This window comes from Aristaeella lactis, from assembly GCF_018118585.1.
In the GTDB taxonomy this organism is placed as follows: domain Bacteria; phylum Bacillota; class Clostridia; order Christensenellales; family Aristaeellaceae; genus Aristaeella; species Aristaeella lactis.
This window is the reverse complement of the sequence record NZ_CP069421.1, coordinates 173,014-230,684: the sequence shown is the minus strand read 5'-3', so window position 1 is coordinate 230,684 and position 57,671 is coordinate 173,014. Positions and strand designations below refer to the sequence as shown.

The following is a 57,671-nucleotide window of genomic DNA, read 5'->3' as shown; positions in this document are numbered from 1 at the left end:
TTGAGAGTATCACGATCTGTGCGGCCAGCGGGCTGGCGTTTACGGCTTATCTGATGAAAGCGTACAGGGATTCCTGCAATAGGCTGATCGATGATCCTTCTGTCAGTGAAGAGATCACCCTGCGTGTTTTTGAAAACGTGATCGAATCCATCCGAAACGAAGGCAGCACGTTTGAAAAGCTCATTGAACAGATATGCACTAAAGGCGGAACCACAGAAGCCGGAATGAACATCCTTCAGAACAGCAGCCTGAATGGGATCATCAATCAGTGCCTGGATTCCGCTTACGCCCGTGTGAGCGGACTGAAAGGCGAATAATTTCAGCGGGATATGTGATAGCGTTTGGGAATATTTGGATACCTTTCAGGCGTTACATTATCAGAAGCAAACATCCTGTGATCTGATTTTTGATGGGAGATGATGTCCTTATGTCGAAAAAGACATTTCAACTGATCGCCCTGATGATCATGATGATCTGTATACTGTCGGTATCCCCCGCCGGCTGTTCTGAATCAGATCATTCCGTTACTCTCCCGAAGGATGCAAAAGAACGAGATGATTATCTGCCGTTAATGGAAGACACCTCCATAGAGAATATCTATGTGGAAGACGGGAATGATTTTTTCCGGTCCATTGACGGCGTGCTTTTTACGAAAGACGGAAAAGAACTGCTGCTTTATCCGGCAGGCCGGCATGAAGAAAGCTATTCTGTCCCGGAAGGGACAGAAAGAATAGACGATGATTGCTCCTTTGGATATGGCTGTGCACTGAAGACGCTGGAGCTGCCCGCTTCTTTGCAGTCATTCTGCAGCGAAAACCTGCACCGGACAGAGATTGAGCGCTATGTCGCTGACCTCGCCAGTCCCGTATTCTGCGATGTGGACGGTGTCCTGTTTTCGAAGGATCTGAAGACACTGGTCGCTTATCCGCCCGGCAGGCAGGAGAATGAATATGCTGTGCCGGATGGAACAGAGGTCATCGGTATTGGCGCGTTCTATGAAAACAAATATGTCATAAATATACTCCTGCCCGAAAGCATTCATACAATTGGCATTGATGCTTTTTACATGTCGTACATAGAAAGCATCAACCTGCCAAAGAAAATGAGATCCATTGGCTGGAGCGCCTTCAAGGATTGCTATAGCCTTGTTTTTTCTGATCTGCATCTCCCTGAAGGTCTGACAGAAATTGAGGCAATGTCTTTCGAAACCTGTCAGTTACTGGGAACTCTCCATATTCCGGAAGGAGTAACACTGATTGATCAGGAAGCGCTTTGTTTCCAAGCCAAATTGACAGATATCTACTGGCCTGACAGCCTCAATTGTTTCGTTGATGAAGCCTTTATGAAAGAATGGGTATGGGATAAGCTCGAAATGGTCTTTGGATGGAATGATACAGGCATTGCTGATTATACCTGTGTTATGCACGCTCATGAAGGCACGCCGGTTTCGGAATGGATCAAAAACTATCCTCATATCGTTGCGCCTCAGGGAGTGGATACCATGGATGTGAATGGTTATACAGCTGCCTGTGATCGGGCCATGCAGAAAGCAGGATATAAGGATGCGGCTGTCTGTTATAATCCGGAGGAGAAATGGATGGCTGTGAAGCCTTTGGTCGCCTACAATCTGCACCATGCTGCCGCGGTATACCAGTATCAGGGAAAAACGATCCTCTGCGGTTTTGATGACCTGGACGGCTGCTGGAAACTCAAGTGGGTAAACGAGACATTCCTGGATGACGGCAATCTGCCGGTATTGTTTGCCTTCTATGGGGAAGATTCACTGCGAATCATCCTGCCGGATGCAACCTTCCCCGACCTGCTCAATGCGATAGATTATCGTTTCGATGCCAAAACACTGAAACTGTCTTCAGCCCTGTATGTCAAAGATTATCTGTGGTATGAATACTATGATCTCTGGCAGTGCAGGCTGCAGGATAACACCCTGATTTATGCGTATCCTGACGAATGGGATTACGGCGATGAAGGAAAGCAGCTCGAAGAAAAAGGCGAAGATTTTGCTTCCGTTGAAGTGGAATCCGGCACAGTATACCTTCCCACCGCAGTAAGGCTGCCCTTCCCTCCGGGTGTTGATTTTGAATATGTGACTGAAGAAGAAACTATTATCCCATAGTATCAGTCTTCTCAGAAAGCAAGTATAAAGAGGCTGCCTCTTATGATCTTTTGAGATCATTTTGAGGCAGCCCCTTTTTGCTGTTGTTATTCCCTTGTCAGTTCTTCTTGATATAATCATTCGCCACATATCCGGTCTTTCCGGTTGTGATATCCACGACCTTGCTCCAGACCTTGCCGCGGGCAATGACCTTCACCTGGTCCCCGGCAGTCAGCCGGCGGATCGAACTTGAGGTTTTGTTGGGCTTCGCGCGCAGGCATACGCTGCTGTTGTCCTTGGCGCCGCGGGCTTTGGCGCTGGCCAGGTAGGGATTCTTCAGGGTAACGAAATTATCGTCCCTTTCAGTGATTTCGTACTTGCCGGGCTTCTCGCTCACCAGGAAACCGGCCTGCACATATCCGGAGTAATGATAGTCGCTGATGGCCACCCAGCCGTTGCCGGCGTCATAGTCAACATGTACTTTGGTACCGCATTCCAGACGGACGATGACTTCGCCTTTGGTGCTGGACTCTGTCCGTACGTTCAGGCTTTTTCCGTTGGAGCAGTTTACCCACATATCTTTTCCGTCTTCCGCAGAGGCGAGGACGGGAACCATCAAAGCAAGAACCGTAACCAGGATAACGGCGATACTGAGAATCTTTTTCATACTCTTTCCTTCCTTTCAGTGCCTGTACCAGGCAGCACCTTCATTCCTTCAGCCTGGCCGGTTGTGTCAGGCACCTGTTAATACGCATGACCGAAGGCGGATGGCAGCCGGGGCTGCGCTTTTTATTTTCAGACCGTAAAAGCCATTTTTGACATTGTTAATATGTATAATTGTATGTACAATAATTCATGATTTGCGGCCCGTCTGGTCAAGAAGACGGTCTTCCCGCGTGAAATGAGGACACACTTATGACAAACAGAACAAAACTCCTGACATGCCTGTTGCTGTGCCTTGTATTCGTCGCAGCCTGCTCCGCCGCGCTGGGAGCATCCGATGAATATCCCCTCTGGATTGGCGGAACTCAGGTTACCGCGGAAAACTGCAGTCAACTGTCACAAAATCACTGGAGCTATGATCCTGCGTCCCATACCCTTACGCTGGACAACTATACCTACAGCGGCCTGGGATATGAATATACAAACAGCAGGTACGCCGCGATATACTATAACGGCACTGAAAACCTGACCATCTCCCTGAGCGGGTCAAACAAGATCACCCAGTCAAGAGACTGGGCCTATGATGACGATCACGTGATCAGGAGCGATAAAGCTGACTGTACCGTAACCTTTGCCGGTTCCGGCAGCCTGGACATAAATATGTTCGATACCTGGGCCGGTCCTGCGGTCTTCTGCAAGGGTCCGCTGGTTTTCAGCAGCGGCTCAGTCAAAGCAATCGGCGGAAACTGTGGTATCAGTGCGTCTGCGATTACCATCAAAAAAGAAATCACCGCCGTGGAAGTACAGGCGTATCTGGATACCGCCAAAGCCTTTAACGGAAAAGTGATCAATGAAGTAATCGGAGTCGGTTATAATCAGTGGCAGCAGCCCACAAGCATACCGGCCGATACCGCTGGAAAGAAGTTAAGCTATAAGGAAGTTGGCTTCCCTTCCATGACATTCACGCTTGTCTATGATCCCAATGACGGTCTGGGCGCCATGGATTCAGAGAAGGTAAATGAAGGCGAGTTTTTCGAACTTCCGGTATGCACTATTGAACCACCGGAGGGCAAGATATTCAGTCATTGGGAAGTCAGCGGCGTGGACCTGCTCGGTATGCCGGGATCCGAAGTACTGATAACCCGTTCCTGTGTAAATAACAATACCGGAGAGATCACGGTAATGGCCAGGTGGGCAGAAGCACCAGCCGCGACTATCAAGACCGCTCCCAAGGGACAGGAGTGCACCTACACAGGTTCCCCCGAGGAGCTTGTTACCGCAGGCGCAGCTGAACATGGCACGATGCAGTATGTTCTCGGTACAGATGCTGAAACAGCTCCTGTTTCCGGCTGGAGTACAGACATTCCCACCGGTGTCGAAGCGAAAACTTATTATGTTTGGTACCGGGCCATCGGCGATGAAACCCACAGCAGCTCCCAAAAGCATTGTGTCACAGCGGTCATCAGGAAAAAAGAGGCCACTGTCACGGCGAAAGCCCAGACAATCCCGGAAGGCAGCAAACCCGAATCCGGCGTGGAATATGCTGAACTGACTGATGCTGTAAATGGTCATACACTCAGTGCGGTAACAATTACCGCAGACGGCAATAAACTCGTACCATCCGCGGCAAAGATCCTTGGCGCCAAGGAGCAGGATGTGACCGGTAATTATACCATCACCTATGTGCCCGGCGATCTGATCTTCCGCAGCAAAACCAGTGTGAAGGTAACCTTCCGCGTGGTCAACGGCGAATGGGACAACGGCGGAAGTGATGACCGCGAAGTCATCCTGACAGGCCATGAAGGGGACGTCCTGAAGCTGCAGGCTTCCCAGATCCCAGGTGCGGGCACAAAACCCGCAGCCAGCTGCAAAGCCGGCAGCTGGAATACGACACCGGATACCGAAACCGCGGTCACGAAAGACACGACCTATATTTACACCTATGCGGAAGATCCGGTCTATACCGTTACGGTTCAGGGAGACAAGTATACCCAGGGCAGTGGAAAAGACTTTGTATTTACCGTAAAGCGCAGCATTCGGGACAATGTGACATTTGACAGTTTTATCAGCGTTACCATGGACGGCAGTCCCGTCAGTGAAAAGAATTATCTCAAGGCCGCCGGCAGCCTTGTCCTGACCCTGAAGGCAGACTACCTGGATACGCTGCCTGCCGGGGATCACAAGGTCGTGATCACCTTTGCCGATGGTGAGACAAAAGCAAACCTGCCCATTGAGAAGGCTTTGCCCACTCCCTCGCCCGCTCCGACTGCCACACCCCGTCCTGTTCCTCACACCGGTGACAGCACTCATCCGGCTGTCTGGATCGGACTGCTTCTTCTCAGCCTGCTGGGTCTGTTTGTTGTCACCGCAGTCCTGAAAGCTTCCCGGAAAAAGTAAGCCTGGCAGTACAGCAATTCAAAGAAAGAAGGGAATAAACATCTTGAAGTTCTGTAAAGCGATTCGCGTCTTTATGTCCTTTTTGCTGATTGCGGTCATCGCCGTTTCCCCTGCCTGCACGCTTTCTGAAACGCCATGGGAAACCATGCGTTTTCCTTTGACAGGTGTTGAGATTGATTTTCCGCCTGCTTCGGAGCTCTTCGGATCGCTTGAGCTGACGAGTGACATAGACCTGGCTCCCGGTGTCCGTTTTGTGGAAGTATATTACATAGGTGCTCCCAAAGAGATGGGCCTTTCTCTTTACAGGCCGGACCGGGCTTACACAGAGGAGGAGAACCAGCTTCTCCATAGCACATGCGTGTCCCTGCTGCAGATCGTATGTATGGATAACGGGAAGACAATCAATCATATGCCCTCCGACCACCGGGATTTTCTGAATCTGAAAAACTTCCGTGAACTTGGTTCTTACGAAGATCACAACTTCTATATATGCTGGCTTCCGGATGGATATGAGTCTGCAGGCATGCTTTCAGCGGAAGCAAAAGAAGAGATTGAATCCCTGGTGCAAAGCTGTATGGAACCGGATCGGATCCGTGTCTTCAAGCCCGGGGAAGTAAGCAGTGTGCCGATAGAATTTGAAACAACGGATCTTGACGGAAATCCGGTTCAGTCCGGGGAGCTGTTCGGAAAGAATACCCTGACAATGGTGAACGTCTGGACCACCTGGTGCGGAGCATGCCTGTACGAACTGCCGTCCCTTCAAAGTCTGAGCGAAAGGGTCAGCAAAAAGAATGTCGCGGTTGTCGGCATTGTGATGGATATCCAGAACCCGGAAGACAGTGAAACGATCAGCAATGCGAAGCAGCTCATTGCAGATGCCGGCGTACAGTATATGAATCTGATCCCCTGGGACGGAATCCTGGATGTGCTTCCGACCTATGCCTATCCCACCACGTATTTTATTGATTCAAGCGGACAGCTTGTCGGTGAACCTGTAACCAGTGCCATGTCTTCCTATGCTTATGAATCCATCATTAAAGAAAGACTCGCTGTTCTGGTACAGGGAAACTGATTCTCTGCAAGAAGCATCTGAAAATAAGGAGTAATGTATAATGAAACTGCAGAAAGTTCTGGAAAACCTGGTAACCATCGTACTGCCCTTCATCGGATTCACCCTTGTCGTGGTATCCCTTTTTGCTTCAAAAGTATTCGGCTGGATTGGTCTCATCCTGATGGGGATCGCAAACGGATATAACCTGGTCCGGAGATTGCGGGATTCCAAAAAGAAGGAACAGGAAGCAAAAGAAACCCACTGACAGCCATCACTGGCTGCGGTATTCATATGTAGGGAAAAGAAAGAGAATCCATGAAAGAGATAATGATCAAACCGATAGGATATGTCAGGAACGAAGTTCACGAAAAGAAAGACATATCCTGGGGTAAGGATATATCCTTCATTGAATTGGATGAAGCGTATCATACCGGTCTGAAAGGCCTTGAAGAATTTTCCCACGCAATAGTGCTGTATTATCTGGATCAGGCGGAATATATAAGGGATAAGCACCTGCAAAGGCATCCTCAGGAACGGTCTGATATGCCTCTTGTGGGCATTTTTTCACAAAGAGGAAAAGACCGTCCCAACAGGATTGGCTTAACTTCTGTAGAAATTATATCTGTCAGCAACAGTACATTGGCTGTAAAGAGCCTTGACGCCATCAACGGCACGCCGGTTCTGGATATAAAGCCATATTTCCCGGTTTATGATAAAAAGGATGCCAAAACTCCCGAGTGGGTTGACCGGCTGATGGAGCAGTATTTCTGATCCAGGCGGCATCCGGGCAATCGCACAGAATTCAACAACACATAACACGTAAAGGAGATTTCCCATGCTTCCACCCCTCCTGCAATCAGGCAACCTCATCGGCCTCGCCTCGCCTTCCTGGCTGGCTACCGAGGAAAGCATTGCCCCTTCTGTCACCGCCCTGGAGTCGCTCGGTTATCGGGTCCGTCTTGCTCCGCAGATCTTCGCCCATGGTTGGGACTACGCCGCAACCCCGGAAGAGCGTGCCGAAAGTTTCAACGCCCTCATCCGCGACCCGGAAGTGCGCCTGGTCTTCTTCGGCGGCGGTGAAGGCGCCGATGATATCGTTCCCCTGCTGGACTATGAGGCTGCCCGCCGCGATCCCAAGCTGTACCTCAGCTACAGTGACGGCACCAGCATTCTGAACCCGATCCACGCAAAGACCGGCCTGGTCACTCTCTACGGCCAGACGCCCGGAAGATTTCCCGACACCATAGCGAAGTATCCGACAGACTACAACCTGCGCCAGTTTACCGCGTTTACAACTACGCGGCCGAAACGTCACACTGCCGCCGCCCCCTGGCGTACGCTCGTTCCGGGCCGTGCCGCGGGCATGCTGGTTGGCGGCTATCTGGCAAATACCATCTTCGCCGCGGCAACCGGGCAGCTGCTGCCCGAAGTTGCCGGAGACCTGATTCTCTTCGTTGAGGACAATAAGATGTTCAACGGCATTGAAGCGTTCAGCGCGCATATTGCCCGTCTCGAACAGTGCGGTATTATGCCGCGCGTGCGTGGCCTGCTGTTCGGCCTCTATTCCGTCCCGGCAGATGAACAGGTGCTGACGCGCCTTACCCGCCTGGGTGAAAAGTGGAATATTCCCGTCGCCTATTCAGATGACTTTGGTCACGGCGAAAACAGCGCCATCCTCCCCATCGGTGTCAGGGCAGCCCTGGACGCCGGGAAATGTACGCTGGAATATGACTGGGAATAACTCTTTCTATACTGTTTCCTGGAGGCATTGAATGAATAACGGGATCATTATAAGACAAGCGAAAAAAGAAGACGTCAGGCAGATAGCAGAAATCCTCGTTGAAGACTGGCAGACTGCCTATCGCGGAATAATGGATGATGATTTCCTGGATTCCCTGAGTGTGAACCAGCGATATGAGATCGAAGTCAAAAGATATGATAAGTATGTCGTTGCCGCTGAAGGAAATGAAATCCTGGGATATGCCTGGCTGGAATCAACGGAGGAAGCACCGGCAGACTGCGAAGTGATTGCCCTGTATGTCAGGTACTCAAAAAGAAACAAAGGCACCGGAAAGCTCCTGATGCGGTATGCTTTCAATTATTTCAGGAGCATCGGCAAGAAAAAAATGATCATCTGGTGCCTGAAAGAGAATCATGAATCACGGAGATTCTATGAAAAAGTCGGCGGCAAAGAGTATCAGACCGGCTCTCATAACTGGGGCGGCAAAGGCTACGAAATGATCTCTTACCTGTATGATTTATGATGAGTGTCTTACTGTAAAAGAGACCGGAAAGAAGAGGGCTGCGCAAATATGAAGCATATTATCACAGTTCAGCACACACAGTCTGTTCATCACACGAACGGAATGGTCGGTTCATGGACAGACTGGGACCTGACAGATCTCGGAAGAGAGCAGGCAGATCATATCGGCCGGAAACTGAAAGATGAGCTCTCCGGAAAAGATGTAATCATGTATTCATCGGACCTGAAACGGGCACAGCAGACAGCGGAAGAGATCGCAAAGTACCTGGGCGTAAAACCGATCCTCCGCCAGGAACTGCGGGAGCGGAATCTGGGAAAGTGCTGCGGCAAATCCGTGCAATGGCTCCGCGAAAACATCGAATGCCCTGAAAAGACAGTCGATGACAGGCTGTTTTCCGACGGAGAAAGCCGGCGTGATGCCTGGAACCGTCTTAAGCCTTTCTATGATGAAGTGATGTCCGGCAGCGATGAAAACATCCTCATCGTCTCGCACGGTGATCTTCTGAGCATCTGGAACGCCATGTACCTGGGCCTTCCCGTCGAATCCTTCTACAAGGTCGATATTCACGGTGCCGCAGGCGGGGTATCCCATATGTTCGTGCACGATGATGGAAAGCATCAGATAAAGAACATCAATGATATGTCCTACATTTTGTAAACGGGGGGGCAAAGCACATGAATAACAAGTCATGCTGGCAGAGACTGTTATCTCTTTTTCTTGTTATCTTCTGTTCCCTGCTGTCAGTGACGGGTGCCCTGGCTGATCCTGTCAAAACAGCTATGCCCGAAGCCGTGTATGAATCCCTGTTTGATGATCAGACCCTGTGCATGACCGCCAAAGCACTGCGGCAGTGGTTTATATCATCCGGCGCCAATCAGCAGAACCGGTTAGGCCAGTATGAGTCCATTTGGAACCATGAGGAAACGATCCTCTGTAATCCGTATATCATCAAAACAGAAGCGAATCCTGAAGCGGATGAACTGACCGTTTACTGTTTCGCATGCATTGATGCCTATTCTCTGTACGGGAATGACAGTATCCGCTGGCTGGTAAAAGAGGATAATGAAGCCGTATGGCTTTTCCGTATCACCTTTATCTGCGATGCCGGTGATAACTACTATGAACTGAAAGAAGTGTACCCTGTCACAGGAACAGATGAAGAGTTGTTCCCGGGCGCCGGGCTTGCAGCTGACAGTTTCCCGGGGCTTTCTGAGGAACTCAGCAAATCAATCCCTTCAGACTTCTGGAGCACAGACCAGATTGCCCGCAAATACGCAGCCAGCTGCAATATTGACGCGGAGATCATCAACTGGGCCGACCTGCCGGACTGATCGCTAAGTCAGGAATACAACGAGTCGGAATTTACGGAGGTATTATGCTGGACAGGACAATTCCTTTCTATAATACGATCCTCAGATGTGATAAGTATACTTTCCAGCCGATCACGCTTCCGGATGCGTACCGGATTATTTCGTATCAGCCCGGATTTGAGCAGGATTGGGCAAGACTGGAGTACTCGGCGGGAGATTTTGGCAGCGAAAAAGAAGCCGTAGAGTATTTTCAGGGCAAATACCTTTCCGGCGATGGCAGCACCGATGACCTGCTTTTCACTTTGGATAACTCCGGAAAGGTCATTGGTTCATGCATTTCCTGGACAGATGACAGAAATGGACATCCCGTCAATTCCCTCCATTGGCTGATCGTCGAAGAATACTGCCAGCGGAAAGGTTTGGGACGGGCGTTATGTATCGCTGCCATGAATCGTTTTTATCAGAAAGGTTGTGAACCAGTCTATATCCACACGCAGCCCTGGAGCTGGAAAGCGATTCTGTTGTACTCCTCTCTTGGCTTTCGAATTCAGAAGACAGATACTTTCAGTGCTTATATAAATCAATACCGTGAAGCGATGGAAACCCTCAAAGGAATATTGCCCGAAGAGCAATACAGTATGCTTGAAAAGGCCGCGGAAGAATAGAAGACATGCCTATAAAATGGGATAATAGACTATATTCACTACTATTTGCGAGAAATCAACACAAGGAGCGAAGCTGTATAAATGACTTTTGTTAACTCCAATGAAATGAAAATAGATCTCCCGCCTGATCAGGCAGAGATGCTGTCAACAAAGGAAAACATAAAGATAATAATCAGGGAAAATCCTGATACCGTAATGGCTTTTGACATCATGGATCATGATGACCTGGTTGGTTTTGCTCTGGTGCATCGTTTTGAAGAACGAAAATACTTTCTCTGGGAATATGCTATAGATATCCGTTTTCAAAACCAGCATAAGGGAACCCGTGCTCTCATTGAATTCATTGATTATCTGAAAACCCGGCACGATGCCAAAGAGATAACCACCACATATATCTACGGCAATGAGCATGCCAAACATGTATATGAAAAAGTAGGGTTTACAGAGACTGACGTGGTGGATGAACCCGATTGTCACGAAGTGAATATGGTATATCACGTATAACAGCATCTGGAAAATACAGTGACAGAAAAGCCGAGCCATAACTGGTTCGGCTTTTCCCGTTCAGAAGCATCTTACCCGCGGAAAATGCATTTCACCTGTCGATTTGTTGTGTTTCCCTTCCTCGCGGTATTATCCTTTGCCTGATCAAACCGACGGGAGGATGTATCATGAAGAAACTGTATGAGAAGAATGAACTGACTTTTGCCCTGGTATGGATCGCTATCTATGTGATCGGCACAAGCCTGGCGGAAGCCCTGAACGAAGCAATCGGAGCGTACAAGCTGGTTTCCGCCGTATTTCATATGGCTATGACAGCCTGCCTGTTCCTGTGGGTAAAGCAGAACGGCCTGACGGAAAAGTACGGCCTGTTCCTGCCGCGTTACCGGATCGCGCATGCCTGGTTTTTCATTCCGCTGATGCTGGTGTGCCTGTACAAACTGGTCTTCAGCCCTGCCCTTCGCTTCTCAGCGACGGAAAGCGTGCTCTTTGTCATCAGCATGCTGTGCGTCGGATTCCTGGAAGAACTCATCTTCCGCGGTTTCCTGTTCAGGGCGATCGAAAAGGAAAACCTGACCCGGGCGATTATCATTTCATCAGTCACCTTTGGCATCGGGCATATTGTGAACCTGCTGAACGGCCAGAATCTCCTGGATACCATTGGCCAGATCATCTTTGCGGTGTTTGTTGGTTTTGCCCTGGTCATCCTTTTCCACAAAGGGAAAAGCCTGATGCCATGCATTGTTTTCCACGGTGTGTTCAACGCTCTTTCCGTCATCGCGAATGATGAAGCACAGTGCAGTGCCCTTGGCGGCCCGGTTTCTGCCGCGGTTATCCTGATTGCGGCCAGCGCGGTCATACTGGGCGGTTATTCCGTCTGGAACTGGAAGCACCTGAAAGGATAAGGCACATTGCGGTTCATTGCCTGCTCTGATATACTGACTGCGTTCAGACAGAAGCATCCGGCATAAAGGAGCAGGCATATGAAACTGGAAACCAGGAAGATTCCGGAAAGTGAACCGGAAATGGTAGAGATCCGTTATCACTGGATCACGGATGAGATACAGGAGATCATATCCTTTGTCAAATCACGTCAGGGGCAGCTCAGTGCTGTCCGGGACGGAAAGCGTTTTGAGATGCCTGTTGTGGATCTGTTCTACGCCGAATCGGTGGATGACCGGCTGTTCCTGTATACCGCATCTGACAGCTATGAGATCCGGATGAAGCTGTACGAGCTGGAAGACCTGCTGAAGAATAAAAGCTTCCTCCGCGTTTCCAAGGGCATGATTGTTAACCTGATGAAGATCACTTCCGTTCGTCCTGCCCTGAACGGCCGGTTCTCAGCCATCCTGAAAAACGGTGAGGAAATCATCATCTCCCGGAAATATGTCCCGTCGCTGAAAAGTGTCCTGAAAGGCGGTGAATCCTGATGACCGGCAAAAAACGGAAAGAACTGCTTATTCATGCCCTTCGCGTGTATACGCTGCTGGTTACCCTGATCACTATCCTGTTAATCATCCTGGGCAAGCTGCTGGACCGGAACCGTGTCTTCAGTTATGAGGCGTTCCTGTCCCCGCTGATCTACGCGCTGATCGGCACTGCAGCAACTGTAATAACCCGGTCAGACAAAGAACTCAGCATCCGGGATCTGATCATCCGGAAAGCCATCAGCCTGCTGCTGATTGAATGTGCAATCATCTTTATCGCCCTGAACGCGGATTCCATTCCCACAGAAAAGAGCTGGGTTATTCCCGGACTCGCGCTGGGAATCTTGGTTGTCTTCGTCCTGGCGCATGTTATTCTGTATTTTGCTGACAGAAAAGAAGCCGAAAAACTCAATTCGGACCTTGTCCGTTATCAGGAAAAACAAATACAAGGTTGACTGTCTGTAATAAAAACGCAACAAATTGGCCCTCCGAATCGTTATATATAATGTAACACTAAAACAAGGAGGTACACCCAACTTGAAGAAACTGACAAAAACGATCGCTTTGATTGCACTCGCTTCCCTGCTGATGCTGATGCTCAGCAGCTGCGGCAGCGCACAGGATACAACCCCAGTGTCCTCTCAGCCTGTGGTGGCTGATGTTTTCTCCGCCCAGTCTGAGCCGGAAGCTCTCCCGACTGTGGAAAGTCACGCTGTCCAGGCCGAGCCGGAAACTATGCCGGTTGCGGACAGCGACTCTTTCCAGGCTGAGCCTGAAGCCATTCCTGCGGCGGAAAGCACTTCCAGCCGTCAGGACGGTGAGCGCTTCCAGGATGTGATCATGTTGGAAGGCATGGAAGAAACCGTTTCCTATGAACACGTCAAAAATGATACCATCGGTATTGAGCTGGACTATGACTATGAAAACTTTGAGCGTCGCAGTGGTTCTGCCAGCGAATGCTTTATCTCCCGTTATGACAACGCCGATGACCCGCAGATCTATCTCGAAATCTTCTACAGTTCAGAAAGCGCTGATTCCGCCGCTTCTTCCATTGCCAACAGTCTTTCAAACGACTACGATGTGATCAAAGAGTCCCGCGCGCTGAAGAACGCAGGTCCCTGCACCTGTCTCGACGCTTCCGCCACCAAAGACGGCCAGACACCCGACAAGCTGCAGACAGTGTATGTGATTCCGCTCAACAACGGATGCGTCGTTGCCACCGCGCATTACACCTTTGAATCCGCTGATGGCTTCGGTCACCGCTTCAATGAGATCATGAATACCCTCACGGTTATGGCCGGCCGGTAATAATCGGAAAACACATACAGGAGGCAGGGAATGATTCCCTGCCTCCTTTTGATTGGATGCCGGATGCTTCTTTGTGTGACAGATCTGCTTTTCCTTTGACGAAAAATGCATATATTTGATATGATTGCCTAAAGCTGACAAGGCAGCCAATCGTTTTTTCGGAGGAGACTATGGAATCAGTAAGGAGTAATCCTTTTATAAGAAAGGCAACCAGTAACGATTTATCCCGTATTGCGGAAATACAGGTCTTTAACTACCGCCTGTATTTTTACCCCATTTTCAAATCGGATGAGTATTACTTTGATGAACTGAGCGTTCCGTCCCTCATGAAGGAGTATGAATCCGGACTGGACAGCCTGTATGTATATGATGACGGAGTCGTCAAAGGCTTTATCAAGGTTGAAGGAACTTACATCGCAAGACTGTTTGTGGAACCTGTTCTTCAGAATGCGTCCATCGGTTCCCGGTTATTGGAATACGCCATACAGGAACACAACGCGGATCATCTCTGGGCACTGGAAAAGAACGAAAAGGCAATACGCTTTTACAAAAGACACGGGTTTATCGCGACCGGAGAGAAAAAGCCGGAAGAAGGAACAGACGAGTATCTTGTGCTGTTAAAAAGGCAGCAGGAATAAACCGCGGGAAAGCAGATGGTTCCGTGTCCCCTTCGAAGCTAAAACCAGATAACAGAAAAAGCCGAACCGTACAGGTTCGGCTTTGATAATATATCGGATCAATTCGAAGCCGGAGCTGAAGGCATTCCGGAATCTGATTAATCTGCAAGGAAGTAATCGACCCGGACGCTTGGAGCAACCCGAAGGCGGATCATAAACGGCCCGCTGAGTGTGTAATAGGTGTCCACATTGTCGTTCGAGACGGAGATCTGGCTTATCTCCAGCTTGCTGACCTTCTTGGCCAGTGATGAATAGCCGTACCGTTTCAGAAAACTCTTGATTTCCTCTTTTGCTCTGTTCATGAGGTCCTTGTCCACATCCTCGGCGGTGGGATCGTCTTCATGTGTCAGCTTCTTTCCGCCGTGATCATCGGCGTACATATGTACAAGCTTTCCCTTTGGATCAAAACCAACTGTGTATGTCGAGTTGAATGTACTTGTCTCTTTAGACTTGTAGAACGTCAGCTGGTAATAGTCGTAACGAAGCGCACTGTTCCCCTTCGGAGCATAGGAATGAGCAATATAGTTCAGTCCGTCAATGCTGTGTCCTTCATTCGTCAGCACCTGTTTTGCTTTATTCTCGAAAGGAGCCCAGTCGATTCCTTCCCTTTCATCGTATACCTGTGCCTCTTCAGCAGTCATTTCCATCGGGGCACTGAGCCTTTTATGCGCTAATTCCAGTACCGAACGGGTTTTCCTTCCGGCCAGGCCGTCAGGATCCAAACCATTCTTTTGTTGGAAGGTTCGTACGGCTTTCTCGGTTTTATTGCCAAATTTACCGTCAGCATTTCCTTCCAGATAACCGAGTGCAATCAGCGCCTCCTGCATTGTTTTGACTTCATCCCCGCTGCATCCGTTGTAAAGGGTTCCCTCGCTGTATACCGGAGATTTGGCCGCCTTTCCTGTTGCCGGGGTACTGTTGCTGCCCTTCTTCGCTGAATCAAGCATCGAACGGGTTTTCTTTCCGGCCAGGCCATCGGGAGTCAGGCCGTTTTTGCGCTGAAACGCCTTAACGGCTTCTTCGGTTTTATCGCCGAATTTGCCGTCTGCTTTTCCTTCCAGAAAACCGAGATTGATCAGCGCCTGCTGCATTGCCTTGACTTCTTCACCGTTGCATCCGTTGTAGAGGGTGCCATCGTCATATGCCAGGGCGGGCGCAATTATGGACACAGACAAGATAAGGATCAAAAGAAAAGCAAGAAGCCTGTTTCTGAACATGAAACTCCTGGTCATACCGTCAACCTCCCGTCAGCAGCTATATTCTTTGTTGGTTTTACTGAATAATATTACAATATTATTACAGTTAGTATATGAAACATGTCCTTTTATACCATCCCTCAATATGTACTCCAGGCAGTCCAATCACTATATATGTTTCATAAAGCATCCTGTCATTTGCCGAGTCGATTATAGCATTTTGTTGCAAAATTGTAAACTAATTAATACAAATTTTAATATTTGTGTTTTGTCCGGCTGTTCAGCCGAACCGTTGCAGACTCGGCTTCAAAAAGGTTCTTCCCTCTTAGTTTTCTTTGACGAAGCATTCTGATATTTGTTATTATTATCAGGATTTCATAAAGTACTGTTGAATTGCCAGTTTCTCTATATCTTGCATAGACTCAGAGCAAATGTCCTGTGTATTCATTTGTCAGCAATCTTCTTATCTGGCTTATATGCTCCGATCAGGAAACAGAAATATGACTGGAAAGGAAATAAACATGGACAACGAAATTCTGGAAACCATAGAGGAAAAAGTACAGGAAGCCATCGGATCCGCGCTGGAAGATAAAATGGATGATCTTATAGACGAAATTGCGGACGAAATGGAAGGAAGGTTTGAGGGCATCATCGATGACGCTGTCAGCGACTCGATCATCGAGTATTTTTCTGAAGGAATTGAAGAGTTCCTGTCCAGTCATCAGCTGGCGCTGAAGGATGGAACCACTTTGCAGATGCGGCAAAAAACCAGGGTCATGAGCCCGGATAAAAAGAAGGTCCTTATCTGCTATGGCGGTATGAAGGTCAATGGAACATCATTACTGATCCAGACCCGCATATCCTGCTGGCAGGACATCTGGACCTATGAAACCGAAGAAGAAGCCATTGAAGCGCTTCAAAAAGTGAACGCTGCAATTGAACAGGGATTGTCTTTGATTGAGCTGTAAAATCTCGTGAATGGAGAATAGCATAATGACAAATAGTTTTACTGAGATAAAGCTGTTTCAGGTAAAGCCTGACAAAACAGAACAATTTGAAGCGATGGCTGAAAGAATGTCAGCAGATCAGGCTAAATGGGATGGTTGTATTTCCATAAAATATCTTAAAAGATTCTATACAATAGATGGAATTGAACTGGGCACTCCTCCAAGAGAATTAACCAAAGTGGTCAAGTGCGTAAAGTATTATTCCTGGTGGGAATTTGACACAAAAGAAAACTACGGCAAGGCCATAAAGCAGTTCTTCGATTGCTATATGAAAGACCTGCAAAAGCTGTTGATTTCACCGTTTGATATAAATATTGGATACTCGTTATAAGAAATACATAAGATGGAACGGTAATATGAATCCAGGGGAGAGCTTTATGGAAGGCGTCAAATGGCTATTCTTTGATATCGGATCAACTTTGGTGAATGAAACCAAAGTGTATGATGATATTTTCCATAAGATCGCCATCGCCGCCAATGTGTCTGATGAATATGTCAAAACCCAGGCGATAGGGTTCTATAAGCAAAACAAAAGAGGCCATAAGGAGGTCATGCGCCTTTTAGGTGTGGACTATCCCGAATGGACTCCCGAATATGAGGAATTGTATCCTGATACCATAAAATGCCTTCAGGTCCTGGAGAAAAAGTATAAACTGGGAATCATTGCGAATCAGATTCCCGGAGCGGAAAAAAGGCTGGAGAGCAAGGGAATTCGCCAGTATTTCGATCTGATCATCTCATCGGCCGAGGAAGGCGTCGCGAAACCGGATCTCCAAATATTCAGGCTCGCCCTGACCAGAGCCGGCTGTGCTCCGGATCAGGCTGTCATGATCGGAGACCGTATTGACAATGATATTGTTCCCGCAAAACAGATGGGAATGAAAACAATCCGGATTAAACAAGGAGTCGGAAAGTATTGGAATATTCAGGGGGACTGTGAAACTCCCGATTTTGAAGCGAACAGCCTGTCAGAGCTGTTGAACATATTCTGAAGTACTTTCGGAAATATCAGTCAATGAAATCGATAAATCGGAATTGTGTGAGGTTAACATTATGAAAATAGAGTGCGTATGGGAACATAATGGCAATGATAGTATTCTTTATGCCACCAATTTTATCGGTGCCTTTACGAGAGGGGCAACGAAAGAAGAAGCCATCGGTAAAATGCCTCTTGAAATAGCTTCTTACACGAAATGGATGGATGGTTCCATCCTCTTGCCATTGCTTTCAGACATTGAGATCATTCAGGAAAAAGCATCCAGTCTGAATATCCGTGATGCAGATAGTGATGTACTCTTTGATACGGAAAAGACTGCTTTGTCAGCAAACGAATACATGAACCTTAAAGCACTCGCCCTTAAATCTGCAAGGGATTTCCTGGCGCTTTATGAGGCTTTCCCCGACAAAAATCAGTCTGTTCTTACGCCGAGAAAAACATTTTATGGTGATGTCCCCCGCACCGCTGAGGAGATGTATCAGCACACGAAAAACGTCAATGCCTATTACTTTGGAGAAATTGGCACAGACGCAGACAACAGCGGAAGCATTTTAGGTTGTCGGCAAAGAGGTTTTGAGGCGCTTGAAAAACAGCCAGATTTCCTTAATCCTGGCGTGTTTGACGGCAGCTACGGAGAACTTTGGTCCCTGAAGAAGCTTCTGCGCAGATTTATCTGGCACGACAGAATACATGCAAAAGCAATGTATCGAATGGGAATCAGGACATTCGGCAAGTCAATAATCCCTGATATTTTCTGCTTTGACTGACAGATTCCAGTTTATGCCAAACATAAGGGGTAGTGAAAAACAATCCTGCAGGCAAAACGTCAGGTATTCGTGCCGGCCCAATGTGCCGGTTAACTGTGGGCATAGCGACAGTTCATGTTTCGAAAAGCGATAAGATGGGTGTCAATGAAAAGGAGATTATAAGATGGACATAGTCTTTGTCCCCGCAAAAGCGAATGATGCGGCTGCCATCAGTACGCTCCGGCAAAGAATCTGGGATACGACGTACCGGGGTATTTATCCGGATGAGCTTATTGATCATTTCGATCATGACTGGCATCAGCAGCGCGATCTGAAGAAAATCTCAGAACCTTCCTTCACGGTATATCTGATCAGAGACGGTGACGAGGATATTGGATATTTCATGTTTCAGGATACCGGCGCCGGCGTACGGCTGTGTTCCCTGTATGTGCTTCAGGAATATCAGCACCGGGGAATTGGGAAACTGGCCTTCTCCATCATAACGGACTACTGCAGGAAAAAGGGGATCAGCCGTTTTACCTGCGATTGCAATCCTCACAATGAAAATGCCATGCGCTTCTATCAGCGCATGGGAGGTGTGGTGATCAAAACCGACACGGGTCACGAAAACCAACAGGAAGACGGCGTCACATTTGAATTCGATGGAGGGATTATCAGTGGCGAAAGTTAAGCTTACAATTACAGAGAGTAAATGCAGATGTGGGTATTTCAAAAAAGGGCAGGAATTTATAGTTGAAGATTTATGCCCGCCTTTATGCCATGAACTCTGGAATAACATATATCCTTCGGTATATGCTTTGCAGAATGGAGCTTCTCTTGATTATGGAGAAGGTCGTGCAAAAGTATTTGATGCCAGATGTCCGGATGAGGGCAGAGTCTGCATTCATGGAGAGGTTATAGATTAACAAATTCCTGTTTGTCGGGATGATTGGGAAGACACGGTATTGCACATCAGACAGGAGATGCTGCGATATGAATAAAGAATGGTCTGAACAGAATAAAAAGATGCAGTCACTGATCAGAAAGGCTGATACCTTTGAGCAGGGTAAGGATGTTCTTTTTGAATTGCGGAACAATCTTATGAATACGTTGCTGGCATTTAGGAAGGAACTGAACAGAGAAGATTTTGATTCTATGCCTTTTATAAATGCTGACGGTTATCACAGCAAGAACATTGCTTATTCAATATGGCACATCTTCAGGATAGAAGACATCGTTGCGCACACTCTTATTTGCGGAGATACAGAGATACTGTTTTCAGGAGATTATCAGCGCCGTTTCAATTCATCGATCATAACAACCGGAAATGAACTTGTTACGGAACAGATTTCCGATTTCACAAAACAACTGGATATAAGTGAATTATATTCGTATATAGCCGAAGTAAAGAAAAGCACGGAAGAAATCATACGCAGCCTGACATTTAGCGATCTTAAAAGACCGGTTTCGAGTGAACGAAAGGAAAACCTGAAAGCATTGAATGTAGTCAGTACAGACGAGAGAGCTGTTTGGCTGATTGATTATTGGTGCAATAAAGATTTACGCGGGCTCATACAAATGCCATTCTCGAGGCACTGGATTATGCACGTTGAAGCCTGTCAGAGAATAAAGAACAAATTGAAATAACATCACTCCCCACTATATGTTTTATTAGCTGCAACAATCGGGATTTGCGGAGGAAATAAAGTGAATTATTACGATGAAAATTTCTGGAATGCGTTGGATGAATTGGTGAACACTTCCGAAATCGTGATCGACAGACCGAAAGGATCTGCCCATCCCAGATTTCCGGATTTCATATATAAGGTTGACTATGGATACCTGAAAAACACCTCCTCTATGGATGGTGCGGGAATTGATGTATGGGTCGGAAGCGGCGATAAAAAGATTGACGCCATCATGTGTATTGTTGATTTGATGAAGAGAGACTCAGAGATCAAAATACTGATCGGATGCACAGAAGAAGAAAAACTGGAAGTATATAAAACGCATAATGAAACGCAGTTTATGAAAGGCATTCTGATACGTCGGTAACTTCCGGTTCATGATTTCATCTCTCAACAGAATAAGTTATAGAATCGGGGAATGCTTCAGCCCCTGTCGAACGTTACATAATCAGAAGATGCCATCCCAAATCCCCATTTTGTTTGATTTCAGAAGAAGATAACAGATGTAAGGAGAAAGAGAAATGAAGCGCATGATGCTGATCTGTCTGCTGGTCCTGTGCCTGCTGCCGCTTGGCGGATGGGCTGAAAGCTCTGACGAAAAATGGTTCACCTTTTCCGGTGATGTTTATAACGAATCAGGTGAGCATTTCTTCTATACAATAGAGGGTAATCATGCGGTATTAGCACACTACAGTGTTGATTCCGATAAACCCCAGCCTGCCCGGGTGGTGGTTCCTGACACCTTTGAAGGAAAGCCCTTAACCGTAATCAACGGTGGTGCTTTTAACAACTGGGATAATTCCTATGACGGCGACAAGGTTGAATGTCTTGTTCTCCCGGAATGTGTTACCGAATTAAAAGCCTATGCTTTTGAATGTGCCCACGGTGTACAAAGAATTGAACTGCCGTCCACACTGGATAAGATCGCACTCGATGATCCGTTCCATCATGTATATGCGGAAATCTCTTTTCCCAACGGTAATCCTTTCTACATTGTGGAAAACGGTTTTCTCATTGACACCAGGACAGAATCCCTGATTTATTGCAATCCGTCTGCGCACACACTGCCTCTCCCTCGGGTCAGGCGGATTGAACATTCGGCCTTGTCCAATTACAGCTATTATCAGAAGACACTCGAGTTTCCGGACAGTGTGGAATATATCGGACCATATAACGCCTATGACTGTACGAACCTCGAAAAGATCATTGTTCCCGGCAGTGTGATTGAACTGGCAGACCATGCGTTATGCATTAATTTAGCTAAAGAAATCATCCTGAATGAAGGGTTGCAGAAGATCGGATCCGAAGCCTTGTTCGATACTTCCGACTTCACCATTACCATCCCTTCCACCGTTACCTGGATCGGTTACTCGCCTGAATGGCTGGATCCGGAAGGATGGTTAAACTCTGCAAACTACGATGATTCAGAAAATGATGAGGAAGACGAAGAAGACGAATATCCCGAAGAAGATGATGACTCTGAAGACGCTGATGATTCCGAAGACGATCTGGATGATGATGAAGAATATGAAGAAGACGAGGATTATGAAGACTACGATGATTCAGAAGAAGATGACGATTGGGAAGAGGATGAAGATTATAATGATTCGGAAGAGCGCAGCCTGATTGTTCTGAATCCTGATGTGCACTGGGAAACCGAAGAAGAATATAATGCACGTTTTGCTGATAATTCGATTGATCAGAAAACAATATCTGTTGGAGATACAGTCACCTTTGGCAATTATGCGCAGGATAATGATCAAAGCAACGGAAAAGAACCCATTGAGTGGATTGTCCTGGACGTACAGGACGGGAAAGCATTGCTTCTGAGCAAATATGGTCTTTCCGCGGCAGGATATCATAATACCTGGGATGATTGCACCTGGGAAACCTGCTCCATGCGAACCTGGCTCAATGACAGGTTCCTGAACTGGGCATTCAGTCTGGAGGAACAAGCAGCTATTCTGACTACAACGGTCGACAACAGTGATCCCCAGGGCTATGATTGGACATTGATTGGAGGAGAAAAAATGCCCGGCGGAAACAACACACAGGACAGAATTTTCCTGCTGAGTTGTGCCGAGGCAAACCGGTATCTGAATGTTACAATCGAAGATGCGAATAACGTCAATGCCCGCGTCGCTCCGACAGCTTATGCCATCACATTGGGAGTAAACACAAGTGATGAATACCGTACCGCAGAAGGAGACGTTACAGGATGGTGGTGGCTTCGATCTCCCGGCAGCTGTCCGAACAGCGCGGCAGGCGTGAATCATGATGGTTCACTTAGTTACTCTCGTGCCTATCATAGAAACTTTATTGTCCGCCCGGCTCTCTGGATCGATTTGAATTATGTTGATTTCTGATGTGGGAGGCCGGGAGCAGTTCTGTGTCTCTGTAGGGTAAAACTCAGATAACAGAAAAAGTCGAACCTCACAGGTTCGGCTTTTATTTTTGGCGGAGCGGGAAATATACGTTACTCTTAGGGCCATTTCAGATTCAGAGCCTTGTAACCCAGGAAGAATCCCCCAATGTCATACCAGACATTATAAACATAGTTGCCACTTTTGAGGATTTCCTGCTCAATGATATTGCCTTCGGCATCGAAACTCACAACCTTAACATTGTCCGTTCCATCTGGAACCTGATAGGTCATGTTAACATCCATCTCTGCCGCTTGCAAAGTTTGGGTTGATAATTCCTTTTCTCCATCCCGGCAGGTTACTGTAAGGGATACCATGGGCACTGCACCGGCAAATGATATTTCGCTTACCCAATTTGTTCCGGGTTTCGCAACGGATATTAAACCGTTTCCCGAGCATGTGTAAACCACTAGTGGGTCAGATGGATCAAACCATGCACGAGCTCCGTCATACTGGACATCATAAGCATAAAGTGTGAAGTCTCCCTGTACCGCAGAATTATATCTGGCTTCAGCAGTGTTTTTTCTTTCATCAGTATCTATTATATGGTGATGTGAAGAAGCAATATTTTGAGCTCCCACGAAAGCCGTAGAATTGTCGGTAATATAGTCCAGCATTACAGCAGCATCCAGAGGGAATTTACGATAACTTTCTGAATAGATTTTTTCACCCGTCTTTGCTTCCGGCTTGCCGTAAACAAGAGCCAAACCAAAGGACTGCGGCGCAGTTGTTGCTTCAGGAATCTGATCAGAGGGCTTTGGCTCATCAACGGTATCAGATGCGTGCTGTACACTGGCGCAGCCGGAAATAAGGAAAACGCAGAGAATGGCGACAATGAGGAAATGGAGCTTTTTCATAGTAGTCCTCCTGCAATATAAAAAAAGTACTGTCATTTATTGCATAATTGCGGTTCGTTGGAAGAATTATAACAGATACAAAATCCATATACAATTAAAAGATAAATCCTGTATTGTTCGCAAGCAGAGCGAATAAACACGCGCACTATGGTACATCTTTATCCAGCTTTCCCTTTGACGAAATAAATGGTCTTCTGATAGAATCTCTACAGTTTCTGTCTACTGGCAGTAAAGTCTATTTATTTCTCTGATGAGGCATTTTAATGGAAACATATATTCATCCTTCTTCACCTGAAATCAAAGCGTTTATTGAACAGATAAGGGGCGCCTCCCGTACCGCAGAGGAGTTCATTAACAACCTTTTCCGCTGGTTTGACAAAGAGATCAGTTACAGCAGAATAAACATGCCTTTCTTCCCTTTACAGCGAAGCGATCTGGATTTATTGAATATGAAATGCGGAACATGCGGGGATTATTCCAATTTGGTTGTCTCTTCGCTGATAACGATGGGAATCCCGGCCCGTTATGCCTATATTTCAAAAGATTGCTATGGTGATGAGCAGGACCATATATGTGCTGCCGCTCTGATAGACGGCAAGTGGATCCTGATCGATCCAACTCTCCCCTATCGGAAATGGCATGGTTATAATTGTCCTCACCAGGAATATGAACTGCTGGAACCGGAAGCATTTGAAAAACGCCTGAAAGCCATCGAGGACGAATGTATAGCGAAAGCGAACCGCTGGGGTATTCCTGATTATGCCGGATTGTTATATGCCCCGTGGATTCATGATGATATCGTATTATCTGCAGATGACAGGCATGACTCCGTCTTTTATCTTTTAATCCTGAATGAACCTGATGACTGGTCCCTGTATGTTACCTATATGTCTTATACCAAAGATAAGGGGCATACACCGATAATGGCCACGATAACAAGCACTGAAGAATACTATCAGTTTTCAGTAAAAGAGCCTTCTTCCATCTGGGATAACGATCAGTGGAGCAATGCATTCTTCCTGAAAGATATCCCTGTTCAGTTTCAAGCGCCCGAACTGCAGCAAATGAGAGACAACATGGATAAAAATGTTTCCCGCATTTTATCTGCCGCAAAGCTCAAAGTATAATAACAGGAGGAGAAAACAATGGACAAAGAATGGAAAAGATTATATGAGGAAGCTATGAGCGTTTTGAATCCTCATGATGTTTCAAATAAAATGTGGGTAGGAAGCGTGGCATCCGCCGTGCTCACAAAAAAGGGAAATATATACAAAGGCATATGTATAGACACTGACGGCTCTATTGGAATGTGTGCTGAAAGAAATGCTTTATCAACAATGCTTACATACGGAGAAAGTGAGATTACAAAAGTGGTTTCAGTATATAAAGATGGCAACATCATTCCGTCTTGTGGCATTTGCAGAGAATTTATGATGCATTTAGGCGGAGACGTGGAAAATATTGAAATCCTGTTGGATAAAGAAGGACGGACAGCAAGGCTGATAGACCTCATGCCCGAATATCCGCGGCATAAATAAATGCAGGTTTGTCGAAGTGGGACACAGCCGATCACAGGACAGAAGATGAAATAGTTTTAAAGAACAATCTGTAGAATGACGGGTAAAAGCAGATGGATGTAAATGATGTGGTGGGGCTTTTTACTAAAAGCATCCCTCAAAATATAGAGACTAAAAACACCAGCCACGGAGACGATGATTTCAGAGAAGCTTTGCTCGTGGATCTTGGAAATGAAAAGATTGTGGTCAAGCTTTCCTCAAATGGTTTTACTGACGAAAAACATCTTGTCCTATGGGAAAGGATTGCTAAAGAATACCGTGACCTCGGTTATTACTGCCCGCAGTATATTCGCGCTTTGGACGGAACTTTTCCGACCATTATGTATAAAGGCAGAACCTGTATAGCATGGGGTGAGGAGTTTTCAAAATACAGATCTGCAGAAGAATTGATAAGCGACAAGTTTCCAGATACTGAGCTTGTTAAGGACGGATGGTATACATTTTTGGAGGACGCCATGATCATGGATGCTAAAGTAGCGTCTTGCCATTTTGATTATACGGATCTTCCATCGGCTTATTGTATGTTCGAAGTGTTTGATCCTGCTGATGAATGTGACGAAACGACGGCAGATGCTAAAAAGTGGCTGGCAATAGCGAAGACTCTGCCGGAGAAGTACTCGGACAGGGTTAAACGAATATGGAATAACTGGCTTAAAGCAAGACGGGAACTCGAAAAAATCTATCACAAATTGCCGACATCAGTGTTTCAGGCTGATATAAACTATACCAATGTTTTATTGGATGAAGACGGTATATTCAAGGGAGTTTATGATTTTAATATAGGCGGAAGAGAAGTTTACATAAACTATATAGTCCGCCAGGCTCCTTATGTTTCCACTTCCGAAACCTACGAAAAATTGGAGGAAGAAGAAACTTTTCTTAAGCGTGTGCTTCATGCTTTGGATATCGCAAAGAAGGTATATTCGTTTTCTGATTTGGAAAAGGAAGCAGCTCCTCTGCTTTATAAATGTATACGGCCTTTGTGGTGGAACGCCTCGGTCGAATTAAAAGAGGCCGGCACTGATGATACTAAGATTCAAAAACACCTGGATGCTATAGAGTACGAGCAGACAAGAGACATTGATTTTTTTAGGCACATGTAGCACTCCGTCTCAGAAGATAATAAAACACATTCCAGTTTTTATGTCCCTGCAGCTTCATCCGTGATGTATTTTTGACGTGATGAGTATTCATCTGATAGAATTTTCCTGTTTCGATATTCTGGCAGCAAATCAGTTTTCCGGAATCCAAAGGAGTACGCCAATGCTGTATCCAGTCATTTTTATCATAGGTTTTTTACTTAGCGGAATATGGTTTGCCATTAACATGTTCCTGTCTGTGAAACTAAGAAACAAAAAGAACCTGCTGATGTTCTCCCCCATGTTTTCAGCAATCATACCCGCAATCATTATCTGGCTGCTTATGGGAGATCATCCGTTTCATTTTGAGAAACTGTTTAACGATACAATCTGGATCATTGCAGTCTCAACATTGTTGGCAACATGTGCCCTCGTGTTCTGTAAATCACAGTCAAAAGGTACTGAAAGCCGCTCCAGGCTGACAGAAATGTGTGTGGAAGCCGCCTGTATGGAAATACCGCAAAGGCATTTGATGAACTTCGTGAGCAGTCTTCCGGTATGGAGGAAACCTGGGACAACTTCAAGAAACTCTTTCCAGACCGCAAGGACCGCATGAAAGATTTTTACGTTGTTGAAAGAGAATACCTGGATGAGCATCCAGACTCCGGTTATTTCACTGAAATCCGGGATTTAAAAACCTTTCCGGACTATATTGATTATCTTCCAAAAGGCGCTATCCCTGCCAAAATCAGGATGATGTATTACATGCCAACATTGGAAGAAGGGAAATACCCCTTTGTTGGTTTCTCAAGAGAAGAATGTGCTTCATTCCTTGATCGTTCTGTTGAACTGGCGGTTCGCGCGATTGAGGAGGTACGTTCCTTACTGGATACAAGATTCAATTGACGGAAAATGTACCTTGCAGGAATAGAGATGTTGACTGATCAGAGTAATGATATGGTTTCACGAAATAAATGAAATACGTTGACTGTAATATATGATAAACCGAACCCTTTGAGGTTCGGCCTTTAAATAACAAAGCGGAGCGGGTGGGATTCGATACCGTTCGCTCAATGGTCGCCTGAAACCCTTGGAGCGGGCCTCATTCTCCCTTTCGCGCTAACAAACTCGCCTCATTTCCGGCTTCACCGGACAGCACACTGTGCTGACATTCGGCTCGTTTGCCACGTGGGCACGTGGGTCCGAATCCCACCCGCTCATTTCGCCAAAAACGAAAACACCCCGCTAGGGGTGTTTCATTTTTGGCGGAGCGGGTGGGATTCGAACCCACGTGCCGGTAAACCGACAAACTGATTTCGAGTCAGCCCCGTTATGACCACTTCGATACCGCTCCACGGCAACGGGCGAATTATAGCATACCGCCCGTTTTTTGACAAGCCGGGAAGGTCAGTCATCAAAGGTGAAGCGGTCCATTTCCGCTTTTCCTCCCACGATTTCAAAAACGAAATACACAGCGTGTTTGCCGGTCACGCCGCCCAGCAGCGGAACGGTCACTTCCCCGTCCTGCGCCTCCAGCAGGGCGATTTCCTGTCCGCCGGGTGTATCCAGCCGGACATGGACCTTCCCTGCCCCTTCCGTCTTCATCACCACAGTAATCGTCCTTGGGGTGTTCAGTCCGAACTGCAGATAGCGGAAGCCCACTGTCAGGCCGTCTGTAATGTCCATCACCCTGGCGGATACATCTTCCCGCTGCTCATACACCGGCTCTATCCAGGCCGTTTCCTTGCCGCCGTACAGGTGGCAGGCATATCCTGCGGAGATCCATTTCCGGGCATCAATACCGTTCAGATGCGGTCCCTGGGACGTCATCTCCACCGGCCTGGAAGCAACCGGTTCCCCGTCCAGGAAGTCCACCTTACCAATCCAGACCTTGCCGTCTTTTCCCTGCACCACATCCACGGGTTCCAGCATTGCCTGGCGTGAGAACTCATCCTGCCCGGACTGGCGGTGATAGAACACATACCACTGACCGTTCACTTCCATGACGGAGCCATGGTTGTTGCCCCAGCGAAAAGTCATGGTGCCCTTGCCCTCCGCGTCCTTCAGGATCTCACCGCCGTTAAAGCTGATATCCCCGCCCCACTGCCAGCCGCCCAGGGGCCAGTCACTCCACATGTAGGACAGGAAGCCGTTGCAGTCTTCATAGATACCCAGTTCCGGCACGGGTTCATTCACCCGGCGGGAGTAGATATAGATATACTTGCCGCAGATCTTCCGGGGACTGGATGCCTCAAAGAAATATTCCCTTCCGAAACCGTCATCGTCCGGCGCCCAGGGTGCCCTGCAGTGCGGGATCGGATTCTCCCGCAGGGTTCCGGGTTTGATGGTCGCCATATCCTCATTCAGCTGCGCGCAGTAGGACTTACAGAAGCCCCAGTAGGCATAGACCTGGCCGTCATCATCCACGAGGATGCCCGGATCAAAGCCCAGCTCTGTCAGCACCGGATCCGTGAAGGGACCCCAGGGTTTATCAGATTTGGCCACAACGATGCGGGAGCCCTTCTGCTCCGCCGCGTACATATAGTAGGTATTTTCCTTCTGCACCACGTCCGGCGCATAGAGAATGCTGTTATCTTCCGCCCGGTAGCAGACGCCGTGGCATTTCCAATCTGTCAGGTCCGTAACCGGCGCCGACCAGACCACATAATCCGTGCCGCAGTACTGCGTCCGTTCCGTGTCATGCGATCCGTATACATAAACCCGGGTTTCCCCGTTATGGGTAAACACCCGCGGCTCTCCGTCCGGTACATGCTCCCACAGGGGCATATAGGGATTGGCTCCCCTGACAAAGGCTTTCTTCATCTGACGTCTTCTCCTTTGGCTTTTTTATGCTTTCTGTTCAAGAATAGGGTATCCCCCGGCGGATGTCAATACACCCTTCCCCTGTAAACAAATGCAAATCTGTATGCACTTGCTTGTTTTCAACCATTCTCTTTGATATAATAGGCGTGTTATGAGCCTGGCGGCCTGCCCGGTTCAGTCAACACGGACCACAGAACGGGTATTAATGAAGATGAACAGATTCGGGAAACTCCTCCTCTGCCTGGCAGTCCTGCTGCTGGTGCTGGCCGGTGCCACCGCCGCTGCGGAAGCCGCGATCACTTTCTCCCCGGAGAATCCGAAGGCAGGGGAATACATAGACGTGACGGTTGAGCCGGAACGGGAAGGCGCCGTCGCCGTGCGCTATACGCTGAGTACGAAAAGCGGCACCGTATTCAAAGGCGAGGACTGCACGCATTTCACAGCTTCCTTCCGTCCGCGGGAACAGGCCAACTACACCCTGACCGCGACCATCGTATACGGAAAGAAGGACACAGAAACTGTCAGCGTGACCATTCCCGTATCCGGTTCCGTTCCCGTTCAGGAGGGCGAGGATGTCCTCTACAGCCAGAAAGACGGCTGGTGGCATAACAAGACGTATTCGAAGAAGCATCACCGTTCGCTGGAGAAAGCCGGCTGTGCCATTTTCACGCTGAGCCATGTGCTGCAGCGGATGGGGGTCACCGGAGAGGACGTCCTGCCGGATAAGCTGGCGGAAAGATACTCCGGTATGTATATCGAAGGCCGGGGGACCGACAATGAACGCCTCCTTTTCACAGCGGGAGACCGGTTCGGTTTCCAGACCCACCAGGACCTGATCGAATCTGAAAAGGAACTGACCACCTGGTTTAAACAGGGCTGCCGGTTCAGCTTCATGATCGTCATCGGGCATATCGCCCTGGCAGACGGCTTGAGTGAGGACGGAACAAAGGTCCATGTGGTGGATTCCGCTCCCGGTGCCACCTGGGAAAGGATCAAAAAAGCCTCCCTGTACATTCAGAAAGAGGACGGCACCTTTACTGCGGTCACCTCTCCGGAAGAGATTCCCGGATGCCGCTGGTTCTTCGAATCCGGTGAGTACGGCGGACTGGAATACTGGCTGGATCTCTCCTACTGTGCAAAGCAGGGCATGCGTCCGGTTCGGCAGGCCTGGCTGCAGCTGAACGGACAGCCGGTCACCTCTTTTGAGTATGCCGGATCCCTGATGTCCAAGGTTGCGGTTTCCGGCGGAGAATCCCAGCGGGTTAATACCCGGGATCTTACCTGGACCACCAATGGCTCTGATACCCCGCAGCTGGCTCTGGTCACCGGCAAAAAGGGAGCAGCCCTGCTGGATGGCAACGGCAAAAAGAAAGCCGGCATCTCCAAAGCCATTCCCTACGGAACCATGGTGTTCGTCCTCGAAACGACAGACAAGCAGTTCTACATTCCCTGGCGGGACAGTTTCGGCTACATCAGCCGTGACGCCGCGGAACTGATCAGTATTTCTGAAGACAGTTTCCGCACAGGCTTGGTCTCCCTCAACGGAAGAACAGCGGGAACAGCCCCCATAACCGTACGTAAAGAGCCTTCAGCCAAAGCAAAAAGCATCGGCGAATGGAAACCGGGAACACCTGTGGCTGTCCTCGGTCAGGACGGTGAGTTTTACCTGGTGGAGGGCAAAGGCCTCCGCGGCTGGATAAACAACAAATATCTCACACTGGAAGGAGCAGAAAACGATGGGCAGAAGATCGACAAAGGAGAATAAAACCATCTGGCAGATTACCCGGGAAGAACTTGGTCTGACCCGTGAAAAGGCCGGTGAACTGATCCCCGGTTTCTCCCCGGAACGCATTGAAAAGATCGAGAACGGCCGCACGCAGATTCAGCCGGAGGATGCTCTCCTGCTGGCGGAATATTACAAGGCTCCTGCCCTTGTGAATTATTACTGCTGCAACGAATGCCCCATCGGTGAATCCCATGCTGTCCGGGCTGAATCCAAGGAACTGACCCAGATCGCCGTGGAAACGCTGAATGCTGTGAACCAGATGTCCCGGATCAAGGACCGGCTGCTGGAGATCGCGGAAGACGGCAAAGTCTGCAACGATGAGCTGGAAGACTTTATGAAGATCAAAACCGTACTGGACAAGCTCTCCCAGAGCGTGTCCAACCTGCAGCTGTGGATGGACGAGCAGATTGCCGCTGAGCAGTTTGCCGGCCAGACCAACGCCTGATCTTTCCGGATATATGAAACAGGGCTCTGTCTTTTGACAGAGCCCGTTTTGTTTCCCTGGTTATTCATCGGTATCCTGGCTTTGGAAAACAGGGATTTCGTTATCATCATACTCTACTTTTCTCAGGAAGCAGTGACGGTTCGGATCGCTGAGCGCGTCTCCCCTGAATCCCGGATAAGGTCTGGCGTGGAACACCAGCAGGTCATGCTGCCGGTTTCCCTGGTATGCCGCAGCAGCTGTGAACTGAAATAGAAAAGAGCGTCCCTGAAAGCAGGAACGCTCTTTTTGCATTTGTCGGATTATTCCTTGGCAGCTTCTTCAACCGCTTCCTCGGCAGCCTTCTTGGTCTTCCTGGCAGTCTTCTTGACTTCCTCAACGACCTCTTCAGCCTTCTCTTCGACGGCTTCCTTGACTTCCTCAGCAGCTTCCACTGCTTCTTCAGCAGCTTCAGCAAACTTCTCGGAAACGGAATCTTCGGTGGCAACCACTTCGTATTCCACATCGGCAGCAGCGGTCTCAGCGGCTTCTTCAGCAGCGGGTTCCGGCTCGATGGCCTGGCGGATGCTCAGGCTGATGCGCTTCTTTTCGGGATCCACGCCCAGAACCTTAACCTTCACTTCGTCGCCAACCTTCACCGCGTCTTCAACCTTGGCTACGCGGGTCGTGGCGCACTGGCTGATATGAACCAGACCGTCGAGGCCGGGCTCCAGTTCAACGAAGGCACCGAAGTCGGTGATGCGGACCACTTTGCCGTCCACCACTTCGCCCACCGGGAACTTCTCAACCGCGTTGTCCCACGGATGGGGCTGCAGCTGCTTGTAACCCAGCTGGATGCGTTCGCGTTCGGGATCCAGGGACAGGATCTTCACGTCCACTTCCTGGTTGGGTTTGACCACTTCACTGGGATGCTTGATGCGGCCCCAGCTCAGGTCGGTGATGTGGATCAGGCCGTCCACGCCGCCAACGTCCACAAAGGCACCGAAATCGGTCAGCCGACGGACGATGCCGTGAATAACCATGCCCTCTTCCAGGCGCTCCCAGGCTTCCTTCTTCTTCGTGGCGGCTTCTTCAGCCACAACAGCCTTGCGGCTGGCAACCACGCGCTTCTTCTGGGTGTCCACCTCGAGGATCTTCAGCTTCATTTCCTTGCCGACGAAGTCAGCGATCTTCTCAACGTAGCGCTGGCTCAGCTGGCTGGCGGGCACGAACGCGCGCACACCGGCGATATCGGCGATCAGGCCGCCCTTGACGGCTTCCTTGCCGACGGCGTCCACATACTCGCCCGCTTCGTACTTCTCCATCATGGCGTCCCACGCCTTGCGGTTGACGATGTTGCGCTGGCTCAGCAGCACATTGCCTTCTCCGTCGTTGACCTTTACGACTTCGACTTCAATCTCGTCATCCAGTTTGACATCCTGATCGACCAGGTCGCTGCGCTTGATCAGGCCGTCGGCCTTGTAGCCGATGCTGACGCATACTTCATCCTCGGTGATCTGCACGACCTTGCCGGTCAGCGTCTGTCCGGGCCGGATCCTCACCAGAGTAGATTCGACTTCCGCCATGAAGTCATTGTTTGTGTCTACCTCCGCGGTAGGATTCAGGTCCTTGTTTTCCAGTTCGCTCATGCGTGTGACAACCTCCTTAAGTGAATCCGTCGGTGTGGAAGCACCGGCGGTGATCCCAATCATTTCGGAATCCTTATTTGCAAAGGCGGGCGGTATCTCCGCCGCACTCTCTACCAAAATAGTCCTGGGGCAAACGTTTTTGCAGATCGCGTACAGCTTCTGGGTGTTGGCGCTGTTCCTTCCGCCCACCACGATCATCGCGTCCGCCCGTGCTGCCAGTTCCCTGGCTTCCTTCTGGCGGATCTCCGTGGCGTTGCAGATGGTGCAGCGGCAGTCCGGCTGGCGTATCTTCCGCTGGAGCACCTCGAGGATTGCTTCCCACCGGCTGTGCGGGAAAGTAGTCTGGCAGACCACAACCGCCTTTTCGATCTCCGGCAGCCGTTCCGCTTCCCCGGGCCCGGCAACGAACATGACCTCGCCGTGTGCCCATCCCGCTGTGCCGCGCACTTCCGGATGATCCCGTTCCCCGACCAGGATGACCGGGGTCCCGTCCCGGGAACCTTCCTCCACGATCCTGTGAAGCTTATCCACAAAGGGACAGGTCAGATCCAGTATCTCATTGCCGGCTTCCCTGAGCTTTTCCAGCACCTGCGGAGAGACCCCGTGGCTGCGGATCAGCACCCGGCGGCTTCCGGCCTCTTCCGGTTCACGGATCGGTTCCAATCCGCGCTCCGCCAGATCACGGATCACCTGCGGATTATGGATCAGTTCACCCAGCGTACAGGAGGGAATCCCGTCTTTCGCCATCGCTTCCGCCTTTTCAACTGCCCGGCTGACGCCCATGCAGAATCCGGCGTGCGCTGCTACCTCAACAGGCATATTCCCTTTCCTTTCGTGAAATAAACGTTCAACTTTGTTATTTCTTCTTTATTATACGTAAATCCTGCTGAATAACAAGACAATTTCAGGAATTTTTTCGTATTTTTTCTCTCAAGGTACGTTCAATCCCGTACAACTTGGTTATTTTTCAGGCGAATTACTTCTTTTCCGCGTCTTTGATCATCCCGCGGAAGGTCTCCCGGATCCGTTCATTCATCTTTTCGCAGGTCTCTGTGTTGATGCCTTCCGTCAGCAGGTCATCATAAGGGATCGGCTCGCCCACATACAGGTTCGTCATCCTGAACAGACTCAGTTTCCGGTCAAAATAGATCGGGATAACCGGAGCCTTCGACCGCATGGCGATCAGGGATGTACCGCTTTCAATATGTTCCATCTGTTCCTCATGGTGGCGGGTGCCCTCCGGGAAGATCAGCAGGACTTTCTTCATCTTCACGGTTTTCATGCAGGCGCGCATCGCCTCCATGTCCGTATCATGCCGGCCGACCAGGATACAATGCAGCCGGATCAGCAGATTCCGCAGGAACTTGCTGTTGCCGGCCAGTTCCTTTTTAGCCAGGAAAACGATCTGATGCTTCGGAATGCCCATAGCCATGACCACCGGATCCAGCGCGTGCCGGTGATTGGCGATCACCACAAAGGGCGGATCCTGACGCAGCCGTTCCTTGTGGTGGAAGCGCACCGGCATCAGGGTATGAAAGAGTATCTGGGCAAGCACGCGGGCGATCTCATAAAGAATCCCGCGTTTTTCCGTCACCGGTTCAAGTTTCTTTTCAGCCACGGCGCTTTTCCTCCACGATTGCGAGAATGGCATCCACCACTTCATCAAAGCTGAGATTGGTGGAATCGACCAGTACAGCATCCGGCGCCTGGCGCAGCGGTTCCACAGGACGGTTCATATCCTGTTCGTCCCGTTTGATCACTTCCCGGAGTACCTGCTCAAAGCTTTCTTCGCTGCCTTTCTTCTGGAGTTCCAAGAAACGGCGGCGGGCGCGTTCTTCAGCGGAAGCGGTCAGGTATATTTTTGCAGTTGCGTTGGGAAGTACGGTTGTACAGATATCGCGTCCGTCCAGCAGCATATCCGTTTCGGAAGCCAGTTTCTGCTGCAGTCGTACCATGGCTTTGCGGACCTCCGCGTACCTGCTGACAGTGGAAGCGGCCATGCCGACTTCCTGCGTCCGGATCAGCCCGGTCACATCCTCCCCTTCCACAAAGGTATGCTGTCCGTCCGCCTCATGGCTGACGGAGATCTTCAGTCTGCCGCACAGGTCCACAATAGCCTGCTCATCCTGTACATCTATATTCTGCCGCAGGGCGGTCAGGCCAAGAGCCCGGTACATGGCGCCTGTATCCAGGTGCAGGATTCCCAGCTTTGCGGCAACCGCGTCCGCTACCGTGCTCTTGCCCGCGCCAACCGGCCCGTCAATGCCAATATTCAGTCGCATACTTGTATCCTCCTGATTTCCAGTAACTCTTTATATTATACACTTTGTGTCTTTTTCATTCAATCCGTACAAGTATTTTCACTGTTTCGTGCCGGTTTTCCCTATGGATCGTTTTTTACAATTTGTACCGTCCGATGCGTATGATTTTTTTGTTGACACGCTGTAACCGCAACTTTATAATGAGCACAGAAGAGGCTGGAGCCCTTTGGAGGAGGTTTTTACCATGAAATCTACAGGCATCGTTCGTCAGCTGGATTCCCTGGGGCGCATTGTACTTCCGGTAGAACTGCGCCGTACCCTGAACATTGGCACAAAAGACCAGCTGGAGATTCTGATTGACGGTAATTCCGTCGTTCTCCGCAAGTACGCGCCGAACTGCCAGTTCTGCGGCAGCAGAACCAGTCTTTCCACCTTCAGGGACAAGCTGGTCTGCAAACGCTGCCTGGCCGAACTGAAAGAGCTCTGATCTTTTCCTGCCCGTCGATTTGCCCGCCCGGAATCATTCCGGGTTTTTTTGTTTCCTTGAAGTTTCCTCTGTCAAAGCGTATAATAATTTAAGTTACCGGAACGAAATCCGTGGATTGTATTTCCCCGGCCGAGACGCATTCTGATTCAACCGGAGGTCTTCATGTCCTTTCCCTTTTTCGCTTATCTTTCCCGGCTGAAGCTGATCCGCCGCTGGAGTCTCATGCGGAACACCGTGCCGGAAAACGATGCCGAGCATTCCCTGCAGGTGGCCATGATCGCCCATGCCATCGCGGTGATCGCAAGAGATCGCTATGGAAAGCAGGTCAATCCCGAGCATGTGCTCTCCCTGGCGGTCTATCATGACGCGACTGAGGTGATGACCGGTGACCTGCCCACGCCCGTCAAGTATCATAACGACGAGCTTCGCGGCGCTTATCATCAGCTGGAGGATCTTTCCGCTGACCGCCTGCTGACGCTCCTGCCGGATGATATGAAGCCTGCCTTCACCCCGTATATGAAGCAGGAAGCCGGTTATGAGCATACCCTGGTCAAGGCCGCGGACCGCATTTCCGCCTGCATCAAATGCATGGAAGAACAGCGGGCCGGCAACCGGGAGTTCGACTATGCCGCGGAGAACATCCGAAAGAGCATCGCGAATATCGATCTTCCCGAAGTGAAGGATTTCCTGACAGATTTCCTCCCCGCCTTCGACATGACCCTGGATGAACTCAACCATCCATCCCGCTGAAACCGCAACATTTTCCCACTTTTCCCCGTTATATTATTGTGAGATTTCTCCCCGTTGCGCACGGAACCAAAATGTCATTTCGACCAAGGCCGCAGACCGCGCGGAGAAATCTACCCCGTCCGCAGACGAAGTCCCATGTCATCCCGACCGAAGTGGAGGGATCTCCCCGTCTGCAGACGTTAATTCTTAATCACTTATTGGAGGTACCCATGAAACGAATTCTTGCCCTGTTCCTGGTTCTTACCCTGATGCTTCCCGTTTTCTCCCTTGCCGAATCCGACGAGGAAGATCTCAATATTGAAGACATCATCGAAGATGTGGATTATGATGATGAAGAAGAGGGTGAGGACAGCGATGACGGCGTGGATGACGCGGTTCTTGCTGCCCAGCAGCCCCTTTCCGAGGAACTGCAGGACGAACTGAAATCCGTTCTTGAGTCCAAGGACTATGTGCCCACCGAACTGGACATCGGTGTATACAGCAGCAGCGATTTGTTCATTAACGACAATCTGCCCGACAATATCATCAATATTCTGCTTCTGGGCGTCGATACCAGAAATTCCGAACTGGAAGTTGACGACGTGAAACTTGCTGACGTCCAGATGATTTTATCTTTCAACACAGAAACCGGATCCATTAAACTTTCTTCCATTCCCCGTGACACACTCGTGGAAAATCCCTACACCGGAAAACAGTCTCCCATTAACTATTCCATTCAGTATTTCGACAAAAACAAGAAGTTTCACGATAATCCTCAGCGTTCCATCGCCACCGTTAACCACAATTTCGAGTTGAATGTCCAGAGCTATGTGATGATCAACTTCCGCGGTGTCGCTGCCATCGTGGATAAGCTGGGCGGCATTGATCTGGAACTGACCGAAGGCGAAGCCGCCAATATTAACTACTACCTGAAGAAAAACGGAAAATCCATTTCCAGGCACTATGATACCAAGGAGGCCAAGGCAGCCCGGGTTGAACTGCAGGTTCAGGATGGCGTACAGCACCTGGACGGCCTGCAGGCCTTGATGTATGCCCGGCTGCGCCAGAACAAGACCCGGAAAAAGTATAACCTCGGTGATGACTGGCAGAGGACGGCCCGCACCCGCAACCTGCTGGACAAGCTCCTGCAGAAGGTGCTGAAAAAGGACGCCTGGGATATCATTGATCTCGCCGGCTTCGCGATTGACTATGTGGACACCAACATGAACCTCGACACCATGTCCTCCATGATCCTGAAGGTTCTGGGCAGCGGAATCATCAGCAAGCTGGGTTCCACCGATTCCATCATTGAGCAGTTCCGCATTCCCATGGACGATACCTGGTCTTATGTACAGGAAGGAGACTGGAAGGGCAAGGTCTTCATGAGCAAGCGCAACGGCAACTTCCAGAAGAACGTTGAAGCCCTGCATGAATTCATCTATGGTCAGTACCATCCCGCCAATCCCTGATCACTTAAGCCAGCATAAAACGGGCGACCATCTGGTCGTCCGTTTTTATATTGTTTATCATTCTTTCTGCAGGCAGAATTATTCTCGCGGCCGCAGACATACGCCCCCGTTGTCATCCTGGGGTTCGGAACGCCCGGAAAACGAGCCAGGCTGCCTCCCGTGCGCGGTGCGCGGGACCACAGGTCCGCGGTGCGTGCGCGATTCAAATCGTTTTCAGTGAAGAACGGGCGGCAGCCCCGGGGCGGCGTAGCCGAGTCGAGGGATCCCTTACCACGTCCGAAGGACGCTTTTATTCAAAGAAACCGCACCATTCCGGTGCGGTTTTTTCCACCATTATTCCGCTTAAAGTGTCATCCTAAGCAAGGCCAAAGGCCGCGTCGATGGATCTCGTCTTCAGTTCTTACGTATTCAGCACCCTGAAGTCGGTTTTGCTGACCTTCCACCAGGCCAGGCAAAGCGCCCCGTATACCGCGATTCCCGTAACGGTCATAATGCCAAGATTCAGCCAGTTATTGACCGGCAGCAGGCTTCCGACCGCACGTACACCGGCCAGCATAATTCCGCCGATCACCGCGTAGACTCCCACATATCCGATAAACCGCTTATACGGCAGTTCCTTCCGCAGAATGATATACTGCGCCACCGGCACGGTCATCTCCGCGGCCAGCGTCCCGATGACCGCGCCCATGGCCTTCATGGAAGGGATCAGGCAGGCATTCACGATCAGATTCACCACAGCACCGGTACACACGCTCTTCACGAAGATATGGTCCCTTTTCTGGGGCAGCACCACCTGGGTACGGATCACGTTGGCAAAGCCGATCATGATCAGTGTAAATCCCAGCGGGATCATCAGCACATAACATGCACCGGACTTCGGGAAGAACAGCGGCGCAAACCGGTCCGCAACCGCCGCCAGGCCGAAAGCCATGGCACTCACCATGCAGATGATCAGGTTCATGCTTTTGTCGATATGCTTCGCGATCTTTTCCGTTTCGCCTTTTTTCAGCAGGTTCGTAATCTTCGGCATCATCACAGTCCCGATAGCGGAAATAAAGCCGCTCAGGCAGTAGATGATCTTTTCCGCGCTTTCATACAGGCCGTTTTCATATTTGCCCGCAATATTCTTGACCATGACCTTGTCCATCTTGCGGTAAATGCTGACAGCCGCGACGGAGATGAACAGCACTGCGCAGGGTCGCAGGTGCTTCAGCGTTTCCTTCATGGAAACCCGGTGATAGCTCACCTTTCCCTTCAGCGTCGCCGCGCAGCTCAGGTTGCCCAGCAGCGTCGCAAGACTCCAGGCAAAGCCATAGATCCAGAGGTCATCAACGTTTTTGATAAAGATAAATACGCAGGCCGCTGCCGCAAGCTTCACAAACGTATTCCGCAGGGCAATGGACTTGAACTGGTCCAGGCCCATCAGGCACCAGTCAAAGCTGCACAGGCAGCTGATGCTCATCATGGTCAGGTGCAGGGCAATCGTTTTGCCCTCCCCGGCAAACAGGAACACATATCCCAGCCAGAACAGCAGCGTAATACTGGCAACCAGCAGCTGCATCTGCCAGATGCCTGAGAAAGTCCTGTCCAGCTGTTCCCGGTCGTCCCGGACATTGGCAATAGACCTGACGCCGTAATCCGCCAGGCCCAGCATGCCCACCAGGCAGAAGAGCTCGCTCATCGCCCACTCGTTGGAATAGAGACCAACGCCGGCTGTGCCGACAGTCTTATCCAGGTACGGTGCCGTAACCAGCGGCAGCAGTATCGAAAAGACCCGGTAGGCGACATTGTAAGCCGCGTTCTTTTTTGTACTCATACTTATAACTTAAGCAGGGTTGTCGCGATTCCGAAGTATACCAGCAGGCTCAGTGCGTCCACAATGGTCGTTATAAACGGACTGGCCATGACCGCCGGGTCAAAGCCCAGTTTCTTCGCCAGCATCGGCAGCGTACAGCCGACCAGTTTAGCGCACAGCACTGTCACAGCCAGCGTCAGGCCTACAACCACAGCTACCATCAGGCTCACGTCTTCATTATGCATAAGCAGCCGGTCTATCAGCATAACCTTGCCGAAGCACAACACGCTCAGCACCAAACCGCAGATCACAGCCGTCCTTACCTCTTTCCAGATCACCTTGCCCAGGTCCTTGAATTCCAGTTCGCCCAGGGAAAGGGCACGGATGACTGTAACAGAGCTCTGGGAACCGCTGTTACCGCCGGTGTCCATCAGCATCGGGATAAAGGCGGCCAGGCAGGTCAGAGCTTCCAGCTTTTTCTCAAACTGTGAGATAATAATGCCCGTAAATGTGGCAGAAATCATCAGCAGGGAGAGCCAGGGAATCCGGTGAATGAACAGATCCAGCGGCGAAGACTTCAGGTATGTCTTGTCGCTCGGCGTCATACCGGCCATGATCTCCATATCCTCGGTGGTCTCTTCTTCGACAACGTCCATGGCATCGTCGAATGTGACGATACCGACCATCCGGTTATCGCCGTCCACGACCGGGATTGCCAGCAGGTTGTACTTGCTCATCATCTGGGCAACTTCTTCCTGGTCAGTATGGGTCGATACCGTGATCAGGTTGGTGTCCATGATGCTGTCAATGGTCTGCAGGTCACTGGGGGCTAGCAGCAGGCTCTTGACGCTGACCGTACCAACCAGCAGCCGGTTCTTCAGTACATAACAGGTATAAATGGTTTCCTTGTCCACACCGGTGCGGCGAATCCGCAGGATCGCGTCCCCAACCGTCATATCCGGTGTCAGCTTTACGTACTCCGTGGTCATCACGGAACCAGCGGAGTCTTCGGGATACTGCAGGATCTCGTTGATCTCCTTGCGCATTTCCGGATCTGCCTGGGCCAGGATTCTCTGAACAACGTTCGCGGGCATCTCTTCGACAATATCCACCGCGTCATCGACGTACAGTTCGTCCATGACCTGGCGCAGTTCCTTATCGCTGATACCCCTGATCAGCTGTTCCTGGTCCTCGCTTTCCATTTCAACGAAGCTTTCCGCGGCCAGTTCCTTCGGCAGAAGCCGGAACAGCAGCGGCTGTTTTTCCGGTTCAACGCCGGAAAAAACCGCAGCAATATCCGCGGGATTCATCGTTACAAGGATGTCCCGGATGGTAGTGTACTTTTTTTCAGAAAGTAAGGCCTGTAAAGTGTTTTCGACAGTGACAGAATGTTCCGCCATGCTTGCTCCCTCCCATTTGGTTAGAATGGTCAGTTGCCAGAAGCATATAATACCGGGTTGTCATCCCGAAAATCAGGACACTTTCCCGGTATCAGACATAGCGGCAGATTGAATTTATGACATGCGGAACCGGAACGTCACGGCGCCCGGAACCCGCTGTCTTCGCCCAACCGCTATGCCGCTGCTACTCCCAGCGTCCATGACATTCCCTCCTCATTTTTTTCATTTTTTCAGCCGGATCGAATCTCTCCGTCCGGCCTTTTCACGTTATTATAGTCTCTTCTTTTTTCGCTTGTCAATCCTTGAAATGTTTCGTTTTTCTTAATTGTTAAACCATGTTTTGTATCCAGTTTTTCGTTGTGTTTTTATCAGTTTGTCACTCAGTTTTTCAACTCTTTCGCCCGCGAGCATCCAACCCATGTGTCATCTCGACCGGAACGAAGTGAAGCGGAGAGATCTGATCAATTCAAAAAACAGCGTCCATAGACGCTGTTTTATCCACCATTATTCATTTCCGCTTAAAGTGTTCGAAGCGCCCGGAAAACGAGCCAGGCTGCCTCCCGTGCGCGGTGCGCGGGGCCACAGGTCCGCGGTGCGTGCGCGATTCAAATCGTTTTCAGCAGAGAACGGGGCGAAGAACCGATGACCTCCAGTGGAGGAAATCTCATCGGTTCTGGGGTTCGGAACGCCCGGAAAACGATCCAGTGGATCGTTTTCAGTGGAGAACGGGCGGCAGCCCCGGGCAAGAAACCGAAACAAGTGGTCTCCACAGTGTGGAACCACGTCGATTGAGGTTGCGGGTATCAGCCCCGGGCCACGAAGTGGGCGGTACGAAGGGAGCGCAGACGAAGGATCTCCCCGCCCGCAGGCGAAACACCTCCTACTTCCTACCTCCTACCTCCTACCTGGGTTCAATTCTGAATTGAACTCAGGTACCTCTTCAGTTCCGCAATATACTTTTCTGCCATCTGGCTCAGGATCATATTTTCCTTCACAATGTACCCGATCTCCATCCGTCCTGCGGCGACCTCTTCTTCCTCATCCTCAAAGGCCACAGCCACATAGTCGGATCCGTTCAGTTCCTCGCAGATAATGCCGCTGCACAGGGTATATCCGTTCAGGCCCACCATCAGGTTCAGCATCGTTGCCCGGTCTGTCGCTTTAATGGTCCTGATATAGTCATAGGTGCTCAGGATCTCTTCCGCGAAATAGAACGCACCGCTGGGCCCCTGCTCAAAGCTCAGGCAGGGATAATCCCGCAGTTCTTCCAGCCGGATCGACTTTTTATTTGCCAGCGGATGTCCCTTCCACAGGTAAACGTACGGCTCGCACTTGATCAGCGGATGGAACTCCAGCTGGCTGCTCTTCAGGAACTTGCCGATCGCCTTGCGGTTAAAGTCACTCAGGTACAGAATACCTACCTCGCTCTTGCCGGTGGTCACATCCTCGATCACATCCCGGGTTTTGCTTTCCCGGATCGCAAACTCATACTCATCCGTATCGAACTGCTTCACCATTTCCACAAAACTCTTTACAGCAAAGGAATAGTGCTGGCAGGAGATGCCGAATTTTTTCCGCAGGTTTCCGCCTTTTCCGTATTTCTCCAGGAGCCGATCATACTGGGTCACCACCTGCCGGGCATACTGGATAAATTCCGCGCCATCGTTAGTCAGGGTAACGCCTTTCCCGCCGCGGTTGAAAAGGGTGATCCCCAGTTCCTTTTCCAGTTCACGCACAGCGCTGGTCAGGGAGGGCTGTGTGACATACAGCACTTCCGCCGCCTTGTTCAGAGATCCTTTCTCGGAAATGGTGATCACATAGTTCAGCTGCTGGATCGTCATGGTTTGTCTGCTCCCTTTCTCAGTTATAGACACAATCTATAGCGCCAATACTATCACACTTGAAAACCGTTGTCAAAAAAAGGGGACCGGCCTTTCGCCGGCCCCCGGGGGTAGGGAGAAAAAGGAGAAAAGTCTTTAGTCGAAGCAGTCTCTTCTTTGTCATTTCGAGCAAGGGCACAAAGTGACCGCGTCGAGAAATCTGTTTTTTAGTCGAAGCAGTCTCTTCTTTGTCATTTCGAGCAAGGGCACAAAGTGACCGCGTCGAGAAATCTGTTTTTTAGTCGAAGCAGTCTCCAACATGGTTGATCACAACCTCAATTCCCAGCGGTGTATCATATTCTTCGATATCCACCGTTTCTCCCGGGAACTTCGGTGTCCTGCCCTGGGTCGGCGTATCCGGCCTGGTCCAGAGCTTGTTGGTGATCACGGTCACCGTACCGTTTGTCGTGATGCTTTCCTGTACATATCCCAGAACCGCCTGTTCTGTCCAGGTATATGCAGCAGGTTCGCCGTTCAGTTTGGCGGGCAGCCCGGTGATCGTCGCGGTCCAGCCGTTCTGCTCATTCAGCACCACATTCTGGATCACGGTACTGCCGTTCTTCAGCGTCATGACAATGCTCAGCGGCCTGTTCTGGAGCTTGTTTTCCTCATCGTTCCAGACCTTCCGGATCGTCGCGCTGGTCAGGTTCGGCTGATACCTGTTCCGGATCGTGAATCCGTAGATCTCTGTGACGTACATATCCACCGGATCTTCCGTCACAGTGTACTGGATCGGCCTGCCCTTCACAAACTTGGGCAGATCGCCGAACTTCCGCTTCCAGCCGTTATCCGCGCTCAGCTTAGCCGTCCTGACTTCCTCACCGCCTGCGAACAGGTGTACCGTAATGCTTTCCGGCCGGTTACCGTCCTTGTTGTCGTTATCATCCCAGATCTTCACGACTTCAATTTCGGTTGTCATTTCATCTTCGTCCGGTTTGTCCTCCTGCTCCTTGATGTCAAACTCCTTCTGGATGACCAGTTTGCCGGTCTCCAGCGTGTTTGTGATCACGAAGCCGGTAGAAGCATCGCCGGTGATCTTTGCCACATAGCCTTCAGGAATTTCGGTTTCAGCAACCGTGTAGCGGATTTCCCTGCTCAGGCCTTCGTTATTTGCATTCTTGCACAGGTCATCCCAGCTGTACGTCCAGTTGTTCGCGGCATTCAGCGTTGCCACTTTATCAGTTGCCTTACCGTCAGCAAAGAGCTGCACCTTGATATCACTCGGATGCTTGCCACTGTCCACCCAGACCTTCTTCACCTGAACCTTGGTCTTCTCAGGCACATGCGTGTTGGTCAGTGTGGTCAGTTCGCCGCTTGTGGCCGTGCCCGTCAGGGTGTATCCGACCACCGACGGTTCCTTCCAGGTGTAGGTGATATCCTTGTCGTCCTTGCACTTGGGCAGGTCTTCAATCCGATCCAGCCAGTTGTTTTCGGCGTTCAGGTTTGCGTACTGTCCGGTTGCTTCTCCGTCCGCCAGAAGTTCGATCTTCAGTCCGGTCGGCCGCAGTCCGTCACGGTTTCCGTCGTCCTTCCAGACCTTCTTTACCATCACGGAAACCCTCGGAATCTCATAGGTGTTGATCAGCGTATTGTTATTATCCGTATACGTGATCTTTGTCACCAGTTCCTTCTCGCCTTCTGTCACCTCAACCGTCATGACTACCTTTTCCGTGGAATAGGTCATGTTAGGTGTATCGCCGGGCACTTCCGTAATCTCATAGACATAGGGTTCAGATGTCACGGTACAATACGTGATTTCGCCGAACTGTGCCGTTCCTTCGGTTGTACCATCCTTCATGACTATGGTCACCGTGTCTTTTTCAGGCATCGGAGCACCGCCCACAGGCGTCAGCTTGAATACATATTCTCCGTCCGGAACGGCCTTGGCATCCTTGCCATCAATCTTCTTATTGATTTCCGGAATTGCCTTGCCGATCTTGCGGGTATTTGTGAATTCAGCTGTGCAGCGATTATCAGCAATCGTTCCGGTGTCGCCGTTGGCTTCAGAGATAAAGCCTTCGCATTCATCTTCCTCAACCGTATATTTGACACCGGTCGGCAGTTCATCCGCCAACGCCTTCTCGCCGCTCTTCAGAACAACTATCGCGACTCCGTCCTCAAAATTCATGTCTCCATGCAGGCCAGTAATCGGTGCACCGTCCAGCGTTACGATAAATGTGAATTCCAGTTCGTCATCGTCTTCAAGATCACTGCTGACAATCTTGCCAATTTCCAGCTCACCAAGCTTCCGAGTGTTTTCAAAATCAGCCTCGCGGCCATCCTCAACAATTGTTCCGTCAGCTCCGGTTGCGAGTGTAGTAAAGTCATCACACTCATCTTCTTCAACCGTGTAGGTGATACCTGTCGGCAATCCTGTTGCTGTCTTGCTTTCACCATCCTTTAGTTCGAAGGTCGCAACGCCATCGGTGAAGGACATATCGCCGTATGTGCCGTTGATTGTCTCATCACTCAGGGTTACGGTGAATCCGAACATCAGATCATGATCAGCGGTAGCGGCACTTTCTACAGACTTGGTAACAGTCAGATCGCCAGTCTTGTGAATATACGTATTCACGAACGCTACCGTTCCGGTGCCTTCAGCAATTGTTATGCTGTCGCTCAGCTGCTCGTTCGCCTCGTCGCTGTTCACCTTTACGGTCGTTGTCCGGTTGTAACCCGTGATCTCCACACTGTCCGCGGTCTCGCTTACAGTGTATGTCACGCCGTCCATGATACCGTCGGCCTGCGTCAGTACCCACTTCTTCGGATCACCCGTGAAGTCGCTGTACTTCTTCGTCAGTTCGCTGACGGCTGTACCGTCCTTCTTCAGTCCGTTGCCTGTCACCTTGAAGACGATATTCCCCTTCTGGGCATCCGTCAGATCCGAATCGCCGAAGCTCTTCGTAATCGTCAGGCCGGCTTCCTTCTCACTGTTCGTGATCCTGTAGCTGCCGTCATCCTGTTTCTCCGCGCTGCCCAGGTTGAAGTTCGCCGCATATGTACCTTCGATCGCCACTTCCTTCACGGAATATGTGACCTTCTGGTCGCCTTCATATTCGACCAGGTCTTCGAAGGTATGGCTCGGATGTGCCGCGCTCAGCGTCGCTGTCGCGTCATCACCCTCCACATCCTTGACTTCTCCGTCGCCGACCTTCTTCTGCAGCTTCACGCTGACCGTCGTTCCCGCCGGCCATGTGACATTTGTCGCATCGCAGACAACCGCGCTGTTCGCTTCCGCCAGCGACCAGATCTTGTCAACTGTAATGTCGACAGTCTTCTTGGTATACGTATTCACGAACGCTACCGTTCCGGTGCCTTCAGCAATTGTTATGCTGTCGCTCAGCTGCTCGTTCGCCTCGTCGCTGTTCACCTTTACGGTCGTTGTCCGGTTGTAACCTGCGTGATCTCCACACTGTCCGCGGTCTCGCTTACAGTGTATGTCACGCCGTCCATGATACCGTCGGCCTGCGTCAGTACCCACTTCTTCGGATCACCCGTGAAGTCGCTGTACTTCTTCGTCAGTTCGCTGACGGCTGTACCGTCCTTCTTCAGTCCGTTGCCTGTCACCTTGAAGACGATATTCCCCTTCTGGGCATCCGTCAGATCCGAATCGCCGAAGCTCTTCGTAATCGTCAGGCCGGCTTCCTTCTCACTGTTCGTGATCCTGTAGCTGCCGTCATCCTGTTTCTCCGCGCTGCCCAGGTTGAAGTTCGCCGCATATGTACCTTCGATCGCCACTTCCTTCACGGAATATGTGACCTTCTGGTCGCCTTCATATTCGACCAGGTCTTCGAAGGTATGGCTCGGATGTGCCGCGCTCAGTGTCGCTGTCGCGTCATCACCCTCCACATCCTTGACTTCTCCGTCGCCGACCTTCTTCTGCAGCTTCACGCTGACCGTCGTTCCCGCCGGCCATGTGACATTTGTCGCATCGCAGACAACCGCGCTGTTCGCTTCCGCCAGCGACCAGATCTTGTCAACTGTAATGTTGACAGTCTTCTTGGTATACGTATTCACGAACGCTACCGTTCCGGTGCCTTCAGCAATTGTTATGCTGTCGCTCAGCTGCTCGTTCGCCTCGTCGCTGTTCACCTTTACGGTCGTTGTCCGGTTGTAACCCGTGATCTCCACACTGTCCGCGGTCTCGCTTACAGTGTATGTCACGCCGTCCATGATACCGTCGGCCTGCGTCAGTACCCACTTCTTCGGATCGCCCGTGAAGTCGCTGTACTTCTTCGTCAGTTCGCTGACGGCTGTACCGTCCTTCTTCAGTCCGTTGCCTGTCACCTTGAAGACGATATTCCCCTTCTGGGCATCCGTCAGATCCGAATCGCCGAAGCTCTTCGTAATCGTCAGGCCGGCTTCCTTCTCACTGTTCGTGATCCTGTAGCTGCCGTCATCCTGTTTCTCCGCGCTGCCCAGGTTGAAGTTCGCCGCATATGTACCTTCGATCGCCACTTCCTTCACGGAATATGTGACCTTCTGGTCGCCTTCATATTCGACCAGGTCTTCGAAGGTATGGCTCGGATGTGCCGCGCTCAGCGTCGCTGTCGCGTCATCACCCTCCACATCCTTGACTTCTCCGTCGCCGACCTTCTTCTGCAGCTTCACGCTGACCGTCGTTCCCGCCGGCCATGTGACATTTGTCGCATCGCAGACAACCGCGCTGTTCGCTTCCGCCAGCGACCAGATCTTGTCAACTGTAATGTCGACAGTCTTCTTGGTATACGTATTCACGAACGCTACCGTTCCGGTGCCTTCAGCAATTGTTATGCTGTCGCTCAGCTGCTCGTTCGCCTCGTCGCTGTTCACCTTTACGGTCGTTGTCCGGTTGTAACCCGTGATCTCCACACTGTCCGCGGTCTCGCTTACAGTGTATGTCACGCCGTCCATGATACCGTCGGCCTGCGTCAGTACCCACTTCTTCGGATCGCCCGTGAAGTCGCTGTACTTCTTCGTCAGTTCGCTGACGGCTGTACCGTCCTTCTTCAGTCCGTTGCCTGTCACCTTGAAGACGATATTCCCCTTCTGGGCATCCGTCAGATCCGAATCGCCGAAGCTCTTCGTAATCGTCAGGCCGGCTTCCTTCTCACTGTTCGTGATCCTGTAGCTGCCGTCATCCTGTTTCTCCGCGCTGCCCAGGTTGAAGTTCGCCGCATATGTACCTTCGATCGCCACTTCCTTCACGGAATATGTGACCTTCTGGTCGCCTTCATATTCGACCAGGTCTTCGAAGGTATGGCTCGGATGTGCCGCGCTCAGCGTCGCTGTCGCGTCATCACCCTCCACATCCTTGACTTCTCCGTCGCCGACCTTCTTCTGCAGCTTCACGCTGACCGTCGTTCCCGCCGGCCATGTGACATTTGTCGCATCGCAGACAACCGCGCTGTTCGCTTCCGCCAGCGACCAGATCTTGTCAACTGTAATGTCGACAGTCTTCTTGGTATACGTATTCACGAACGCTACCGTTCCGGTGCCTTCAGCAATTGTTATGCTGTCGCTCAGCTGCTCGTTCGCCTCGTCGCTGTTCACCTTTACGGTCGTTGTCCGGTTGTAACCGTGATCTCCACACTGTCCGCGGTCTCGCTTACAGTGTATGTCACGCCGTCCATGATACCGTCGGCCTGCGTCAGTACCCACTTCTTCGGATCACCCGTGAAGTCGCTGTACTTCTTCGTCAGTTCGCTGACGGCTGTACCGTCCTTCTTCAGTCCGTTGCCTGTCACCTTGAAGACGATATTCCCCTTCTGGGCATCCGTCAGATCCGAATCGCCGAAGCTCTTCGTAATCGTCAGGCCGGCTTCCTTCTCACTGTTCGTGATCCTGTAGCTGCCGTCATCCTGTTTCTCCGCGCTGCCCAGGTTGAAGTTCGCCGCATATGTACCTTCGATCGCCACTTCCTTCACGGAATATGTGACCTTCTGGTCGCCTTCATATTCGACCAGGTCTTCGAAGGTATGGCTCGGATGTGCCGCGCTCAGCGTCGCTGTCGCGTCATCACCCTCCACATCCTTGACTTCTCCGTCGCCGACCTTCTTCTGCAGCTTCACGCGCTGACCGTCGTTCCCGCCGGCCATGTGACATTTGTCGCATCGCAGACAACCGCGCTGTTCGCTTCCGCCAGCGACCAGATCTTGTCAACTGTAATGTCGACAGTCTTCTTGGTATACGTATTCACGAACGCTACCGTTCCGGTGCCTTCAGCAATTGTTATGCTGTCGCTCAGCTGCTCGTTCGCCTCGTCGCTGTTCACCTTTACGGTCGTTGTCCGGTTGTAACCTGGCGTGATCTCCACACTGTCCGCGGTCTCGCTTACAGTGTATGTCACGCCGTCCATGATACCGTCGGCCTGCGTCAGTACCCACTTCTTCGGATCACCCGTGAAGTCGCTGTACTTCTTCGTCAGTTCGCTGACGGCTGTACCGTCCTTCTTCAGTCCGTTGCCTGTCACCTTGAAGACGATATTCCCCTTCTGGGCATCCGTCAGATCCGAATCGCCGAAGCTCTTCGTAATCGTCAGGCCGGCTTCCTTCTCACTGTTCGTGATCCTGTAGCTGCCGTCATCCTGTTTCTCCGCGCTGCCCAGGTTGAAGTTCGCCGCATATGTACCTTCGATCGCCACTTCCTTCACGGAATATGTGACCTTCTGGTCGCCTTCATATTCGACCAGGTCTTCGAAGGTATGGCTCGGATGTGCCGCGCTCAGTGTCGCTGTCGCGTCATCACCCTCCACATCCTTGACTTCTCCGTCGCCGACCTTCTTCTGCAGCTTCACGCTGACCGTCGTTCCCGCCGGCCATGTGACATTTGTCGCATCGCAGACAACCGCGCTGTTCGCTTCCGCCAGCGACCAGATCTTGTCAACTGTAATGTTGACAGTCTTCTTGGTATACGTATTCACGAACGCTACCGTTCCGGTGCCTTCAGCAATTGTTATGCTGTCGCTCAGCTGCTCGTTCGCCTCGTCGCTGTTCACCTTTACGGTCGTTGTCCGGTTGTAACCCGTGATCTCCACACTGTCCGCGGTCTCGCTTACAGTGTATGTCACGCCGTCCATGATACCGTCGGCCTGCGTCAGTACCCACTTCTTCGGATCGCCCGTGAAGTCGCTGTACTTCTTCGTCAGTTCGCTGACGGCTGTACCGTCCTTCTTCAGTCCGTTGCCTGTCACCTTGAAGACGATATTCCCCTTCTGGGCATCCGTCAGATCCGAATCGCCGAAGCTCTTCGTAATCGTCAGGCCGGCTTCCTTCTCACTGTTCGTGATCCTGTAGCTGCCGTCATCCTGTTTCTCCGCGCTGCCCAGGTTGAAGTTCGCCGCATATGTACCTTCGATCGCCACTTCCTTCACGGAATATGTGACCTTCTGGTCGCCTTCATATTCGACCAGGTCTTCGAAGGTATGGCTCGGATGTGCCGCGCTCAGCGTCGCTGTCGCGTCATCACCCTCCACATCCTTGACTTCTCCGTCGCCGACCTTCTTCTGCAGCTTCACGCTGACCGTCGTTCCCGCCGGCCATGTGACATTTGTCGCATCGCAGACAACCGCGCTGTTCGCTTCCGCCAGCGACCAGATCTTGTCAACTGTAATGTCGACAGTCTTCTTGGTATACGTATTCACGAACGCTACCGTTCCGGTGCCTTCAGCAATTGTTATGCTGTCGCTCAGCTGCTCGTTCGCCTCGTCGCTGTTCACCTTTACGGTCGTTGTCCGGTTGTAACCGTGATCTCCACACTGTCCGCGGTCTCGCTTACAGTGTATGTCACGCCGTCCATGATACCGTCGGCCTGCGTCAGTACCCACTTCTTCGGATCACCCGTGAAGTCGCTGTACTTCTTCGTCAGTTCGCTGACGGCTGTACCGTCCTTCTTCAGTCCGTTGCCTGTCACCTTGAAGACGATATTCCCCTTCTGGGCATCCGTCAGATCCGAATCGCCGAAGCTCTTCGTAATCGTCAGGCCGGCTTCCTTCTCACTGTTCGTGATCCTGTAGCTGCCGTCATCCTGTTTCTCCGCGCTGCCCAGGTTGAAGTTCGCCGCATATGTACCTCTTCGATCGCCACTTCCTTCACGGAATATGTGACCTTCTGGTCGCCTTCATATTCGACCAGGTCTTCGAAGGTATGGCTCGGATGTGCCGCGCTCAGCGTCGCTGTCGCGTCATCACCCTCCACATCCTTGACTTCTCCGTCGCCGACCTTCTTCTGCAGCTTCACGCTGACCGTCGTTCCCGCCGGCCATGTGACATTTGTCGCATCGCAGACAACCGCGCTGTTCGCTTCCGCCAGCGACCAGATCTTGTCAACTGTAATGTCGACAGTCTTCTTGGTATACGTATTCACGAACGCTACCGTTCCGGTGCCTTCAGCAATTGTTATGCTGTCGCTCAGCTGCTCGTTCGCCTCGTCGCTGTTCACCTTTACGGTCGTTGTCCGGTTGTAACTGCGTGATCTCCACACTGTCCGCGGTCTCGCTTACAGTGTATGTCACGCCGTCCATGATACCGTCGGCCTGCGTCAGTACCCACTTCTTCGGATCACCCGTGAAGTCGCTGTACTTCTTCGTCAGTTCGCTGACGGCTGTACCGTCCTTCTTCAGTCCGTTGCCTGTCACCTTGAAGACGATATTCCCCTTCTGGGCATCCGTCAGATCCGAATCGCCGAAGCTCTTCGTAATCGTCAGGCCGGCTTCCTTCTCACTGTTCGTGATCCTGTAGCTGCCGTCATCCTGTTTCTCCGCGCTGCCCAGGTTGAAGTTCGCCGCATATGTACCTTCGATCGCCACTTCCTTCACGGAATATGTGACCTTCTGGTCGCCTTCATATTCGACCAGGTCTTCGAAGGTATGGCTCGGATGTGCCGCGCTCAGCGTCGCTGTCGCGTCATCACCCTCCACATCCTTGACTTCTCCGTCGCCGACCTTCTTCTGCAGCTTCACGCTGACCGTCGTTCCCGCCGGCCATGTGACATTTGTCGCATCGCAGACAACCGCGCTGTTCGCTTCCGCCAGCGACCAGATCTTGTCAACTGTAATGTCGACAGTCTTCTTGGTATACGTATTCACGAACGCTACCGTTCCGGTGCCTTCAGCAATTGTTATGCTGTCGCTCAGCTGCTCGTTCGCCTCGTCGCTGTTCACCTTTACGGTCGTTGTCCGGTTGTAACCTGCGTGATCTCCACACTGTCCGCGGTCTCGCTTACAGTGTATGTCACGCCGTCCATGATACCGTCGGCCTGCGTCAGTACCCACTTCTTCGGATCACCCGTGAAGTCGCTGTACTTCTTCGTCAGTTCGCTGACGGCTGTACCGTCCTTCTTCAGTCCGTTGCCTGTCACCTTGAAGACGATATTCCCCTTCTGGGCATCCGTCAGATCCGAATCGCCGAAGCTCTTCGTAATCGTCAGGCCGGCTTCCTTCTCACTGTTCGTGATCCTGTAGCTGCCGTCATCCTGTTTCTCCGCGCTGCCCAGGTTGAAGTTCGCCGCATATGTACCTTCGATCGCCACTTCCTTCACGGAATATGTGACCTTCTGGTCGCCTTCATATTCGACCAGGTCTTCGAAGGTATGGCTCGGATGTGCCGCGCTCAGTGTCGCTGTCGCGTCATCACCCTCCACATCCTTGACTTCTCCGTCGCCGACCTTCTTCTGCAGCTTCACGCTGACCGTCGTTCCCGCCGGCCATGTGACATTTGTCGCATCGCAGACAACCGCGCTGTTCGCTTCCGCCAGCGACCAGATCTTGTCAACTGTAATGTTGACAGTCTTCTTGGTATACGTATTCACGAACGCTACCGTTCCGGTGCCTTCAGCAATTGTTATGCTGTCGCTCAGCTGCTCGTTCGCCTCGTCGCTGTTCACCTTTACGGTCGTTGTCCGGTTGTAACCCGTGATCTCCACACTGTCCGCGGTCTCGCTTACAGTGTATGTCACGCCGTCCATGATACCGTCGGCCTGCGTCAGTACCCACTTCTTCGGATCGCCCGTGAAGTCGCTGTACTTCTTCGTCAGTTCGCTGACGGCTGTACCGTCCTTCTTCAGTCCGTTGCCTGTCACCTTGAAGACGATATTCCCCTTCTGGGCATCCGTCAGATCCGAATCGCCGAAGCTCTTCGTAATCGTCAGGCCGGCTTCCTTCTCACTGTTCGTGATCCTGTAGCTGCCGTCATCCTGTTTCTCCGCGCTGCCCAGGTTGAAGTTCGCCGCATATGTACCTTCGATCGCCACTTCCTTCACGGAATATGTGACCTTCTGGTCGCCTTCATATTCGACCAGGTCTTCGAAGGTATGGCTCGGATGTGCCGCGCTCAGCGTCGCTGTCGCGTCATCACCCTCCACATCCTTGACTTCTCCGTCGCCGACCTTCTTCTGCAGCTTCACGCTGACCGTCGTTCCCGCCGGCCATGTGACATTTGTCGCATCGCAGACAACCGCGCTGTTCGCTTCCGCCAGCGACCAGATCTTGTCAACTGTAATGTCGACAGTCTTCTTGGTATACGTATTCACGAACGCTACCGTTCCGGTGCCTTCAGCAATTGTTATGCTGTCGCTCAGCTGCTCGTTTGCCTCGTCGCTGTTCACCTTTACGGTCGTTGTCCGGTTGTAACCCGTGATCTCCACACTGTCCGCGGTCTCGCTTACAGTGTATGTCACGCCGTCCATGATACCGTCGGCCTGCGTCAGTACCCACTTCTTCGGATCACCCGTGAAGTCGCTGTACTTCTTCGTCAGTTCGCTGACGGCTGTACCGTCCTTCTTCAGTCCGTTGCCTGTCACCTTGAAGACGATATTCCCCTTCTGGGCATCCGTCAGATCCGAATCGCCGAAGCTCTTCGTAATCGTCAGGCCGGCTTCCTTCTCACTGTTCGTGATCCTGTAGCTGCCGTCATCCTGTTTCTCCGCGCTGCCCAGGTTGAAGTTCGCCGCATATGTACCTTCGATCGCCACTTCCTTCACGGAATATGTGACCTTCTGGTCGCCTTCATATTCGACCAGGTCTTCGAAGGTATGGCTCGGATGTGCCGCGCTCAGCGTCGCTGTCGCGTCATCACCCTCCACATCCTTGACTTCTCCGTCGCCGACCTTCTTCTGCAGCTTCACGCTGACCGTCGTTCCCGCCGGCCATGTGACATTTGTCGCATCGCAGACAACCGCGCTGTTCGCTTCCGCCAGCGACCAGATCTTGTCAACTGTAATGTCGACAGTCTTCAGAGTATTCGTGACAACATATCCATTGCCTGCTTCGTTCTCCGTTATTGCTGCACTATAACCAATTGGCACACCACTCACGTTCGTTTCGGCGATGGTATATTCAATCTCATCGCCATCTTCATTTGTGATCGCCAATCCAGTAAAGCTTCCGCTGGTATGGTCCTTGTCCAGCTCGACCGTCTTGTTCGTCTCTGTTCCGTCTGCCACCAGCGTGACCGTTACCACAACATTATCGCCAGGCCACGGCAGCGTATCTCCGGCTGCGTCCTTCCAGATTTTCTCCACAGATACACTCTTCGAGTCTTCTGTATTCGTAATCGTTACAGCACTATGATCGTTATTCCACGCATATGTGTTCTCTACGATATTTGTTGGATTGGTAGAAGTTTCGATAACATAGTAAGTCAGATTATATTCTGTTACTTTCTGAGTCTCTTCATCTACAACCTGACAATACTCTGGCAAGTCTTCCCATACATATTTCCAGCTCAAGTTAGGATTCTCTGCATTATATTGCAGTGTGACAGGCTCTCCAATCAGCTCATAGTCACCCTCTGCCACATCTCCAACAACTTCCTTCAATGCTTTCAGACCTTGCTGGATATTTATTGAAGACCCAGTAGACCTTAAAGTGACATCAGAGGTACCGTTTGAAGCTATATACCGAACCTTCTTAAGATTCTCCACCAGCAAACCGCTGTTTGTTGATTGAGAAGCACTTGCACTGACAATAGAGCTTAAACTCCATCCAGTTGCAAATGTAATACTATGTTCTCCGGAAGTGGTAAATGTGAAAGGAATTGTTTGTGCATGTTCATTATCACTGTTTTCGGGTGTCGTAGAACCACTTGCGCCATTGGTTGCCGAATAATTTACAGACAAGCCATATCCTTTAGTTACAACTGTAACGTCAATTGTTCCTACGTCAAACTCCGTCGGTCCATAAATCACATCACGAGAGTTCTCATTATTACCCTCTTGTCTATAGATTGTTAATGTTATTTTTTGATCAGGATCAGGCTGACTGTTCGTATATGTTCCGCTAAATTCTACACTATTAGTGCCTGCAACAATCGGAATATTCTTTGGATCATCTGTAACATCAGCTTTTTCTGCGTTGCTTCCGCCAAATGTACCACAGTATACCTGATAAGTGTTCCCAACCGTCAGGCCCGTAATCGTTCCTGTCCATGTGCTGGTGCCATTTGAAGTCAATGTTATTGTTTTCGTTTCATCTCCGTTGACAGCATATACCGGCACACTTAAATCACTGGGCGGATTGTTCCAGTTTATAGTAACAGTAAGATCCTGCGTAGTCGGTTGCTGTCCTGCATAGGTACAATCAAATACGACTTCGTTGGTTTCGGCATCTGTTATTTCTGCAGTCTTCGGGTTCAATACAACAGACACACCACTATTTTCCGGAATAGTAAGCTGCACCGGATAGTTGTGATCAATTAACAGATTCTGAATCGTGGCCGTCCAATTATTACTTCTGTTCAGAGTTACTGTCTTCCCGTCTGTCGATGCTGTGATATTCACATCACCTTCCGGCGCATTTCCGGACCAGTTGATTCTGACTGTCAGATCCCTGTAATTGTCCGATGAATAGTATTCAGCATCAAATTTAGCTGTATTCGACCCGGCAACAATTGGATCAGTTGTCACGGTAGAATTGACCAGGCTCGTTCCACTGCCGCCCGTCACTTCCGCGGTCAGCGTGTAAGTTTCTCCTATGGTAAGATCTTTAAACTTGCCTGTGTAATTGTTGGCATTATTCAGAACCAGGGTCCCAACACCGCTGATCGATACGGTTATTTCCGCATCGCTGGGCTGGTCTGCTGTCCAATTAATATATACATCCAGATCTTCTGTAATCGGCGTCGGGGGTACCGTCGGCTCAATCTCAGTCCGGACAGCAATCAGCTGCACAGTAGCAGAACCCGAAGTGCGGTTAACTGTTTGGCCATTACTGTTTTTCCAGATCTTTTGTACACCAATATCAGTACTGCCTACATCGAGGTTCACAAAGGACATCGTTGGATCACTCAAAACTTTTGTGACCTTTAATGTCTCATTTTCATTTTCAGTTACAGTAATCGTAACTGTCTTATCTATCGGGTCACTTGTAACCCCGTCAACAGTACTTTCTTCCTCATGAATTGTGTATACATAGGTCCTGCCAACATCAGCCTTTGTGAAGGTAATTGTTCCGAAATCCACATTGGCAATATTACCTTCTGCATCGGGCTCAACAGTAACCTGTGTTGTCGTCACCCCATCCTTGACAGGCATCGGGATCGGTGTTTTAGCAGGTTCTTCTGTGGTTTCTTCAGAAGTCTCTCCAGAGGGTTCTTCAGTAGGTTCTCCGGAGGGTTCTTCAGGCTGTTCTATTTCTTCTGCTGTGAGGGTAAATGTCCATTTGTCGCCCGCTATAAACTTATTACGCTGACCGGATATTGTCTTGGTTGCTTTCAGGTCTTCCTGTACGGTTGCAGTATAGGTATTGCTGAATGCAGGAGCCTCCGGATCATAGGTTATTTCAGTTGTGAAATAAGATTCTCCATTGTTTACATCAGCATTCGGATTATAGGTCACGTCAACAGTTGCCGTAATTACTGTGGAATCATAGGTGATATCCTGCCAGACGTATACAGTTTCTCCTGTCTCTTCATCTGTTACTTCTTCAGCTTCATCAGGAATATCTTCTTTTATTTTATATATGAACTGTTTAGTTTCACCATTCTCTGCAAAATCTTCTGCTTTGTAGGAGATCTGTGTGAAATGAATTTCATTGTCATATGTACCGTTATATTTGTTTGTTCCGGTAGCGACTTCGGTATGTTTTGATTCATCCGGATCTGTTACGTCCGTAACTGTAAAGGTAAACTCCTTATCTCTCAGTTTACGGCCTTCCAGATGCTTAGTCCCGGTAAATGTGACAAATGTTTCAGCCTTAGTAAATGTATTTGCGAAGGTGATTCCGGTGTCGCACTGATCGTTATTGCCCCATGTCAGATCATGTTCCGCACCGATCGCAGCCAGATTAAGAGAGGCATTTTTCCCGCTGTTTGAACTAGAAATATGCAGCAGCGGTTCCTCTGAATTGATCTCATAATACTTTATACTGCCCATCCGCAGTTCGGAGTGGCTTGCGTCAACTGCATACTGGATGACATTACATTCAATCAGGAACTGATGGGAATCCAGAGTGGTGTTCGTAATGACCTCAGGAACTTCATACACCCTGAAATAGTATGTTCCGGCACTGTCAAAGGATATATCTTCAAAACTGATAATATCCTTGCTGTCGTTGTTCCCGGCCTCATTATTGACCGTCTGAAGCCGCTGCCAGAATACCCTCTGCTCCTTATCTTCACCGGTCAGCGCAGCCATGCGTGTGTTGTACTCACTGTTGGTCAGATGAGGAGTCAGTTCTTCCAGTGTGAATTTATATTTCTGTTTCTCTGTCGGTTTCGCGCCATTGACTGTCTTCTCAAATCCAAGATCACCATAGAAACCGATCAGGGTTGCACCTGTATAGGGATACAGGTGACCTTCACCGGCCGAACGGACCTTATTGCCGACCATACACCCACTGTTGTTACCGCCCTGGACATCAATATATCCCTTCGGAGCAACGATATGCCCGAATTCGGGTGTAACGGCATTGGTGACATTGACTCGCTGCGCGTTCGGGTAATTCCACAGCAGAGACATGCCGGCACCATCTTCAACAGTGCTCAACGGATTGCCGTTTATTGTTACCTTGGGAGAAGTGTAGGTTCCGGTTCCCAGATTGTTTACAACCGTTG

At 50.3% G+C, this 57,671-nt stretch carries 54 protein-coding genes and 1 tRNA gene (2 of these 55 only partly in view); 35 read left to right on the top strand and 20 right to left on the bottom strand.

Annotated features, from left to right (window positions below):
• On the top strand, nt 1-317 hold the 3' end of the coding sequence (locus tag JYE50_RS01050; protein WP_084096658.1) for a pyrroline-5-carboxylate reductase family protein. It extends 490 nt beyond the left edge of the window; 317 of the gene's 807 nt are visible here — the last part of the coding sequence; its start codon lies off the left edge, out of view; it ends in the stop codon at nt 315-317.
• Between the two features lie 110 nt (nt 318-427).
• Nucleotides 428-2,134 carry a leucine-rich repeat domain-containing protein gene (locus tag JYE50_RS01045; RefSeq protein WP_179138403.1) on the top strand — a complete coding sequence of 569 codons (1,707 nt, stop codon included), beginning with the start codon at nt 428-430 and terminating at the stop codon, nt 2,132-2,134.
• A 97-nt stretch (nt 2,135-2,231) separates the two neighbouring features.
• Here the strand turns inward: JYE50_RS01045 and JYE50_RS01040 are convergent, their stop codons facing one another.
• Nucleotides 2,232-2,780, bottom strand: coding sequence for an SH3 domain-containing protein (locus JYE50_RS01040; RefSeq protein WP_084096660.1), 549 nt, complete (start codon nt 2,778-2,780; stop codon nt 2,232-2,234).
• 248 nt (nt 2,781-3,028) lie between these two features.
• Between JYE50_RS01040 and JYE50_RS01035 the strand changes: the two genes are divergently transcribed.
• The 15 genes from JYE50_RS01035 to JYE50_RS00965 all read left to right on the top strand — a co-directional run bounded on the left by JYE50_RS01035 (nt 3,029) and on the right by JYE50_RS00965 (nt 14,337).
• Nucleotides 3,029-5,173 carry an LPXTG cell wall anchor domain-containing protein gene (locus JYE50_RS01035; RefSeq protein ID WP_084096661.1) on the top strand — a complete coding sequence of 715 codons (2,145 nt, stop codon included), beginning with the start codon at nt 3,029-3,031 and terminating at the stop codon, nt 5,171-5,173.
• A gap of 43 nt (nt 5,174-5,216) precedes the next feature.
• The gene (locus JYE50_RS01030) at nt 5,217-6,245 is read left to right on the top strand and encodes a TlpA disulfide reductase family protein (protein ID WP_084096662.1); all 1,029 of its coding nucleotides are present in this window, start codon (nt 5,217-5,219) and stop codon (nt 6,243-6,245) included.
• Between the two features lie 40 nt (nt 6,246-6,285).
• Entirely contained in the window at nt 6,286-6,489 is a 204-nt protein-coding gene (locus tag JYE50_RS01025; RefSeq protein WP_084096663.1) for a hypothetical protein, read from the top strand.
• Between the two features lie 50 nt (nt 6,490-6,539).
• Complete coding sequence (gene tsaA, locus JYE50_RS01020) at nt 6,540-6,995, top strand: tRNA (N6-threonylcarbamoyladenosine(37)-N6)-methyltransferase TrmO (RefSeq protein ID WP_084096664.1); 456 nt, start codon at nt 6,540-6,542, stop codon at nt 6,993-6,995.
• A 64-nt stretch (nt 6,996-7,059) separates the two neighbouring features.
• Nucleotides 7,060-7,965 (top strand): S66 peptidase family protein, encoded by a 906-nt coding sequence (locus JYE50_RS01015; protein WP_084096665.1) that lies wholly within the window; start codon nt 7,060-7,062, stop codon nt 7,963-7,965.
• A gap of 31 nt (nt 7,966-7,996) precedes the next feature.
• On the top strand, nt 7,997-8,488 hold the full coding sequence (locus tag JYE50_RS01010) for a GNAT family N-acetyltransferase (protein WP_084096666.1): 492 nt from the start codon (nt 7,997-7,999) through the stop codon (nt 8,486-8,488).
• A gap of 48 nt (nt 8,489-8,536) precedes the next feature.
• On the top strand, nt 8,537-9,145 hold the full coding sequence (locus JYE50_RS01005) for a histidine phosphatase family protein (RefSeq protein ID WP_084096667.1): 609 nt from the start codon (nt 8,537-8,539) through the stop codon (nt 9,143-9,145).
• Nucleotides 9,146-9,162: 17 nt separating this feature from the next.
• A complete protein-coding gene (locus JYE50_RS01000; protein WP_084096668.1) occupies nt 9,163-9,819 on the top strand; it encodes a hypothetical protein in 657 nt (218 codons plus the stop codon).
• Between the two features lie 44 nt (nt 9,820-9,863).
• Nucleotides 9,864-10,463, top strand: a complete 600-nt coding sequence (locus JYE50_RS00995) for a GNAT family N-acetyltransferase (protein ID WP_084096669.1) — start codon at nt 9,864-9,866, stop codon at nt 10,461-10,463.
• An 81-nt stretch (nt 10,464-10,544) separates the two neighbouring features.
• The gene (locus JYE50_RS00990) at nt 10,545-10,967 is read left to right on the top strand and encodes a GNAT family N-acetyltransferase (protein WP_084096670.1); all 423 of its coding nucleotides are present in this window, start codon (nt 10,545-10,547) and stop codon (nt 10,965-10,967) included.
• A 167-nt stretch (nt 10,968-11,134) separates the two neighbouring features.
• Nucleotides 11,135-11,869, top strand: coding sequence for a CPBP family intramembrane glutamic endopeptidase (locus JYE50_RS00985; protein WP_084096671.1), 735 nt, complete (start codon nt 11,135-11,137; stop codon nt 11,867-11,869).
• A gap of 78 nt (nt 11,870-11,947) precedes the next feature.
• Nucleotides 11,948-12,394, top strand: a complete 447-nt coding sequence (locus JYE50_RS00980; protein WP_084096672.1) for a LytTR family DNA-binding domain-containing protein — start codon at nt 11,948-11,950, stop codon at nt 12,392-12,394.
• On the top strand, nt 12,394-12,846 hold the full coding sequence (locus JYE50_RS00975) for a hypothetical protein (RefSeq protein ID WP_084096673.1): 453 nt from the start codon (nt 12,394-12,396) through the stop codon (nt 12,844-12,846). Before JYE50_RS00980 ends, JYE50_RS00975 begins: the two co-directional genes overlap by 1 nt.
• Before the next feature lie 82 nt (nt 12,847-12,928).
• A complete protein-coding gene (locus JYE50_RS00970; RefSeq protein ID WP_084096674.1) occupies nt 12,929-13,699 on the top strand; it encodes a hypothetical protein in 771 nt (256 codons plus the stop codon).
• Between the two features lie 170 nt (nt 13,700-13,869).
• A complete protein-coding gene (locus JYE50_RS00965; protein WP_084096675.1) occupies nt 13,870-14,337 on the top strand; it encodes a GNAT family N-acetyltransferase in 468 nt (155 codons plus the stop codon).
• A gap of 137 nt (nt 14,338-14,474) precedes the next feature.
• On the opposite strand, the gene JYE50_RS00960 is transcribed toward JYE50_RS00965, so the two are convergent.
• Entirely contained in the window at nt 14,475-15,608 is a 1,134-nt protein-coding gene (locus JYE50_RS00960) for a peptidoglycan-binding domain-containing protein (RefSeq protein WP_084096676.1), read from the bottom strand.
• A 485-nt stretch (nt 15,609-16,093) separates the two neighbouring features.
• On the opposite strand from JYE50_RS00960, the gene JYE50_RS00955 reads away from it, so the two are divergent.
• The 9 genes from JYE50_RS00955 to JYE50_RS00915 all read left to right on the top strand — a co-directional run bounded on the left by JYE50_RS00955 (nt 16,094) and on the right by JYE50_RS00915 (nt 22,376).
• Complete coding sequence (locus JYE50_RS00955; protein ID WP_143763666.1) at nt 16,094-16,540, top strand: hypothetical protein; 447 nt, start codon at nt 16,094-16,096, stop codon at nt 16,538-16,540.
• Nucleotides 16,541-16,565: 25 nt separating this feature from the next.
• Nucleotides 16,566-16,910, top strand: coding sequence for an antibiotic biosynthesis monooxygenase family protein (locus tag JYE50_RS00950; protein WP_084096678.1), 345 nt, complete (start codon nt 16,566-16,568; stop codon nt 16,908-16,910).
• A 46-nt stretch (nt 16,911-16,956) separates the two neighbouring features.
• Nucleotides 16,957-17,571, top strand: a complete 615-nt coding sequence (locus JYE50_RS00945; protein WP_084096679.1) for an HAD family hydrolase — start codon at nt 16,957-16,959, stop codon at nt 17,569-17,571.
• A gap of 61 nt (nt 17,572-17,632) precedes the next feature.
• The gene (locus JYE50_RS00940) at nt 17,633-18,343 is read left to right on the top strand and encodes a hypothetical protein (protein ID WP_084096680.1); all 711 of its coding nucleotides are present in this window, start codon (nt 17,633-17,635) and stop codon (nt 18,341-18,343) included.
• Nucleotides 18,344-18,506: 163 nt separating this feature from the next.
• A complete protein-coding gene (locus tag JYE50_RS00935; RefSeq protein WP_084096681.1) occupies nt 18,507-19,013 on the top strand; it encodes a GNAT family N-acetyltransferase in 507 nt (168 codons plus the stop codon).
• Nucleotides 19,000-19,248 (top strand): TIGR04076 family protein, encoded by a 249-nt coding sequence (locus tag JYE50_RS00930; RefSeq protein WP_143763667.1) that lies wholly within the window; start codon nt 19,000-19,002, stop codon nt 19,246-19,248. Before JYE50_RS00935 ends, JYE50_RS00930 begins: the two co-directional genes overlap by 14 nt.
• A gap of 67 nt (nt 19,249-19,315) precedes the next feature.
• On the top strand, nt 19,316-19,969 hold the full coding sequence (locus tag JYE50_RS00925; protein ID WP_084096683.1) for a phage head-tail adapter protein: 654 nt from the start codon (nt 19,316-19,318) through the stop codon (nt 19,967-19,969).
• Nucleotides 19,970-20,029: 60 nt separating this feature from the next.
• Nucleotides 20,030-20,377: a pyrophosphatase-like OB fold-containing protein gene (locus JYE50_RS00920; protein WP_084096684.1), complete on the top strand. Its 348-nt coding sequence runs from the start codon at nt 20,030-20,032 to the stop codon at nt 20,375-20,377.
• A gap of 154 nt (nt 20,378-20,531) precedes the next feature.
• Complete coding sequence (locus tag JYE50_RS00915) at nt 20,532-22,376, top strand: DUF6273 domain-containing protein (RefSeq protein ID WP_084096685.1); 1,845 nt, start codon at nt 20,532-20,534, stop codon at nt 22,374-22,376.
• A 116-nt stretch (nt 22,377-22,492) separates the two neighbouring features.
• On the opposite strand, the gene JYE50_RS00910 is transcribed toward JYE50_RS00915, so the two are convergent.
• The gene (locus tag JYE50_RS00910) at nt 22,493-23,290 is read right to left on the bottom strand and encodes a hypothetical protein (protein ID WP_084096686.1); all 798 of its coding nucleotides are present in this window, start codon (nt 23,288-23,290) and stop codon (nt 22,493-22,495) included.
• Nucleotides 23,291-23,553: 263 nt separating this feature from the next.
• Here JYE50_RS00910 and JYE50_RS00905 point away from each other — a divergent pair, with 263 nt between their 5' ends.
• The 4 genes from JYE50_RS00905 to JYE50_RS00890 all read left to right on the top strand — a co-directional run bounded on the left by JYE50_RS00905 (nt 23,554) and on the right by JYE50_RS00890 (nt 26,852).
• On the top strand, nt 23,554-24,417 hold the full coding sequence (locus JYE50_RS00905; protein WP_084096687.1) for a transglutaminase-like domain-containing protein: 864 nt from the start codon (nt 23,554-23,556) through the stop codon (nt 24,415-24,417).
• Between the two features lie 18 nt (nt 24,418-24,435).
• Complete coding sequence (locus tag JYE50_RS00900; RefSeq protein ID WP_084096688.1) at nt 24,436-24,828, top strand: cytidine deaminase family protein; 393 nt, start codon at nt 24,436-24,438, stop codon at nt 24,826-24,828.
• Nucleotides 24,829-24,920: 92 nt separating this feature from the next.
• Nucleotides 24,921-25,970 (top strand): hypothetical protein, encoded by a 1,050-nt coding sequence (locus JYE50_RS00895; protein WP_084096689.1) that lies wholly within the window; start codon nt 24,921-24,923, stop codon nt 25,968-25,970.
• 534 nt (nt 25,971-26,504) lie between these two features.
• Entirely contained in the window at nt 26,505-26,852 is a 348-nt protein-coding gene (locus JYE50_RS00890; RefSeq protein ID WP_143763668.1) for a hypothetical protein, read from the top strand.
• 357 nt (nt 26,853-27,209) lie between these two features.
• On the opposite strand, the gene JYE50_RS00885 is transcribed toward JYE50_RS00890, so the two are convergent.
• A tRNA-Ser gene (locus JYE50_RS00885) sits at nt 27,210-27,300 on the bottom strand.
• Nucleotides 27,301-27,353: 53 nt separating this feature from the next.
• Nucleotides 27,354-28,769 carry a family 43 glycosylhydrolase gene (locus JYE50_RS00880; protein WP_084096691.1) on the bottom strand — a complete coding sequence of 472 codons (1,416 nt, stop codon included), beginning with the start codon at nt 28,767-28,769 and terminating at the stop codon, nt 27,354-27,356.
• A gap of 205 nt (nt 28,770-28,974) precedes the next feature.
• On the opposite strand from JYE50_RS00880, the gene JYE50_RS00875 reads away from it, so the two are divergent.
• Nucleotides 28,975-30,534 (top strand): SH3 domain-containing protein, encoded by a 1,560-nt coding sequence (locus JYE50_RS00875; protein WP_179138404.1) that lies wholly within the window; start codon nt 28,975-28,977, stop codon nt 30,532-30,534.
• Nucleotides 30,506-31,000 carry a helix-turn-helix domain-containing protein gene (locus tag JYE50_RS00870; RefSeq protein ID WP_084096693.1) on the top strand — a complete coding sequence of 165 codons (495 nt, stop codon included), beginning with the start codon at nt 30,506-30,508 and terminating at the stop codon, nt 30,998-31,000. Before JYE50_RS00875 ends, JYE50_RS00870 begins: the two co-directional genes overlap by 29 nt.
• A 60-nt stretch (nt 31,001-31,060) precedes the next feature.
• Here the strand turns inward: JYE50_RS00870 and JYE50_RS00865 are convergent, their stop codons facing one another.
• The 4 genes from JYE50_RS00865 to cmk form a co-directional block, all read right to left on the bottom strand.
• Nucleotides 31,061-31,291 carry a hypothetical protein gene (locus JYE50_RS00865; RefSeq protein ID WP_084096694.1) on the bottom strand — a complete coding sequence of 77 codons (231 nt, stop codon included), beginning with the start codon at nt 31,289-31,291 and terminating at the stop codon, nt 31,061-31,063.
• An 8-nt stretch (nt 31,292-31,299) separates the two neighbouring features.
• On the bottom strand, nt 31,300-33,444 hold the full coding sequence (locus JYE50_RS00860; protein ID WP_084096695.1) for a bifunctional 4-hydroxy-3-methylbut-2-enyl diphosphate reductase/30S ribosomal protein S1: 2,145 nt from the start codon (nt 33,442-33,444) through the stop codon (nt 31,300-31,302).
• 157 nt (nt 33,445-33,601) lie between these two features.
• The gene (locus JYE50_RS00855) at nt 33,602-34,243 is read right to left on the bottom strand and encodes a lysophospholipid acyltransferase family protein (protein ID WP_179138405.1); all 642 of its coding nucleotides are present in this window, start codon (nt 34,241-34,243) and stop codon (nt 33,602-33,604) included.
• Nucleotides 34,236-34,907, bottom strand: coding sequence for a (d)CMP kinase (gene cmk / locus JYE50_RS00850; protein WP_084096697.1), 672 nt, complete (start codon nt 34,905-34,907; stop codon nt 34,236-34,238). Before cmk ends, JYE50_RS00855 begins: the two co-directional genes overlap by 8 nt.
• A gap of 223 nt (nt 34,908-35,130) precedes the next feature.
• On the opposite strand from cmk, the gene JYE50_RS00845 reads away from it, so the two are divergent.
• The 3 genes from JYE50_RS00845 to JYE50_RS00835 all read left to right on the top strand — a co-directional run bounded on the left by JYE50_RS00845 (nt 35,131) and on the right by JYE50_RS00835 (nt 37,571).
• Nucleotides 35,131-35,373, top strand: a complete 243-nt coding sequence (locus tag JYE50_RS00845) for an AbrB/MazE/SpoVT family DNA-binding domain-containing protein (RefSeq protein WP_084096698.1) — start codon at nt 35,131-35,133, stop codon at nt 35,371-35,373.
• Between the two features lie 162 nt (nt 35,374-35,535).
• Entirely contained in the window at nt 35,536-36,123 is a 588-nt protein-coding gene (gene yfbR, locus JYE50_RS00840) for a 5'-deoxynucleotidase (protein WP_084096699.1), read from the top strand.
• Between the two features lie 209 nt (nt 36,124-36,332).
• A complete protein-coding gene (locus JYE50_RS00835; RefSeq protein ID WP_179138406.1) occupies nt 36,333-37,571 on the top strand; it encodes an LCP family protein in 1,239 nt (412 codons plus the stop codon).
• Nucleotides 37,572-37,971: 400 nt separating this feature from the next.
• Here the strand turns inward: JYE50_RS00835 and JYE50_RS00830 are convergent, their stop codons facing one another.
• From JYE50_RS00830 to JYE50_RS00780, 11 genes are all read right to left on the bottom strand, one after another.
• Nucleotides 37,972-39,387 carry an oligosaccharide flippase family protein gene (locus JYE50_RS00830; RefSeq protein WP_084096701.1) on the bottom strand — a complete coding sequence of 472 codons (1,416 nt, stop codon included), beginning with the start codon at nt 39,385-39,387 and terminating at the stop codon, nt 37,972-37,974.
• A 2-nt stretch (nt 39,388-39,389) separates the two neighbouring features.
• Nucleotides 39,390-40,766 (bottom strand): magnesium transporter, encoded by a 1,377-nt coding sequence (gene mgtE / locus JYE50_RS00825; RefSeq protein ID WP_084096702.1) that lies wholly within the window; start codon nt 40,764-40,766, stop codon nt 39,390-39,392.
• 911 nt (nt 40,767-41,677) lie between these two features.
• Nucleotides 41,678-42,607, bottom strand: a complete 930-nt coding sequence (locus JYE50_RS00820; RefSeq protein ID WP_084096703.1) for a LysR family transcriptional regulator — start codon at nt 42,605-42,607, stop codon at nt 41,678-41,680.
• Between the two features lie 277 nt (nt 42,608-42,884).
• Nucleotides 42,885-46,016: a Cna B-type domain-containing protein gene (locus JYE50_RS00815; protein ID WP_304588095.1), complete on the bottom strand. Its 3,132-nt coding sequence runs from the start codon at nt 46,014-46,016 to the stop codon at nt 42,885-42,887.
• A 2-nt stretch (nt 46,017-46,018) separates the two neighbouring features.
• A complete protein-coding gene (locus JYE50_RS00810) occupies nt 46,019-48,178 on the bottom strand; it encodes a hypothetical protein (protein WP_304588094.1) in 2,160 nt (719 codons plus the stop codon).
• Between the two features lie 2 nt (nt 48,179-48,180).
• Nucleotides 48,181-48,696, bottom strand: a complete 516-nt coding sequence (locus JYE50_RS00805; protein ID WP_304588093.1) for a Cna B-type domain-containing protein — start codon at nt 48,694-48,696, stop codon at nt 48,181-48,183.
• The gene (locus tag JYE50_RS00800) at nt 48,693-50,342 is read right to left on the bottom strand and encodes a hypothetical protein (protein WP_304588092.1); all 1,650 of its coding nucleotides are present in this window, start codon (nt 50,340-50,342) and stop codon (nt 48,693-48,695) included. Before JYE50_RS00800 ends, JYE50_RS00805 begins: the two co-directional genes overlap by 4 nt.
• Before the next feature lie 2 nt (nt 50,343-50,344).
• Nucleotides 50,345-50,536: a hypothetical protein gene (locus JYE50_RS00795; protein ID WP_304588091.1), complete on the bottom strand. Its 192-nt coding sequence runs from the start codon at nt 50,534-50,536 to the stop codon at nt 50,345-50,347.
• Nucleotides 50,537-50,601: 65 nt separating this feature from the next.
• Nucleotides 50,602-51,063 (bottom strand): Cna B-type domain-containing protein, encoded by a 462-nt coding sequence (locus JYE50_RS00790; protein WP_304588090.1) that lies wholly within the window; start codon nt 51,061-51,063, stop codon nt 50,602-50,604.
• Nucleotides 51,011-51,784, bottom strand: coding sequence for a Cna B-type domain-containing protein (locus JYE50_RS00785; protein ID WP_304588089.1), 774 nt, complete (start codon nt 51,782-51,784; stop codon nt 51,011-51,013). The genes JYE50_RS00790 and JYE50_RS00785 overlap by 53 nt, the downstream gene beginning before the upstream one ends.
• A 2-nt stretch (nt 51,785-51,786) precedes the next feature.
• Nucleotides 51,787-57,671: the 3' portion of a Cna B-type domain-containing protein gene (locus tag JYE50_RS00780; RefSeq protein ID WP_304588088.1), read on the bottom strand. It continues 4,039 nt past the right edge of the window; only the last 5,885 of its 9,924 coding nucleotides appear in the window; the start codon falls outside the window, past its right edge; it ends in the stop codon at nt 51,787-51,789.

Excerpts from the sequence above, each read along its gene's own strand:
- JYE50_RS00925 (WP_084096683.1), top strand. The coding sequence starts at position 19,316 with ATGAATAAAGAATGGTCTGAACAGAATAAAAAGATGCAGTCACTGATC.
- JYE50_RS00915 (WP_084096685.1), top strand. The coding sequence starts at position 20,532 with ATGAAGCGCATGATGCTGATCTGTCTGCTGGTCCTGTGCCTGCTGCCG.
- JYE50_RS00900 (WP_084096688.1), top strand. The coding sequence starts at position 24,436 with ATGGACAAAGAATGGAAAAGATTATATGAGGAAGCTATGAGCGTTTTG.
- JYE50_RS00995 (WP_084096669.1), top strand. The coding sequence starts at position 9,864 with ATGCTGGACAGGACAATTCCTTTCTATAATACGATCCTCAGATGTGAT.
- JYE50_RS00870 (WP_084096693.1), top strand. The coding sequence starts at position 30,506 with ATGGGCAGAAGATCGACAAAGGAGAATAAAACCATCTGGCAGATTACC.
- JYE50_RS00945 (WP_084096679.1), top strand. The coding sequence starts at position 16,957 with ATGGAAGGCGTCAAATGGCTATTCTTTGATATCGGATCAACTTTGGTG.
- JYE50_RS01045 (WP_179138403.1), top strand. The coding sequence starts at position 428 with ATGTCGAAAAAGACATTTCAACTGATCGCCCTGATGATCATGATGATC.
- JYE50_RS00845 (WP_084096698.1), top strand. The coding sequence starts at position 35,131 with ATGAAATCTACAGGCATCGTTCGTCAGCTGGATTCCCTGGGGCGCATT.
- JYE50_RS00955 (WP_143763666.1), top strand. The coding sequence starts at position 16,094 with ATGGACAACGAAATTCTGGAAACCATAGAGGAAAAAGTACAGGAAGCC.
- JYE50_RS00975 (WP_084096673.1), top strand. The coding sequence starts at position 12,394 with ATGACCGGCAAAAAACGGAAAGAACTGCTTATTCATGCCCTTCGCGTG.
- JYE50_RS00940 (WP_084096680.1), top strand. The coding sequence starts at position 17,633 with ATGAAAATAGAGTGCGTATGGGAACATAATGGCAATGATAGTATTCTT.
- JYE50_RS00880 (WP_084096691.1), bottom strand. The coding sequence starts at position 28,769 with ATGAAGAAAGCCTTTGTCAGGGGAGCCAATCCCTATATGCCCCTGTGG.
- JYE50_RS00965 (WP_084096675.1), top strand. The coding sequence starts at position 13,870 with ATGGAATCAGTAAGGAGTAATCCTTTTATAAGAAAGGCAACCAGTAAC.
- JYE50_RS00905 (WP_084096687.1), top strand. The coding sequence starts at position 23,554 with ATGGAAACATATATTCATCCTTCTTCACCTGAAATCAAAGCGTTTATT.
- JYE50_RS00820 (WP_084096703.1), bottom strand. The coding sequence starts at position 42,607 with ATGACGATCCAGCAGCTGAACTATGTGATCACCATTTCCGAGAAAGGA.
- JYE50_RS01025 (WP_084096663.1), top strand. The coding sequence starts at position 6,286 with ATGAAACTGCAGAAAGTTCTGGAAAACCTGGTAACCATCGTACTGCCC.
- JYE50_RS00895 (WP_084096689.1), top strand. The coding sequence starts at position 24,921 with ATGGATGTAAATGATGTGGTGGGGCTTTTTACTAAAAGCATCCCTCAA.
- JYE50_RS01035 (WP_084096661.1), top strand. The coding sequence starts at position 3,029 with ATGACAAACAGAACAAAACTCCTGACATGCCTGTTGCTGTGCCTTGTA.
- mgtE (WP_084096702.1), bottom strand. The coding sequence starts at position 40,766 with ATGGCGGAACATTCTGTCACTGTCGAAAACACTTTACAGGCCTTACTT.
- JYE50_RS01000 (WP_084096668.1), top strand. The coding sequence starts at position 9,163 with ATGAATAACAAGTCATGCTGGCAGAGACTGTTATCTCTTTTTCTTGTT.
- JYE50_RS00960 (WP_084096676.1), bottom strand. The coding sequence starts at position 15,608 with ATGACCAGGAGTTTCATGTTCAGAAACAGGCTTCTTGCTTTTCTTTTG.
- JYE50_RS00875 (WP_179138404.1), top strand. The coding sequence starts at position 28,975 with ATGAAGATGAACAGATTCGGGAAACTCCTCCTCTGCCTGGCAGTCCTG.
- tsaA (WP_084096664.1), top strand. The coding sequence starts at position 6,540 with ATGAAAGAGATAATGATCAAACCGATAGGATATGTCAGGAACGAAGTT.
- JYE50_RS01040 (WP_084096660.1), bottom strand. The coding sequence starts at position 2,780 with ATGAAAAAGATTCTCAGTATCGCCGTTATCCTGGTTACGGTTCTTGCT.
- yfbR (WP_084096699.1), top strand. The coding sequence starts at position 35,536 with ATGTCCTTTCCCTTTTTCGCTTATCTTTCCCGGCTGAAGCTGATCCGC.
- JYE50_RS00985 (WP_084096671.1), top strand. The coding sequence starts at position 11,135 with ATGAAGAAACTGTATGAGAAGAATGAACTGACTTTTGCCCTGGTATGG.
- JYE50_RS00990 (WP_084096670.1), top strand. The coding sequence starts at position 10,545 with ATGACTTTTGTTAACTCCAATGAAATGAAAATAGATCTCCCGCCTGAT.
- JYE50_RS00980 (WP_084096672.1), top strand. The coding sequence starts at position 11,948 with ATGAAACTGGAAACCAGGAAGATTCCGGAAAGTGAACCGGAAATGGTA.
- JYE50_RS00865 (WP_084096694.1), bottom strand. The coding sequence starts at position 31,291 with ATGCAAAAAGAGCGTTCCTGCTTTCAGGGACGCTCTTTTCTATTTCAG.
- JYE50_RS00950 (WP_084096678.1), top strand. The coding sequence starts at position 16,566 with ATGACAAATAGTTTTACTGAGATAAAGCTGTTTCAGGTAAAGCCTGAC.
- JYE50_RS00860 (WP_084096695.1), bottom strand. The coding sequence starts at position 33,444 with ATGCCTGTTGAGGTAGCAGCGCACGCCGGATTCTGCATGGGCGTCAGC.
- JYE50_RS00830 (WP_084096701.1), bottom strand. The coding sequence starts at position 39,387 with ATGAGTACAAAAAAGAACGCGGCTTACAATGTCGCCTACCGGGTCTTT.
- JYE50_RS00935 (WP_084096681.1), top strand. The coding sequence starts at position 18,507 with ATGGACATAGTCTTTGTCCCCGCAAAAGCGAATGATGCGGCTGCCATC.
- JYE50_RS01010 (WP_084096666.1), top strand. The coding sequence starts at position 7,997 with ATGAATAACGGGATCATTATAAGACAAGCGAAAAAAGAAGACGTCAGG.
- JYE50_RS00910 (WP_084096686.1), bottom strand. The coding sequence starts at position 23,290 with ATGAAAAAGCTCCATTTCCTCATTGTCGCCATTCTCTGCGTTTTCCTT.
- JYE50_RS01015 (WP_084096665.1), top strand. The coding sequence starts at position 7,060 with ATGCTTCCACCCCTCCTGCAATCAGGCAACCTCATCGGCCTCGCCTCG.
- JYE50_RS00835 (WP_179138406.1), top strand. The coding sequence starts at position 36,333 with ATGAAACGAATTCTTGCCCTGTTCCTGGTTCTTACCCTGATGCTTCCC.
- JYE50_RS00890 (WP_143763668.1), top strand. The coding sequence starts at position 26,505 with ATGGAGGAAACCTGGGACAACTTCAAGAAACTCTTTCCAGACCGCAAG.
- JYE50_RS01005 (WP_084096667.1), top strand. The coding sequence starts at position 8,537 with ATGAAGCATATTATCACAGTTCAGCACACACAGTCTGTTCATCACACG.
- cmk (WP_084096697.1), bottom strand. The coding sequence starts at position 34,907 with ATGCGACTGAATATTGGCATTGACGGGCCGGTTGGCGCGGGCAAGAGC.